Origin of the sequence: Mycobacterium shottsii (assembly GCF_010728525.1) — a bacterium.
In the GTDB taxonomy this organism is placed as follows: domain Bacteria; phylum Actinomycetota; class Actinomycetes; order Mycobacteriales; family Mycobacteriaceae; genus Mycobacterium; species Mycobacterium marinum.
This window is the reverse complement of the sequence record NZ_AP022572.1, coordinates 5,705,706-5,763,376: the sequence shown is the minus strand read 5'-3', so window position 1 is coordinate 5,763,376 and position 57,671 is coordinate 5,705,706. Positions and strand designations below refer to the sequence as shown.

Sequence of the window (57,671 nt, the reverse complement as noted above, 5' to 3'; positions counted from 1 at the left end):
TTGATGTCCACTCTCGGTAATTTGCTGGCCGAAAACACGATGCTGCCCGGCAACGCGGTGGACCACCTCCATGCGGTGGTGGGGGAGTGGCAACTGCTCGCCGACTTGTCCTTTGCCGACTACCTGATGTGGGTTGCCCGAGACGATGGCGCCCTGGTCTGTGTGGCGCAATGCCGGCCCAACACCGCGCCGACGGTTCTGCAGACCGACGCGGTGGGCAGCGTTGTCGAAGCCGATCGGCTGCCGCTGGTCGCCGAAACGTTCGCCTCCGGTAGCGCCCGGCGTGACAGCGATGCCGACCAACAACACTTGGGTCAGCTGCCTGGGCCGAGCATCGAGGCCTCCCCGGTGCGCTACGGCGATCATGTGGTCGCGGTGTTGACGCAGCATCAAACCGCGGTCGCCGCCGAACGCGCGTCCGGACACTTGGAGAGCGCCTACCGCGACTGCGCCACCGACCTGCTGCAGATGTTGGCCGAGGGCACCTTCCCCGATGTCGGTGACGTCGCCATGTCGCGTTCGACGCCGCGGGCCGGTGACGGCTTCATCCGCCTCGATGTCGACGGTGTCGCCATCTACGCCAGCCCCAACGCGTTGTCGGCCTACCACCGGATGGGTTTGACCACCGAGTTGGAGGGCCACGAGCTGATCGAAGTGACCCGGCCGCTGATTTCGGATCCGTTTGAGGCCGAAGAAGTGGCTGAACATGTCCGAGATCTGCTGGTCGGTGGCAGAAGTATGCGGATGGAGGTCGACGCCGGAGGCGCGACGGTACTGCTGCGTACTTTGCCCTTGGTGGTGGGCGGTGTCAGCGCCGGAGCCGCCATTCTCATTCGTGACGTCACCGAGGTGAAGCGCCGGGACCGGGCCCTGATCTCCAAGGACGCGACAATCCGCGAAATTCACCACAGGGTGAAAAACAACCTGCAGACCGTTGCTGCGTTACTGCGGTTGCAGGCCCGACGCACCACCAATGCCGAGGGGCGAGAGGCGCTGATCGAGTCGGTGCGCCGGGTTTCGTCGATCGCGTTGGTGCACGACGCGCTGTCGATGTCCGTCGATGAGCAGGTCAACCTCGATGAGGTCATCGACCGGATCTTGCCGATCATGAACGATGTGGCGTCAGTGGATAGGCCGATCCGGATCAACCGCGTCGGTGACCTCGGCGTGCTGGACTCCGATCGCGCGACCGCCCTGATCATGGTGATCACCGAGTTGGTTCAGAACGCGATCGAGCATGCATTTGATCCCGCGGCTCAGGGGGCGGTGACCATTCGGGCCGAGCGCTCGGCGCGCTGGCTCGATGTTGTGGTGCACGACGATGGACGTGGCCTTCCCTCCGGTTTCAGCTTGGAGAAGTCCGACAGCCTGGGCCTGCAGATTGTGCGCACCCTGGTGTCAGCGGAGCTGGATGGCTCGCTGGGGATGCGAGAAGCGCCCGGGCGAGGTACCGACGTGGTGCTTCGAGTGCCAATCGGTCGCCGGGGCCGGCTGCTGGCCTAATGCAGCGCGCAACAATACGGCCCCGACGCGTTGTCGGGGCCGTACAGCTGCGTACCGAGTTGTCAGACTCCGCTGCGGGCCTTGGTCCGTGCGTTGCGGCGCTTTAGGGCGCGTCGCTCGTCTTCGCTCATACCGCCCCAGACGCCCGAGTCCTGGCCCGTGTTCAGGGCCCAGCTGAGGCAATCGGTGGTCACAGGGCACCGATTACAGACCAGTTTCGCGTCAGCGATCTGCGCGATTGCCGGACCGCTGTTCCCAACCGGGAAGAACAGCTCCGGATCTTCGTCACGGCAGACCGCCTTGTGGCGCCAATCCATTAGTCACTACTCCTCACTAAGTGCGCAGCAATGCGCACAGCCGATTTTTCCTTTGCGGTTAACGATGTGCACAAGGAAAAGGTTTCTGTAGCCCTACATGTCTTCGCATGCAACCTTTTGATCGTTTCACAGGCTTCGCAGATGTCAATAGTGTTACGTGAGCGCGTGGGCTATCTCACTTTGGTGATCTCTTACCAAAGCCCTTATACAGTTGTACTACACTGCCTCGTCGGTTGAGGGCAGATTGGCTGTCGCGACCTTGTCACGACTTGGTTTTTCCCAGCTCAGCAGGGATTTTTGGGGGGAGGGGCGACCACCGCCACCGCTTCCGGAACGGCCCTGAACGTCATGGTTTGGCGCACCCCAAGGTAGTCCCCGTCGAACTGACAGGCCACCGGCGCGGCTGTGCTGGTAACACGCAGGCTTGGGACGTCGTCGTCGTGGACGAGGCGTTTGCTGTCGAACTTCGGTCGTTTGGCCAACATCTGCCGCAGCAGCCGCAGCGTCGGGATCGTCTTCATGTTCCTCATGGCAAATACTCCGAGGCCCGTTTCGAAGGTGCAGCCCGGATTTGTCCACACCGGCCGGTTGCCCACGAAGGTCCATGGACTGGCGTTGGACACGAAGACAAAGCTCACCTCCGTGACCGGTTCACGGCCCGGAATCTCCAGCTTGAGTGCGGGTTCGCGGCCGGCGTTGGACAGCATGGCGGGCACCGTCGCGCGGACATAGCGCCAGGGGGTGACTTTCCTGCCGCCGTCGCGCTCGGCTTCTACCGCGGCGACCACCTCGGCGTCCACGCCCATGCCGGTGTTGAAGGCGGCCCAGCGCTCGCCGCAGTCGATCAGTCCGATTCGACGCCACTGCGGGCGGCGGCGGTAGTCATCGAGCAGCTGAAGCAGCTGGTTGGTGGCGGCAACGGGGCCGTGCGAGATCCCGAGCGACCTGGCCAGGACGTTTGCCGAGCCGCCGGGAATGACCGCGATGGCCGGCAGCGGGCCGGTCGGGGTTGAGCCGGGGCGGCCCAGGACTCCGTTGATCACTCCGCTTACCGTGCCGTCGCCGCCGTGCACAACCACCAGGTCCACTCCGGCGGCGGCGGCCGCTTCGCCCAGCTCGGTGGCGTGGCCACGATGTTTGGTGTGTTCGATGTCGAGATCCAGGCGGCCCTTGAGCGCGTTGACCACCAGTTCGCGATCCGCCGGTGTGATGGAGGTGGCGGTTGGGTTGACGATCAACACGGCGCGCATGAGGCATGAGCCTAGGCCGTGTAAACCTGCTGCGTCGGTGTCGTCTGTTTCGGGTTAGCCGCGCCATCGGGCGCCCCGGCGCCGTGAGTGCGCCTCGGCGTGGCCCCACGATTACGCTGAGGCTGTGACTGTGCCAGCCCCGACCCCCATCCGCGGCGCTGGAGTGGTCGTGGCGGTGCAGGGGGCCGCAGGGCTGATCGTGGCGGCGGTGTTGGCAGTGCGCGGGCTCGCAGGGGCCGATCAGGGCCTGGTCAACGGCCTGGGCACCGCGGTGTGGTTTGTCCTCATCGGTGCCGTGGTGCTGGCCGCTGGATGTGCTCTGGTGGCCGGTAGGCGCTGGGGTCGGGGGCTGGCCGTGGTCACCCAGCTACTGCTGCTGCCGGTTGCCTGGTATCTGACCGCTGATTCGCACCAGCCGGTGTTCGGCATTCCGCTGGGGGCCGTGGCACTGACCGTGTTGCTGCTGCTGTTCAGCCCCCCATCGCTGCGCTGGGCCGGCGCCGGGGATCAGCGGGGTCCGGCCAGTGCCACCAAATCCGGGCCAGACAGCCGGTAGGTGGTCCATTCGTTCTGCGGCTGCCCGCCGACGGCGTCGTAGACCGCAATGGCATTGGAGTTCCAGTTCAGCACCGCCCAGGACAGCCGCGTGTAAGCGTTGTCCAGGCATTCGGCGGCCAGCGTCGCCAGCAGCCTTCGGGCCAGCCCACGCCGGCGGAATTGCGGCCGCACGTAAAGGTCTTCCAAGTAGATCCCGGCGGCGCCGTCCCAGGTGGAGAAGTTCAGAAACCACAGCGCCATCGCCGCGATCTGACCGTCGATCTCGACGATGTGTCCCCGCACCGTCGGCAGAGCTCCGAAAAGTGCTGTGGATATCTGCTTTTCGCTGACCGTGCATTGGTCGGCGGCGCGCTCGAACTCGGCGAGCTCGCGGATCATGGCGGTAATTTCAGCGGTGTCTTCCGGCTTGGCCCGGCGGATGTTCTCGGTCATTGTTTGACTCCTAGAGCGGTCAATATTGTGGCGAATTTCGTTGTGGTCTCGTCGACTTCGTCATCGGGATTGGATTCTGCGACAATGCCGCCGCCGGCGTGCGCCAGCGCGGTGCGCCGGTCGGCTGACAGCTGTGCGCAGCGAATGGACACCACCCAGTAGCCGTCACCGCCCGCGTCGCACCAGCCGACTGTTCCCGCGTAGAAACCGCGGTCGCCCTCCAGTGCGGCAATGAGCTCGCTGGCGGCGTTCGTCGGCACACCGCCCACCGCGGGGGTGGGGTGCAGTGCCAATGCCAGATCGATTGCCGTAGTTGCGGTATCGCGCAGTTTACCAATGACTGGAGTGCACAGATGCCAGACCGCGGCGGTACCGGTCAGTTCGGGCTCCGGTGCGATTTTCAGCTCGTCGCAGAGCGGCTCCAGCGCCTCGCGCATGGTGTCGATCACCAGTTGATGCTCGTGCCGGTTCTTGGCCGAACCGGCCAGCGCCGTCGCGTTGGCGGCGTCGATCTCCGGATCCGCGGAGCGTGGAGCGGAGCCGGCGAAGGGTTGGCAGGTGACCTGATCGCCGAATCGGGCGACCAGCAGCTCGGGGCTGGCGCCCACCAGGGCCGCTCCGGTGTAGCAATCTCCAGCCGCGGTCAGGTCGACCAGATAGCTGTAGGACGTGGGGTCGGCCGCCATCAGCCTGCGCAGGACGACTCGAGCGTCCAGAGCGGTCTCCGCGGTCAACTGCAGGGCCCGCGCCAGCACCACCTTGTGCAGCAAGCCCTGCGGTGCGGCCAGCTGATCTCGCGCGCGGGTGATCCGAGCGCGGTGTTCGGCAAGTGGCGGCACCGCGGCGCTGATGCGCACCCTGGGCGGCGCTTCGGTGGGCCAGTCGGGCAGCCCCGTCTCGCGTCGCGCCGACGTCGGCACCATCAGCGCCGCGGGTCGGCTTACGTCGAAAGGAAACGCGCCCAACAACATTGGCGCTGATCCGGAGCGCAGTGCGGCCTGGGCCGCCGCAATTTCGGAGTAACTGGTACGCACCCCTTCGGCAATCAGATTTCCCCGGGGCCCGCACAGTGCGAATGGCGGTTCGCTGGCTATCAACTGTCCGAAAACCCTTTCAATCCGAGCGCGCTCAGCTGACGCACCCCGTGCTCGAATCCGCAAATGGCGATGGAAGCGGTGGGCATGTAGAACCGGCTGCCTTCGACCAGTGCCAATTCGACCCAACGCGTTATCACTGACCGGGAGAAGTGGCTGTGGCTGGCGAACACCACATCACGTGAAGTCATGTGTTCTAGCGCAACTGCGATGGCCCGGTCGGCGCGCTCAGTGACCTGCTGCACGGATTCCCCGCCGGGGCATCCGTGCGTCCAGACCAGCCAATTCGGCTCGAATTCGCCGATCTGCGGCGTGGTCAGGCCTTCGTAGGAACCGTAATCCCACTCGGCGACCAGTTCGGAGACCGTATCGACGGTCAGCCCGGCCAACTCGGCGGTGGCCAGGGTTCGCTTGCGGGGACTGCTGATCACCAGCGGATTGTCGAGTTCGAGCTCGTTGAGCGCCCGCCCAGCCAGCTCCGCTTGCGCGCGGCCGGTTTCGGTCAGCTCGATGTCGGTTCGACCCGTGTGCTTGCCCGATTTCGACCATTCGGTGTCGCCGTGGCGGAGCAGCAGGAGTCGGTGGTTGTGCACGCCCATGCCGAACGATTGTGCCGGACGACATGCCGGACCCGTCGCCCCAGCCAGACTGCCGAGCGCATGCCAGGATGACACTGTGACAGAGATCCGGGTACTGGCGGTGGCCAACCAGAAGGGCGGGGTGGCCAAGACGACGACGGTGGCCTCGCTCGGTGCGGCAATGGTGGATAAGGGGCAGCGGGTGCTGCTGGTCGATTTGGATCCGCAGGGGTGCCTGACCTTCTCGCTGGGCCACGACCCCGACAAACTGACGGTGTCGGTGCATGAGGTGTTGCTCGGGGAAGTCGAGCCGAGCGCCGCATTGGTGACGACGATGGAGAGAATGACGCTGCTGCCGGCCAACATCGACTTGGCCGGTGCCGAGGCGATGTTGTTGATGCGGGCCGGTCGTGAGTATGCGCTCAAACGGGCGCTGGCCAAATTGTCGGACGAGTTCGACGTCGTCATCATCGACTGCCCGCCGTCGCTGGGTGTGCTCACGCTCAACGGGTTGACGGCCGCCGTCGAGGTCATCGTCCCGCTGCAATGCGAGACGCTGGCGCACCGCGGCGTGGGGCAGTTCCTGCGCACGGTCGCCGACGTGCAGCAGATCACCAATCCAGACCTACGGTTGCTGGGCGCCTTGCCGACGCTGTACGACCCGCGTACCACCCACACCCGCGACGTGCTGCTTGACGTCGCCGATCGGTACAGCCTGGCGGTGCTGGCGCCACCGATCCCACGCACCGTGCGATTCGCCGAAGCCACCGCGTCGGGTTCGTCGGTGCTGGCCGGACGCAAGAACAAGGGCGCGCTGGCCTATCGCGAGCTGGCGCAGGCACTGCTCAAACATTGGAAGACCGGCAAGCCCCTGCCCACCTTCTCGGTCGAGCCCTAGCCGCGCCCGGGCACACCGGCGGTCAGCCAAGTGCCACCACGGCGTCGCCGCGCTGCTCGATCACCGTGGAACCCACCACGACCGGGACCACCGCCGAGGTGTTCGGCTGCCGGTCCACCGGGATGTAGCGGACGCTGGCGCCGCTGACCGGGTTGTAGACCCCCACGGCGCCGGTGACCGGTACCAGCAGCTGGCCCGCCATCATCACGCCCGGGCCCAGGGGCGCGGCTGTGTCACCGGCGGCGATGGTGTAGCGCTGGGTCAATTTTCCGGTGTCGAAGACCAGCAACGCATCGCCGGTCCACCAGGTCACCAGGTTACCGGTCTGGGACACCACGGCCGCCGGTGACGGCGCACCGGGCAGCAAGGTGCTTGCCGTGGTAGTGCCGGTTTCATCGATCACCTCGACGTGGGGTTGAGGCGACGGGAGGTACACCGCGGTGTTGTTCTGCGAGACGATCAGCACCCGTGCGCCCGACCCGGCGCGAATCCCGGGTTCGGGCACAATCCGTTGCTCGGGTTCGTCTTCTTCCTTGCCCGGGCGCAGCAGCACCAGCCGCAGGTCCGCCTGGTCCTGGCAGGCTTCGAGCACGGAGACCGCCGAAGAGCTCGCCGCGGCGGACTCCAGCGTGCATCCGGAGTGCAGGCCCCGGTTCGCCGGTTTCACCCGGGCGTCGGTCTCGCCGTAGGACAGCATCCGAACCATGTCGGACCGCCACAGTTCCAGGCGGGTGCTGCCGGCCGATAGCACCGTGGTGCCATCGGAGGACAGGCGCACCTGTGGGTCCGCGTAGCTGCTGCGGGCGGGTCCGCGACGACCGGTCGATCCGTCGATGGTGCTCACCTGGCCGCAACCACGATCATCGCGGTACACCGCGACGGCATAGCGATACACCCAGCTCACGCCGCACAGGTCGGTGTCGCGCGAGTAGCTCCACAGCGTCTCACCGGTGGTCGGGTTCCGCCCTTCCACCAGGCGTCCCGCGCCGGTGGCCACCGTCCGGCCCGCCACCACCGGGACGCGGGTGGCCGGGCTGTCCGCCGTCCAGAGCTGCTTGAGCGTGCCCGGCACCTCCCGGGCGGGGCTGGGGTTGGGCGCCGGAGCGGCGGCCGGCCGGCTTACGGTCGCCCGCGCATCACTGGTCCACCAGATCAGCAACGTGACGAGTGCGATGACCACCACGATCGCTGCGGCGGCCAGGATGTCACCCCTGGTGCGCCGTTCCGGCTTCACCATGCGTGGGTGCAGGCTCAGTTAGCCGATGCGGCGGCGTTGTCATGGACGCCGGCAGGCTTGCGACGGCGGCGACAGCGCCGGGTGGCCCCGGCGTTGCCTGATGGAGAGGTCGCACGGGAACCCGACCCCGTCTCGGTGGCCGTCTCGCCACTGGCCACCGGCGTGGTGGCGGGGTGTCCGGTGACCGGCTTGCCGCCGCGGGTGCGCCGCCGGCGCGCAGAGTCCGAGCGCGTGCGCCCCGACTTCTCGCTCTGCTGGCCGTCTTGTTTGTCCGCGGCGCGGGGCTTGGACCCGGACTTGCTCGGCGGGCCCACGGTGCTAGCGACGTCGGTCGGGATCGACAGCTCGGTGTAGAGATGTGGCGAGCTGGAGTACGTCTCGGCCGGGTCCGGTGAGCCCAGGCCCAATGCCTTGTCGATCATCGTCCAGCGGGGCAGTTCGTCCCAATCCACCAGCGTGACGGCGACGCCGGTGCGGCCGGCCCGGCCCGTGCGCCCGATGCGGTGGACGTACATCTTCTCGTCCTCGGGGCACTGGTAGTTGATGACGTGGGTGACGTCGTCGATATCGATACCGCGCGCCGCGACATCGGTGGCCACCAGCACGTTGACGGTGCCGCTGCGGAAGGACTTGAGGGCCTTCTCGCGGGCCACCTGTCCGAGGTCACCGTGGACGGCGCCGACCGCAAAACCTCGCTCGTTCAGCTCGTCGGCAACCTTCTGCGCGGTGCGCTTGGTACGGGTGAAGATCATTGTCGCGCCCCGCTCCCGGGCCTGCAGTATCCGGGTGACCAGCTCGATCTTGTCCAGGGCGTGGGCGCGGTAGACGAACTGCTCGGTGGTGTCGTGCACGGCCAGGGAGTGTGGCGCCTCGGCCCGGATGTGGGTGGGCTGGATCATGAAGGTCCGCGCCAGCGTGATGATCGGGTCTGGCATGGTCGCCGAGAACAGCATCGACTGCCGGTCCCCGGGAATCTGGCGCAGGATGCGCTCGATATCGGGTAGGAAGCCCAAGTCGAGCATCTCGTCCGCTTCGTCGAGGACCAGCACGGACAATCCGCCCAGCTGTAGATGGCCCTGCTGGCTCAGGTCGAGCAGCCGGCCGGGGGTGCCGACCACGACGTCAGCGCCGGCCCGTAGGGCCTCGATCTGCGGCTCGTAGGCGCGTCCGCCATAGATCGAGACCACCGACAGCGGGCGCTGGTCGCCGGTCTCGGTGGTGGCGGTGAGGTACTTGGCGGCCACCGCCAGGTCCTCGGTGACCTGCAAGCACAGCTCGCGAGTGGGGACCACGACCAAGGCGCGGGGGGCGCCGGTCAGCGGTCGCACGCCGGTTCCGGAGCTGACCCGCTGCAGCAGCGGCACGCCGAACGCGAAGGTCTTGCCCATGCCCGTACGGGCCTGGCCAATCAGATCGTCTCCGGCCAGTGCCAGCGGCAGGGTGAGTTCTTGGATAGCGAAAGGACACTCGATGTCCCGTTCGCCCAGTGCGCGTACTATTTCGTCGCGAACTCCAAGTTCAGCAAATGTTTTTGGGGTTGTTTCGGTTGTGCTTTTCAGCGCAGTCATACGGGAGTAAAGAGCCTTTCGGTGACAGTATCGGTATTTATTGGTCGGTCATCTCAATCGCGGTTCATCGCGCGCACGAGTTTCCGACTCCGATACGTCGCCGAGTCGCCGGCCCACTGCTCGTCTGGGCGGGGCCAGCTACGTGCACGCACATTGCACTGGTAGCGGCAGCACAAACATACGGCCGCTACCTAACCTTCATCATAGCTGGTCGGCTCACGGCCACCGGCTTTCCGTCGTTCTCGCCGACTAGAGTGTTGCCATGACTTCGCCCTCATCCGCCGATCAGGTGGCCGATTCGACCGGGCCACAGCTATCGGCGGATCACCCCGGCGTCAACGAGTTGTTCGCATTGCTGGCCTATGGCGAGGTTGCCGCCTTCTACCGGCTGACCGACGAGGCGCGGATGGCCCCGGACCTGCGGGGACGTATTTCGATGGCGAGCATTGCGTCGGCTGAGATGGGGCATTACGAGCTGTTGCGGGACGCGCTGGAACGGCGCGGTGCCGATGTGGTGCCGGCCATGTCCAAGTACGTCTCGCCGCTGGAGAATTACCACCGGCTGACCACGCCGAGTACGTGGCTGGAAGCCTTGGTGAAGACCTATGTGGGTGACGCACTGGCCGCCGATCTCTACCTGCAGATCGCGGGCGGGCTGCCCGATGAAGTTGCGGACGTGGTCCGGGCGGCTTTGGCCGAGACCGGCCACTCTCAGTTCGTTGTCGCCGAGGTGCGTGCCGCGGTGACAACCAGCGGGAAACAGTGCAGTCGGCTGGCGCTGTGGTCGCGTCGTCTGTTGGGAGAGGCCATCACGCAGGCCCAGTTCCTGCTGGCCGACCACGACGAGCTGGTCGACCTGGTGGTCGCCGGCACCGGTGGTCTCAGCCAGCTCGGCACGTTCTTCGAACGTCTGCAGCAGACGCACGACAAGCGGATGAGTGAGCTCGGCCTCGGCTGACTGCCCTCGGCGCTAGCGGGTGCACGTCGCGATGATCGACGTGTTGGTGGACGCCACCACCAGCTGTCCCTGCGCGTTGACAATCGTGCAGTTCAAACGGCCGTAGATGCTGGTCGCGACCACCGACTCGGTCTGTACGCCCGGGTTCAAGACCACCATCTTGGTCCAGGGCAGGGCCACATTGAACTCGGTGACGGGGAAGCCGCGTGCGTCGGTGTAGACGATGTTCACCATGTCCAGGAGCTGCTTGGTTCCGGTCACCCGATAGATGACGGTGCGCGGATTCAGCGCGGCCGAGGGGGGTTCGACGGGTAGCGGCTGCATGCCCGGCAGCGGTGCCACGGCGGTGGGCGGCCACGTCGGCGCTGCGCCCGGTGGTGTCACCGTTGTGAAGGTTTCCGGGGGGAGTTGGGACGCGGAGGTGCCGGGGCCTGGCCTGGTGCTGGTGCTGGGATAGGGGGCCGTCCGCGGTGGCGCTGAGGGCGCAGTGGTGCGCGGTGTCGTAGAGATGACTGTCCGCGGCGTCGGAACGCCAACCTTGCCCTTGGTGGTCGCGCTGTCGCCACTATTGATCACGAGCGCGGTCGTGATGGCGCCCAGGGCCACCACGACGCCCAGGACCGCGGTGACGGGGCGCCACCGGCGATCCGCCGGCCAGGCGAGGTCCGCATAGCTGTCTGGGTATTCGTCTTGGTCGTCTTGGCTGTCTTGGTAGCCGTAGTCGCTGTAGCCGCCATAGCTCTCATCGTCCGGGTAGTCCTCGACGTCCCGGACGGTGTCGTACTGGGTGTGAGCTGAGTTGCTGATGGGGCCGATGGTATCTGCGCGACGGTGCCGCTTCAGGGCTGCGATGGCGTGTCGGGCCAGGTTAGACCCAATTGTGATGAACCAATCTGCTAGCCGTGACCTGCTGGTACGGGCCGACAGGCCGATGTGCGGCGCCTCGAACGCGTCCACTAGCCTGCTGCTGATACGTCTGCGACGCAGTACCAACGGAAGGGGCCCCCGTGGAGGTCAAGATCGGAATCACGGACAGTCCGCGCGAGCTGGTGTTCGCCAGCGCGCAGACGCCCGGTGAGGTCGAAGAACTCGTCAGTGCAGCGCTGCGTGATGACTCGGGCCTGTTGAGCTTGGACGACGAGCGGGGTCGTCGGTTCTTGGTCGCCGCCGCCAAGATCGCTTATGTCGAGATCGGAGTCGCCGACGCCCGCCGGGTCGGCTTCGGGGTCGGCGCGGAAGCCGCGCGCAGCTAAGACCGAGCCAGCGGCACGTGCGACAGTCCGCCCCAGGCGAACTGCACGGTGCCTTCGATGGCATCCGACTTGGAGATCGGCCTGTCGGAGTCCAGCCAGTATCGGGCACAGTCGACGCTCATGCTGACCAGGGCTGCCGCGATCATCCGCGCTCGGTGCGGGTCCAGCCCGGAATCGGCGCTGATCAGGGCGAACACCGCGTCGATGCAGGATTCGGTGGCAACCCGCACTTGCGCGGCGACCTCGGGTTCGGTGACGTAGTCGTTTTCGAAGATCAGTCGGTAACCCTGGCTGTCGTGCTCGATGAAGTCGAAGAACGCCTGAACCGCGGCATAAAGCCGTCCCCGGTTGTCGGTGGTCGTGCGCAGAGCTTGCTGTACCCCGGCCACCAGCTTGTCCACGTGCCGATTCAGTACCGCCAGATAGAGTTCGATCTTGCTCGAAAAGTGTTGGTAAAGAACAGGTTTACTGACGCCCGCCCGTTCGGCGATCTCGTCCATGCCGGCCGCGTGGTAGCCGCGGTCGACGAAAACGTCGCTGGCGACGACGAGCAGCTGGCCGCGTCGCTCGTCGCGGGGCAGTCGGTTACCGCGCGCTTTGGGGGTCGCGCCCTCAGTCGACCGCACGCGGTCGGCTGATCTGACGGCGCGGTGCTGCGCCGCCTTGGCGAGATCGCTCATCGGTCCTCATCTGCTTGTCGGCCACTTGCCAACCCCGCGGCCGCACTGTTTGTCGCAACGACATTACTACCCGCGCCGCCGGGTCGATCCTTACTGGACGCTATCGGTGCCGGTGGATAGTAGTCGGACGGTCCATTCGGGCGTGCCAGGGGTCTACCCGGCGACGGCTGTGCCATCCTGGGAAAATGACGCATCCGCGCCCGTCGCGCAGCTCCGGTCAGGTACCTGTGCTGCGTGATGAGTGGCGAGAGCCGCTGCGGGCCCAACGTGACCCCCTCGGCCAGGCGGCCGGGCGAGCCCGCGTCGATCGGGACCGGCCGCGCCAGTGGCGCAAACAAAGCTGGCTGGGGCGTTTTGTGTCGACCTACGGGTGGCGGGCCTATGCCTTACCGGTTCTGATGGTGCTCACCGTGGTCGTCGGCTATCAGACGGTCACCGGGACCACGTCGCCGAAGCCGGCGGCGGCCGAGGCGGTTCATGACACGCCCGACATTGGTTCGGTCGGCACTTCGATCATCGACACGCCGCCACGTGGTCTGGCCGCATTCGACGCGAATCTGCCCGCCGGAACGCTGCCGGCCGGCGGTCCCTACACCCAGGCGGGGGACAAGACTTGGCGGGTGGTCCCGGGTACGACACCGCAGGTGGGGCAGGGCACCGGCAAGGTGTTCAGGTACACCGTCGAAGTCGAGAACGGCCTGGACCCGACGATGTACGGCGGCGACGATGCGTTCGCCCAGATGATTGACCAGACGCTGGCCAATCCCAAGGGGTGGACGCACGATCCGCAATTTGCATTCATGCGGATTGATTCCGGAAAGCCCGACTTCCGCATTTCGCTGGTGTCCCCGGTCACCGTGCGTGAAGGATGTGGCTACGAATTTCCGTTGGAAACGTCCTGCTACAACCCGTCCTACGGCCCGGACCGGCAGGCCAGGGTCTTCATCAACGAAGCCCGCTGGGTGCGTGGCGCCGTACCGTTCGAGGGCGATATCGGTTCCTACCGGCAGTACGTGATCAATCACGAGGTCGGTCACGCCATCGGGTACCTGCGGCACGAGGCGTGCGAGAAGCCTGGCGGCCTGGCCCCGGTGATGATGCAGCAGACCTTCTCGACGTCGGATGACGAGGCCGCGCCGTTCGATCCCGAATTCGTCAAGGCAGATGGCAAGACCTGTCATTTCAATCCCTGGCCCTACCCAATCGCCTGAGAGCGGCGGGGGCGTCACCGTCCTTCGGCGCCGATCCGCGTGCCGAAATTGCGCCGACGGTTTGGCTGTTGAACACTATTGCGCATCGTTGCCGCTCACCCGGGTACCTGCTGTGATTGGTTGGGCAACGCGTATCGGCGTTGAACCGCCATGATTGCCGAGGAGATGTTCGGTGTCCACGACAGCATTGCCGCCCCTGGTTGCGCCCGCCGCAACGCTGAGCCGCGAAGAGGTGGCCCGCTACAGTCGCCACCTGATCATCCCCGATCTGGGCGTTGACGGGCAGAAGCGACTCAAGAACGCGCGGGTCCTGGTGATCGGTGCCGGAGGGCTGGGTTCGCCCACATTGTTGTACCTGGCTGCCGCGGGTGTGGGCACCATCGGCATCGTCGACTTCGACGTCGTCGACGAGTCGAACCTGCAGCGCCAGATCATTCACGGCGTCGCCGACGTCGGGCGCTCCAAAGCCCAGTCGGCGCGTGACTCGATCGTCGCGATCAACCCCCTGATCGAGGTCCGGTTGCACGAGTTCCGGCTGGAAGCCGACAACGCGGTCGACCTGTTTGGCCACTACGACCTGATCATCGATGGCACCGACAACTTCGCCACCCGCTATCTGGTCAACGATGCCGCGGTACTGGCCGGAAAACCCTATGTGTGGGGTTCCATCTACCGGTTTGAGGGCCAGGTATCGGTGTTCTGGGAGGACGCCCCGGGCGGGCTGGGGCTCAATTACCGAGACCTCTACCCCGAACCGCCGCCGCCGGGAATGGTGCCTTCCTGTGCCGAAGGCGGGGTGCTGGGCATCATCTGTGCCTCCATCGCGTCGGTGATGGGCACTGAGGCGGTGAAGCTGATCACCGGGATCGGAGAGACACTGCTGGGCCGGCTGATGATCTATGACGCGTTGGAGATGACCTACCGCACGATCAGGATTCGCAAGGATCCGGCGACGCCGAAGATCACCGCGCTGATCGACTACGAGCAGTTCTGTGGCGTGGTCTCCGACGACGTCGCCAGGGCCGCCAGCGACTCCACCATCACCCCGCAAGAACTGCGCGCGATGATCGACTCCGGCAAGAAGCTGGCCCTGATCGACGTGCGCGAGCAAGTGGAGTGGGACATCGTGCACATCGACGGAGCTCAGCTGATCCCCAAGTCGTTGATCAGCACCGGTGAGGGCCTGGCGAAGCTGCCCCAAGACCGCACCACGGTGCTGTACTGCAAAACCGGCGTGCGGTCGGCCGAGGCGTTGGCCGCGTTGAAGAAGGCCGGTTTCGCCGATGCGGTCCACCTGCAGGGCGGGATCGTGGCCTGGGCCAATCAGATGCAGCCCGACATGGTGATGTACTAGGTCCTGTCTGCTAATTGCGGACGCGGTGGTAGGTGATGATGGCGGCCAGGGTGACACCGCCGAGGTAGGTCAGGGCGTATTTGTCGTAGCGGGTGGCGACCGCGCGCCAGTGTTTGAGCCGGTTGAAGCTTCGCTCGACGGTGTTGCGGTGCTTGTAGATTCGGCCTGAGAACCCCGGAGGCCGTCCTCTGTTGCGGCCTTTGGCTTTGCGGCGGGTGATCTGGTCGCTGCGCTCGGGGATGGTATGGGCGATCTTGAGCCGGCGCAGCTGTGCCCGCGTCGAGTCATGGGAGTACGCCTTGTCCGCCAGCAGGTGAAACGGGGCGTATGAGTTGCTGCACCGGGCGGCCAGCAGTGGCCAAAGCATCGGATTATCACCGGCTTGACCGGCCGACAGTGCCAGGGTGACCGGACTGCACAGCTGGTCGGTCAAGGCGTGGATCTTGGTAGTCAGCCCGCCGCGGGAATGCCCAATGGCGTGGTCATCGGGCTCATGGAGATATTTCTTGTAATTCGACAGATCCGCCCTGTGCGGCGCCCGGTGCGCGCTCCGGCTGCGTGTTGGTGGGCGCGCACACTGGTCGAATCGACCGACAACAGTGCGCCCAGGTCGGCGTCCTCGGCGTCGAGGTCAGAGGCGATCGCCGCGAAGATCCGCGCGTAGATGCCATCGACCGACCAGCGTAGATGCCTCTCGGCCACCGATTGCCAGGGACCGAAGTGCTCGGGCAGGTCACGCCACGGAGATCCCGTACGGTAACGCCAGATAATGCCCTCCAGAGTACGTCGATGATCGTTCCACGGCCGGCCACGCCGCCGCCCCGCAGGCAACACCGCCACGATCAGCGACCACAAATCATCAGAAATCGCATGCGTCCGCATCACCCAAACAGCATCAGCCAAAACACCATTCACATTAAGCAGACACGCCCTAAGCCGGATGTCTTCTAAGCCGGATACAGGCCCAGCGCCCCGCGGGGCCTCCACTAGGCTGACTGCCGTGAGTGTCGAGCCACCGCCCGAGCACGTGTTGGCGGCATTTGGTTTGACCGGTGTGGAGCCCGCCTCTTTGGGCGCCAGCTGGGAAGGCGGCTGGCGGTGCGGTGAAGTCGTGTTGTCGATGGTGGCAGAGAATGCCCGGGCGGCCTGGTCGGCCCGGGTACGCGAGACCCTCTTCGTCGACGGCGTGCGCCTGGCCCGACCGGTCCGTTCCACCGACGGGCGGTACGTGGTTTCCGGCTGGCGGGCAGATACATTCGTGGCCGGAACACCGGAGCCGCGCCACGATGAGGTCGTTTCGGCGGCGGTGCGACTGCACGAGGCCACCAGCAAGCTGGAACGGCCGCGGTTTTTGACCCAGGGGCCCGCCACGCCGTGGGCGGAGGTCGACGTTTTCATCGTCGCCGACCGCGCCGCGTGGGAGGAGCGACCCCTGCAATCGATCCCGCCCGGGGCCCGCCCGACCCAGATGACCGAGGACACAGAGCAGTCGATCGAACTCGTCAATCACCTCGCGACGCTTCGCAAACCGATGCGCAGCCCCAATCAGGTGGTGCATGGGGACCTCTACGGCACCGTGCTGTTCGCCGGAACGGCTCCGCCGGGGATCACCGACATCACACCGTATTGGCGGCCCGCGTCCTGGGCCGCCGGAGTGGTTGTCATCGACGCGCTGGCCTGGGGCGATGCCGACGACGGACTCATCGAACGGTGGGGTGCTCTGCCGGAATGGCCGCAAATGCTATTGCGTGCCTTGATGTTCCGTCTGGCTGTGCATGCGCTGCATCCCCGCTCTACCAGTGAGGCATTTCCGGGTCTGGCCCGCACCGCTGGGCTGATCCGGATGTTGCTCTAGCAACCGCGCGGGAATTCGTAGCGCACCTGATCCAGCGCGATCTTGCCGTCCACGCTGAGCACCCCTTCCACGCGCAGCAGCTCGAGTTGGCGGCTGGTCAGGTGTCGGGCCGGACGCCCGGAGGCAGTGATCACCCGGTGCCACGGCAGATCGACCGAGTCGGTACGCATGATCCAGCCGACGATGCGGGGGCTGGAAAGCCCGGCGGCAGAGGCGATATCACCATAGGTGGCTACCCTGCCCGACGGAATCGCTGCGACCAGCCGGCGGACCCGCTCGACCTGCTCGTCGGTGACGGGGGCCATGGTCAGGGTGTTTTCAGCTGTTCGCGGATCAGTGTGGCGACTTCAGTGGGTTTGGCCTGGGGAACCATGTGTCCGCACTCGAATTCCCGCAGGGCGAAGTCGGCTCCCAGCCGTTCCCGCAGGGCCGCGATGAGTTCGTCGCTGACGTACTGCGGATCGGCACGCACCGCCCGCACCAGCGTGGTCGCGATTCCCGGGGGAGGCAGCGCGGCGTCGCGGGCGAGCTCACTCCAGTAGCACACCATGGCGGGCAGGCTGATTCGCCAGCTGTACCGCCCGTTCGGCAGGGTGATGAGGTGCTCGTCGAGTTCGGCGTCGAGCACCGCGGGATCCACGTCCGCCCACGCGCCGTATGCCCGCTCCATTCGCGCCTCGGCCGGGTCGGTGTAGTCGGGGAAGGCCACCATGGCGTCGACCACCTCGCGCACCCGTGAACCATCCAAACCGACCGCGGGATCAAGCAGGATCAGCGCTGCGAGCAGGTCCGGATGTGCCGCGGCCAGTTGCAGAGCCACCGCCGCGCCAAAGGAGTGCCCAACCACCATTACCGGCCCGTCGGCTTGATCCTTGAGCAATGCGGCCAATGCCGAAACGTTGGCATCGATGCTCCATGGCGCGGCCCACGACGATCTGCCGTGGCCCAGCAAATCCGGTGCGGCGATGCTGACTTCGGGCAAGTAGCCGGCCAGGTATTCCCAGGACTGGCCATGCTCGGTGACGCCATGGATGGTCAGCACCCGCACGGGTCCCTCGGGGCCATAGCGGTGCACGTGCAGGTCGGTGCTCACGTGTCGATGGTGCCAGGTCGAGCCCGAGTCGCCCCTCGAGGGAGGTGCGCGGCAAAAACACCGATCAGCGGTCAGCGCCCAAGTCGTCGTCGGAGGTCGCGACGATGTAGGACTGATCGATCACATCGGCTTCGTTGGCATCGCGGTCCCCGGCGTCGCTCAGGTACTCGGTGTCCAACCCCGGCTCTTCGTCGAAACCGGCCGGAATGCTCTGTTCGGCGGCATCACCTTGAGGCACGGGATCGGGTGTACCTACTACGTCCGCATTGTTGTCGGCATTGTTCATGATCGATACTCCTGCCGTAGACATCCGGCATCAAGCCAGCTTAATCGGCCTGACCTGATGCCCGTCGCCGTTGCTGTTGCCGCGGGCTACGATAGCCGTTCACAGTGCGCGCCAGCGAACTTTTCACATCTGACGGCGCGGAGCGAGCCGAAATCCACCGGGAGCAGCAATGGACAGCATCAAGCGCGGCTGGGCGCTGACCGGGCAGAGCTGGCGAATCCTCAAAGGCGACCTGTCGCTGATGCTGTTCCCACTTCTTTCCACGCTTTTGGCGTTCCTGGCCGTGGTCGCCATCTGGGCGCCGACGCTGATCCTGCGGGGAGTGTTTGACGGCCAATACATCGACGAGCATGACCCGGTCTTCTACATCGCCAGCTTGGCAACGGCGTACGTGTCCACTTTCATCGCCATCTTCTTCAACGTGGCACTGGCCGCTTGCGCGGTGCGTTCCATGCGCGGTGAGGACACCAAGGTCAGCGATGGGGTCAGGGCCGCGATGCACCGCATCGGCCCGATCCTGGGCTGGACTCTGGTGGCCACCACGGTTGGGCTGATCCTGCGGGCCCTTGAAGAACGGATGCCGCTGTTGGGCAAGATCGCGGTCTGGCTGACCGGAGCCGCTTGGGCCATCGCAACGTTTTTCGTGATCCCAGTCGTGGCGCTCGAGGGCAGCGGGCCGATCGAATCCCTGAAACGTTCGGCGACCGTCGTCAAGGCGCGGTGGGGTGAAAGCGCAACCGGGGCCGCCACCATCACGGTGATCATCTGGCTGGTCAGCATCATGATCGTGCTCACCGGCGTGGGGGGTGCCATCGCGCTGCTTGCGGTCAATCAGCCGGTGCTGGCCGCCGCGGTGGTGGCGATCGCGGTCGCCTGCATCATTGTCGTCTCGCTGATCTCGAGTGCGCTGGGCCAGATCTTCCGCGTTGCGGTTTACCAGTACGCCGTTTCCGGCCAGGCGCCGAGCGGGTTCGACGCGGGGCTGCTGCAGGCGGCGTTCGAGCGGCGCTAGCCGAACCCTGCCGAGTCGGCTTGGCCGCACCGCGGTCCGCTTTGTACCTGAAACCACCTATGCACTAGCGAATTTGGTCCGATCCGGCGCCTTGGCCGCCATCAGCCGGGCCAACCTTGTCAGACCCCTGTGATTGCATGCCGTCATGTCACTGAGCTGGGGTGCCGAGACGCGGGAGCTGCTGACGCCGGGGTCACGGGGACTGGTGCGGGTCCTGGGTGGTCCCGGCACCGGGAAGAGCGCCTTGCTGGTACAGGCGGCAATCGCTCATATCACCGCGGGTGCCGATCCGGAATCGGTTCTGCTGCTTACCGGTTCCGGCCGGATGGGGATGCGGGCACGCAGCTCGTTGACCACGGCGCTACTGCGCTCACACACCACCGTGACCGGCCGCGCCGCGGTCCGTGAGCCGTTGGTGCGTAGCGTGCACAGTTACGCCTACGCGGTGCTGCAGCGGGCGGCCGAACGCACCGGCGATGCGCCGCCGCGGCTGCTGACCAGCGCCGAACAGGACGCCATGATTCGGGAACTGCTTGCCGGGGACCTCGAAGACGGACCGAGCGCCAGGTCGGCCTGGCCGCGACACCTGCTGCCCGCCCTGACGACCGCGGGATTCGCGACCGAGCTCCGAAACCTGCTGGCACGCTGCGCCGAACGCGGGGTAGACCCAATGGAGTTGGAGCGGCTGGGCCGTCGCAGCGGACGCCCCGAATGGGCCGCCGCCGGCCGATTCGCCCGACAGTACGAGCAGGTGATGTTGTTGCGCGCGGCGGTCGGGACGGCGACGCCACAAGCCACCGCACCGGCATTGGGTGCCGCCGAACTGGTCGGGAGCGCACTGGAGGCCTTCGCCAGCGATCCCGACTTGCTGGCCGCCGAACGTGCGCGGCTGCGGTTCTTACTGGTTGACGACGCTCAGCAACTCGATCCGCAGGCGGCCCGGCTGGTTCAGGCGCTGGCGGCCGGTGCCGAGTTCGCCTTGATCGCTGGCGACCCCAACCAGGCGGTGTTCGGTTTTCGCGGCGGTGAGCCCGCCGGATTGCTGGGCGGCCCGCTGGACGGCGGTCCGGCGGTGACCTTGACGACGTCGCATCGCTGTGCCCCCGCCGTGGCGCGCGCCGTCAGCGGCATCGCCCGCCGGCTGCCGGGCGGCAGTGCCGGTCGCCACATCGATGGCACCGGAACCGAGGACGGGTCGGTCACCGTGCGCCTGGCCGCCACGGCGCATGCGGAGGCCGCGGCGATCGCCGATGCGCTGCGACGAGCACATCTGGTCGACGGAGTTCCGTGGTCGCAGATGGCGGTGATCGTCAGGTCGGTACCCCGGGTCGCCGCCCGGCTGCCGCGGGCGCTGGCGGCCGCGGGTGTTCCGGTGTCGATACCCCCAATCGGGGGATCACTGGCCGAGGAACCCGCGGTAGGCGCGCTGCTCACGGTTCTGGCTGCGACCGCCGAAGGGCTCAACGCCGATCAGGCGCTGGCACTGATCACCGGACCCATCGGCCGCGTGGACCCCGTCACGCTGCGGCAGCTGCGCCGCACCCTGCGGCGCACCGTCGCCGGTCGTTCGCCAGAGGATTTCGGGGACTTGCTGGTCGCGACGTTGTCCGAGGATGGGCGCCCTGCAGTCGCGTCGGCGGGGTCAAACCCACAGTTTGGGCCGCTACGGCGGGTGCGTGCCGTATTGGCCGCGGCAACGCGATGCCACCGTGCGGGCCAAGACCCGCGCTACATCCTGTGGGCCGCATGGCATCGGTCGGGTCTGCAGAATCGCTGGCTCGCAGCCATCGATCGCGGCGGCCCGGCCGGTGTCCAGGCGACCCGCAACCTCGAAGCGGTAACGGCCTTGTTCGACATCACCGACCAGTACGTCTCGCGCACGTCGGGCGCATCACTGAGCGGACTCCTCGAGCACGTTGCCGCCCTGCAGTTGCCTCGCGTCAGCGAGGAGCCGGTGGCACAGAACGAGCAGGTCCGGGTGCTCAGCGCGCACGCGGCGCTCGGTCACGAATGGGACCTGGTGGTCATCGCCGGATTACAGGACGGCTTGTGGCCCAACACGATTCCACGCGGGGGAGTGCTGGCCACGCAGCGCCTGCTTGATGAACTCGACGGCGTCAGCGGCAATGCCTCGGCGCGGGCACCGCTACTGGCCGAGGAACGCCGGCTGTTGCTGGCGGCAATGGGCCGGGCCCGGCGTCAACTGCTGGTGACTGCCGTCGACGGCGACACGAGCGGAGGTAGCCAGCAAGCCGCACTTCTGTCGGAATTCTTCTTCGAGATCGCGCAGTGGGCCAACGGGGACAGCCAAGCCGTCGCAGCGCCGCCGGTTTCGGCGCCGCGCGTGCTGTCGGCCGCGGCGGTGGTGGGCAGATTGCGCGGTGTGGTCTGCGCGCCGGACGGCGCGGTTGACGACGCTGCCCGGCAATGTGCGGCAATACAATTGGCTCGGTTGGCCAAGGCCGGCGTGGCGGGGGCCGATCCCGCGGGATGGCACGGGCTGATCCCGGTGAGTACGACTGCTGCGCTCTACAGCGCCGGCGATGTTGTCACGCTGACGCCCTCCACCCTGCAGACCCTCAACGACTGTCCGCTGCGTTGGCTGGCCGAACGTCATGGTGGGACCAACCCGCGTGACCTGCGAGCCACCATCGGTTCGGTGCTGCATGCGCTGATCGCCGAGCCGGGCGCAAGTGAAGAGCAACTGCTGGCCGAGCTGGCCCGGGTATGGAAGCTCCTGCCGTTCGAGGCGGATTGGTTTTCGAGCAACGAGCTTGCCCGGCACCGAGCGATGATCCAGGCGTTTGTCGAGTGGCGGGGGCAGACGCGCAGTGAACTGACCGAAGTCGGAGTCGAGATCGACATTGATGGAGTCCTGGACGCGGCCCGCGACGACGGCGGCGCAATCCGTCTGCGGGGACGGGTCGATCGGCTCGAGCGCGACGGTGCGGGGCGATTGGTGATCGTCGACATCAAGACCGCAAAGACACCAGTCAGCAAGGACGGCGCGCAGCAAAATGCCCAGCTGGCCATGTATCAGCTTGCGGTGGCCGAGGGGATGGTGGAGGCCGGTGCCGAGCCCGGTGGTGCGCGACTGGTCTATCCGGGCAAGATCGCGGCCGCCGGTGCCGCCCAACGGGATCAGGATCCACTGACGTCGGCCGCTTGTGACCAGTGGCGCAATCTGGTCCGTCAGGCTGCCGAGGCAGCGGCCGGGCCGCACTTCATCGCTCGGCGCAACGATGGCTGCTCGCACTGCCCGATCCGGCCGTCGTGTCCGGCCCACACCGACCGGTCGCCGCGATGAACCCGCGCTACAGCCCGGATGAGATAGCAAGTGCGCTAGGAATTTTCCCGCCCACCGACGAGCAGGCCGCCGTTATCGCCGCCCCTCCGGGTCCGTTGGTTGTCATCGCGGGCGCGGGAGCGGGCAAGACCGAGACGATGGCCGCCCGGGTGGTTTGGCTGGTCGCCAACGGCTACGCCGAACCAGGCCAGGTGTTGGGCTTGACCTTCACCCGCAAGGCTGCCGGCCAATTGCTGCGCCGCGTCCGGTCGCGGCTGGCCCGATTGGCAGGTACCACCGCGGGTGTCGCCGTCGGCGAAGCCGCGGGTGCGCCCACGGTCAGCACTTATCACGCATTTGCCGGCTCACTGCTGCGTGAACACGGCTTGTTGCTGCCCATCGAGCCCGACACCCGGTTGCTCAGCGAGACAGAGCTGTGGCAGCTGGCGTTCGAGGTCGTCAACGGATATCGCGGAGAGCTGTGCACCCAGAAGACCCCGGCGGCGTTCACCGCCACGGTGCTGCGGCTGTGGGGCCAGCTCGCCGAGCACCTGGTTGACACCCGGCAGCTTCGCGATACCCACATCGAGCTGGAACGTCTGGTGCACGCCCTGCCGGCGGGCCCAAACCAGCGCGATAGCGGCCCGAATCAGTGGCTGTTGCGGATGCTGGCCACCCAGACCGAGCGGGCCGAGCTGGTGCCCTTGCTCGACGCGTTGCATGAGCGGATGCGCGCCGCCAAGGTGATGGACTTCGGAATGCAGATGGCTGCCGCCGCACGGCTGGCAGCGACGTGCCCGCAGGTCGGCGAGGAGCTGCGCAGCCGGTACCGCGTCGTGTTGCTCGACGAGTACCAGGACACCGGACACTCCCAGCGCATCGCGCTGTCGGCACTGTTTGGTGGCGGCGTCGATGACGGGTTGGCGTTGACGGCAGTCGGTGATCCGATTCAGTCGATCTACGGCTGGCGTGGTGCCTCGGCGACGAACTTGCCCCGGTTCAGCACGGATTTCGCGCTGTCCGACGGTGCCCCGGCACCGGTTCTGGAGCTGCGGACCAGCTGGCGCAACCCGCCGCGCGCACTGCACCTGGCAAACGCGATCTCGGCGGAGGCCCGCCGGCGGTCGGTGGCCGTACATGCACTGCGTTCGCGCCCGGATGCGCCGGCCGGGACGGTTCGTTGTGCGCTACTTGCCGATGTGCAGGCCGAACGGGACTGGATCGCAGACCAATTGCAGGGTCACTATCAGCGCGCGGCGGCCGACGGGGTGAGCCCGCCGACGGCAGCGGTGCTGGTGCGCCGCAACGCCGACGCCGCACCCATCGCCGATGCACTGGTTGCGCGGGGAATCCCGGTTGAGGTTGTCGGGCTGGCCGGCCTGTTGTCCATTCCGGAGGTGGCCGACCTGGTAGCGATGCTGCGACTGGTGGGTGACCCGACGGCCGGGGCCGCGGCGATGCGAGTGTTGACCGGTCCGCGCTGGCGGTTGGGCGGCAGCGACGTCGCCGCACTTTGGCGACGGGCGGTCGCGTTGGTGGGCGGTCCTCAGGTGGGCGCATCGGCCTCTCCCGGCGCCGTCGCGGCGGCGGCGGGTCCGGACACCGATACGGCGTGTCTGGCCGATGCCATCTGCGACCCGGGCCCCGCCGACTGGTACTCGCCGGCGGGCTACGAGCGCATCGGTGCGCTGGCAGCGGAATTGAACGCCCTGCGTGGGCATCTTGGTCATTGGCTGCCGGATCTTGTCGCCGAGGTGCGACGCGTGCTTGGGCTGGATTGCGATGTCCGTGCCGCGGCGACGGCTTCGGGGGCATGGGCCGGTGCCGAGCACCTCGATGCGTTTGCCGACGTGGTCGCCGACTACGCCGAGCGGGCCGCCACCTCGGCTGGTAGCGCCCTGTCCACCAAGGCATCGGTGGACGGTCTGCTCGCCTATCTCGATGTCGCGGCGGAGGTAGAGAACGGGTTACGGCCGGCCCAGTTGACGGTGGCACGGGACCGAGTTCAAGTGCTCACCGTGCATGCCGCGAAGGGCCTGGAATGGCAGGTGGTGGCGGTGGCACATCTATCGGCAGGTGTTTTCCCGTCGACCGCGTCGCGAAGCAGTTGGCTCACCGATCCGGGCGAGTTGCCGCCGCTGCTTCGGGGGGACCGGGCGTCGGCGGGAGCGCTGGGCATCCCGGTGCTGGATACCTCGGCGGTGACCAACCGAAAGCAGCTGTCGGACACCATTTCCGCGCATCGGGAACAGCTGGATCAGCGGCGCGTCGATGAGGAGCGCCGGTTGCTCTACGTCGGCGTTACCCGGGCCGAGGACAACGTGCTGGTATCGGGTCACCACTGGGGGGCCACCGGGCTGAAGCCGCGCGGACCATCGGACTTCTTGTGCGAACTCAAGGACATCATCGAGCGGTCGGCCGCGGCCGGCGATCCCTGCGGGACGGTGGATCAGTGGGATCCGGCACCGGCCGCTGGTGAACGGAACCCGCTGCTGGACGACGTCGTCGAAGCGGTTTGGCCAACTGATCCGTTGGCCACGCGACGCGGCGATGTCGAGCGTGGGGCCAGGTTGGTCGCGGAGGCGATCTCTGCCGATGCCGGTGTCGAGGCCCCCGCTGGCGGTGCCGTGGTCGCCGATATCGAGGGCTGGACCGCCGACGTCGATGCGCTGTTGGCCGAGCGGGCGCGTGCCGTGGGGCCGCCGACGCGAGCGTTGCCGAACCAGTTGTCGGTGAGCGGGCTCGTCGAGCTGGCCCGCGACCCGGTGGGGGCCAGGCAACGGTTGGTGCACCGCTTACCGACCCGGCCGGATCCGCATGCCCAGCTGGGCAATGCCTTTCACACATGGGTACAGCAGTTCTACGGCGCGGAGCTGCTGTTCGACTTGGGGGACCTCCCGGGTGCTGCCGACTCCGATGTGGGCCAAGTCGAGGATCTGGCGCCGTTGCAGGAGGCTTTCGCCGGATCGCATTGGGCGGCGCGCACGCCGATCGCCGTCGAGGTGCCATTCGAAATGCCGGTCGGCGACACCGTGGTGCGGGGCCGCATCGACGCGGTATTCGAAGACCCCGATGGCGGCGCAACCGTCGTCGACTGGAAGACCGGTGAGCCGCCGCGTGGGCCCGAAGCCATGCGGCAAGCCGCTGTGCAGCTGGCTGTGTACCGGATGGCGTGGGCCGCCCTGCGCGGATGCCCCGAATCGTCGGTGCGTACCGCCTTTCACTATGTGCGCACCGGAGTCACCGTCATCCCCGATGAGCTGCCCGATGGGATGGCGTTGGCTGAGCTGCTCGCCGACTCCGATCCGCCTTGCAGTTGCTAATCGTGGTTTCATGTTTCTCGTGCCTGTGTCGTGCATTGGGGTTAGCCGATGACGGATTTCCGTGGCGAAAGGTAGTTGGCGGCGGCTGAGGCGTCTCGACGAGAGACTGACCGCTCAGCCCAGTTACGCGCTTGTCGGCGTGCTGCGTATTCCTCAAGGGCAGGCCAGTCCTGCTCGCATCATTACGCGCAGGGTGACGATCGCCCTGGCGGCGCTGCTGGCGGGTGCTATCACGGTCTATCTGGATCGCGATGGGTATCACGATTCGCAGGGTGATGAGCTGTCCTTCTTGGACTGCCTGTACTACTCGGCGGTGACCCTGTCGACCACCGGGTATGGCGACATCACACCGATTTCCGAACTGGCTCGCGCGGCGAACGTCCTGATCATCACACCGCTGAGAATTGCGTTTCTGATCTTGCTGGTCGGGACGACGCTCGAGGTTGTCACCGAAACGTCGCGTCAGGCACTGAAGATCCAGCGTTGGAGGAGCAGAGTGCGTAACCACACCGTGGTCATCGGCTATGGCACCAAGGGCAAGACGGCAATCAGCGCAATGCTCGGCGACGAGGCCGTTCCCGGTGAGATCGTCGTTGTCGACACCGACCGGGGCGCCCTCGACCGCGCCGCCGCGGCCGGGTTGGTCACCGTGCACGGTGACGCCACCAAATCCGATGTGCTGCGGTTGGCCGGTGCCCAGCACGCGGCCTCGATCATCGTGGCCGCCAGTCGCGATGACACCGCGGCGCTGGTCACGTTGACGGCTCGCGAGATTTCGCCCAAGTCGCAGATCGTGGCATCCATCCGAGAAGCCGAGAACCAGCACCTACTCGAGCAGTCGGGAGCCGACTCGGTGGTGGTTTCTTCCGAAACCGCCGGCCGGCTGCTGGGGCTGGCCACCACCACACCCAGTGTCGTCCAGATGATCGAAGATCTGCTCACCCCGGATGCCGGGCTGGCCATCGCCGAACGCGAGGTCGAACAAAGCGAGATCGGTGGGTCTCCGCGTCATTTGCGCGACATCGTGCTCGGTGTCGTACGTGGCGGCCAGTTGCTGCGCATCGGCGCCCCCGAAGTGGACGCCATTGAGGCCAACGACCGCCTGCTCTACATCCACAACACGGGGCACTAGTGGCGATCGCAAGCGCGGCGCAGCCGGGGGCAGCGGGTCGCCACCAAGGTGGCGGCGTGGCGATCGCAAGCGCGGCGCAGCCGGGGGCAGCGGGTCGACAGGGGGGTGAGAGCTAGCGTGGACTTCCAGCTGCGCGAGGTTCCGTTGCTGTCCCGCATCGGCGCAGACCGGGCCGACCACTTGCGAACCGACGTCGAAGCGGCGGCCGCGGGGTGGGCCGATGCGGCGCTGATGAGGGTGGATTCCCGTAATCGGGTATTGGTGGCCGACGGCCGGGTGGTGCTCAGCCCGGCCGCCGATTTCGCCGAGAAGCCGCCGCCGGAGGCGGTGTTTTTGGGCTGTCTCGAGGGCGGTCGCCATGTCTGGGCAGTCCGAGCCGCGCTGGAAGCTCCCGAGGATCCTGGGGCTCAGTCCGAGGTGGCCGACCTGCGCAGACTCGGCGGCATCATCGATGACACCAGCAGCCAGCTGGTGGCATCCGCCATGGCCTTATTGAACTGGCACGACGGTTCGCGGTTCAGCCCAGTCGACGGCAGTCCGACCAAACCGGCCAGGGCCGGCTGGTCGCGGGTGAACTCCCTGACCGGCCACGAGGAGTTCCCGCGGATCGACCCCGCGGTGATCTGCCTGGTGCACGATGGCGGCGACCGGGTGGTGCTGGCCCGCCAGGCAATCTGGCCGCACCGGATGTTCTCGCTGCTGGCCGGGTTTGTGGAGGCCGGCGAATCTTTCGAAGTCTGTGTCGCCCGGGAGATTCGTGAGGAAATCGGTCTGACGGTGCGCGATGTGCGTTATCTGGGCAGCCAGCCCTGGCCCTTACCGCGCTCGCTGATGGTGGGTTTCCATGCGATGGGTGACCCAGATGAAGACTTTTCCTTTAATGACGGCGAGATCGCCGAGGCGGCCTGGTTCACCCGCGATGAGGTGCGCGCCGCCCTTGCGGTCGGTGATTGGACGAGTGCGTCGGACTCAAAATTGCTGCTGCCGGGATCGATTTCGATCGCCCGGGTGATCATTGAATCTTGGGCGGCAGCGCGCGACTGAGCGCTATTTCACTCGATCACTAATGGCTTCGAGCACCGCATTCGCGATCCGCTCGGCGGGTTCGATGCCCAATACGCCAACGGATATTAGAACCGAATTCTTGGCCCGATACAGGTGGCTCCACCCTTCGTCGGTGATCCTCAGCGTGGTGGGATCCGACTTGTCCACGTCGAATTCGTAATTGGGGTCATGCATTGCCACACACGTCGACAGGGACGTTTCGAGCTGATCGAGTGCATTGCGAGCCGCGTGCTCGTCCGGGTAGATGGCTACCGCCTGACTGACCGAGTCAATCAAGGCCTTTCCGCCAGGATCGATGTCGTCGGTGACCCCGCTGTAGCCCGCGCTACGAAATTCCAGCCATCCGCTGGCAAAGGTGAGGTCACTGGTTCCGGCCGCCCGGCAGGGTCCCGGCGCGCTCAGGTCACCCGGCGGTGGATGGCGCAAGTCTGCGTGCGCGTGTGCGGTCAGTTCTTCGTAGCTAGCAATGCGACGCACTTCCTCGACGCTGATGATCAATGCGTCGGCGCCGCTGGGGGGTGCAGAAGTGGTGGTGCTGGGCTTGGCTGTGGTGCTCTGATGCGAGCAGGCGGAAATCGCCAACACCGCAATGCAGACGATGAAAGCCGACCTGTTGCGACGGCTGAACGCGGCACGAAAGACCATCTGCCACTTGCGCCAGCCTGCGAAACGCATCGCTGTCGTTCGGGTTGAGCCGTCTGGCCTCATCGTTGATAGCCGTTTTCTGCGGACTGCTGTCCGCGGTCGGAGTTGGCGTTGCTGTACCGGCGAGTCACCGGTACTCGACGACATAATGGCCATCGTACGGGCGGCTGCATTCTTTGTCGGGCACCCATGCATTGGGCGACAAGCTGTGTCGGAAACGCGCCGTGAGTGCGCGGTCCCCAATTAGCTAGCCGCCAATGTCGGCCATTTTTTTCTTGACCTCCCGGGCGCTGGGGTTGGTCAGCGTCGAGCCGTCTGCGAACTTCACTGTCGGAACGGTCCGGTTGCCCCCGTTGACCGAGCCTACGAAATCCCCTGCGGCAGGTTCGCGTTCAATGTCGATCTCATCGTAGGCGATTCCTTCGGCTTTTAGGGCCGTCTTGAGCCGAAGACAATAACCACACCATGAAGTTGTGTAGATGGTGAGCGCAGCATTGGTCATGGGACGTAAACGTAGCCCGGTGATCGGGGGGTGCGCGCGGCAGGGCTGATCAGCGGCGGACGGCTTAGGGTAGCGGCGGACGGCTTAGGATAGAGGCTCCGGCAGGGTGCCGGCCGCGCCTGGCGGCGTGGCGGGGCCCCCGGATTGTCAGCCCGCACTGTCAAGATGGAGACCATGCCGACGCTCGCACAGCCACTGACCGCCGGGCTGGACGACGAGCAACGCGAAGCCGTGCTCGCGCCCCGCGGACCCGTCTGCGTGCTCGCCGGGGCCGGAACCGGCAAGACGCGCACCATCACGCATCGGATTGCTCAGTTGGTCGCGAGCGGCCATGTCGCCGCCGGCCAGGTACTCGCGGTGACATTCACGCAGCGGGCGGCGGGGGAGATGCGCGCCCGGTTGCGAGGGTTGGATGCCGCGGCACAGACAAGCTCCGGTGTCGGTGCGGTCCAGGCGCTGACGTTTCACGCGGCCGCGTACCGCCAGCTGCGATACTTCTGGCCGCGCGTCGTCGGCGATATCGGCTGGCAGCTATTGGACAGCAAGTTTGCCGTCGTTGCCCGCGCGGCCGGCCGTGCCAGGCTCAACGCCAGCAGTGATAACGTGCGCGACCTGGCCGGCGAGATCGAGTGGGCCAAGGCATCGCTGATCACCCCCGAGCAATACCCGGCGGCGGTGGCCGCCGCATCCCGAGATACTCCGTTGGACGCCGCGCAGATCGCGGCCGTCTACGCCGAATACGAGTCACTCAAGGTGCGCGATGAGAGCCTCACCCTGCTCGATTTCGACGATCTGCTGCTGCATACCGCGGCCGCCATCGAAAACGACGCTGCGGTGGCCCAGGAATTCCGGGACCGGTACCGCTGCTTTGTCGTCGACGAATACCAGGATGTCACTCCGCTGCAGCAACGAGTCCTGTTGGCCTGGTTGGGAGATCGCGACGACCTGACAGTCGTCGGTGATGCCAACCAGACCATCTATTCGTTTACCGGGGCATCGCCTCGATTCCTGCTCGACTTTTCCCGCCGATTTCCCGACGCCACCCTGGTGCGTCTGGAGCGCGACTACCGGTCCACTCCGCAGGTGGTCTCGTTGGCCAACCGGGTGATCGCGGCGGCCCGCGGCCGGGTTGCCGGAAGCCGGCTGCAGCTGACCGGCCAGCGCGAGCCCGGCCCGGCTCCGTCGTTTGATGAATATCCCGACGAGGTCGCCGAAGCCACCGCGGTGGCGGCGTCGATCGCCCGACTGATCCAATCCGGAACTCCCGCATCCGAGATCGCCATCCTCTACCGCGTCAATGCGCAGTCCGAGGTCTACGAAGAAGCCTTGACCGAGGCCGGTATCGCCTACCAGGTGCGTGGCGGCGAGGGATTCTTCAACCGCCAAGAGGTCAAGCAGGCGATGGTGGCCCTGCAGCGTGCGGCGGAGCGCGATGTCGAGGCAGTGTTGCCCGACGTGGTCCGCACGGTCCTGGAACCCCTAGGGCTGACCGCCGAAGAACCCGCCGGGACCCGGGCCCGGGAGCGCTGGGAGGCGCTGAGCGCATTGGCGCAACTGGTCGACGACGAGATGGCGCAACGACCGCACCTGCAGCTTGCCGGATTGCTCGCCGAGCTTCGAGCGCGCGCCGACGCACGCCATCCACCGGTGGTGCAGGGCGTCACCCTCGCCTCACTGCACGCGGCCAAGGGTCTGGAGTGGGACGCGGTGTTCCTCGTTGGCTTGGCCGACGGCACGCTGCCGATCTCGCACGCGTTGGCGCATGGCCCCGAGAGCGAACAAGTCGAAGAGGAACGCCGGCTGCTTTATGTCGGAGTCACCAGGGCCCGAGTGCATTTGGCGCTGACCTGGGCGCTGGCCCGGTCCCCGGGCGGGCGTCAGGGTCGCAAGCCGTCGCGCTTTCTCAACGGCATTGCGCCGCAGACGCGTGCCGATCCGGGGCCGGCCAAGAACCGGCGCAACCGCGGCCCAGTGCGCTGCCGGATCTGCAACAAGGAGCTGACCACGCCGGCCGCCGTGATGCTGCGCCGGTGCGAAACGTGTGCCGGCGACGTCAATGAGGAATTGCTGCTGCAGCTCAAGTCCTGGCGGCTCAACACCGCCAAGGAACAGAACGTGCCCGCCTACGTCGTCTTCACCGACAACACGCTCATCGCGATCGCCGAGCTGCTTCCCGCCGATGATGCATCCCTGATCGCGATACCAGGCATTGGCGCCCGAAAGCTGGAGCAGTACGGGGCCGATGTGCTCGAGCTGGTGCGCCAAGCACGGTAAGCGGCAAAACCGCTGGTCAAAAAATCGGTTGTGATGTTCGGCCGCGACGGTTTAACCTCTAACAGGCTTATAGGTGCCGGCACTGAACGCTGGCATGGCGGCGAGCAACACGAAAGGAGGCGGCCACGATGATGAACATGAATACGTTCGGTGTAGGCGTGGCTGCCGCCGTGTGGTACCCGGCCGCCCGTCATGCCACCCGCACCGCCATCCCGGCGGCAGCGGGTAAGCACCGCGTCGCCGCCGCGACTGACTCGTCCGTGGATCGGAGCCCAACGTAGGCACTACGTAAGCCCGATTTTCGCCCAAGTGGCCACGGACCTCAGTCACCAGGATCCGTGGCCAATTTTTTTGGGTCAACAGCCCGCCGCCTGGTCCGGATCACTTCGAACGAAAGCCCCTAGACCAGGAAGCAGGTGAGCATGGACATGTCGGCACTGACCGTCCCTAGACAGACGCTGCCGGTGTTGCCCTGTCATGTCGGTAATCCGGACTTGTGGTTCGCCGAGACCCCGGCCGATCTCGAGCAGGCCAAGGAACTGTGCGCGAGCTGCCCGATTCGCCCCCGGTGCTTGGCCGCTGCGCTTGAACGCGCCGAGCCGTGGGGAGTATGGGGTGGCGAGATCTTCGAGCGTGGCTCGATAGTGAACCGCAAGCGCCCGCGCGGGCGTCCGCCCAAGGTTGCCGCCTAGCAACCGCCCGAATCGCCGGGGCGCGGCCATCGCACCGATTCTCGATGGCCGCACCCTGGCGATCCTTACGCGGAACCTGGATCCCGCGGCCCGGGCGCCCGCTCAGACCGCGGCGGTATCGGGCTCGGCAAAACCGGGGATCAGCTCTTCGGACAGCGCCTTGATCGGCACATGCGCATCCAGCTGGCACAAAATGGCGGCCACCGACGCGATGACACGCATCGGAATGGCCAGCTTGGGCGGCAGATCCATTTGCCGAGCCGCTTTGATCTGCGCGACCGAGCGGTCAATCTGGCTCACGGTCATCCGCTGCAGCCACCTACGCGTGTAGTGGAAGACCTCGACCTGGATGGGTTCGACGTACTGGCGCAGCATCTCGTCGATCTCTCGCACCGAGACCTGTTGACCCCGCTGGATGAGCCCGGCTTTCTCCATCGTCGGCAACAGCAGGTCATAGTTCTTGTCACGAGCCAACCGAATGGTCATCCCGAGCTCGATGGGGTAGCCGCCGGGCATGGGCGCCACCGCGCCGAAGTCGATGACTCCCATCCGGCCGTCGGGCAGCAGCATGAAGTTTCCCGGGTGCGCATCGCCGTGCAGCATCTCCAGCCGCCGCGGCGCGTCGAAGGTGAGCTCGAGCAGCAGCGTGCCCATGAGGTCGCGCTCCTGCTGGGTCCCGTTGCGGATGATCTGCGACATCGGCACGCCGTCGATCCACTCCTGGATCACCACCTTTGGCGCACTGGCCACGATGTGCGGTACCAGGAAGCGTGGGTGACCCGCGTAGGCCTTGGCGAAGGCACGCTGGTTATCGGCTTCGAGCCGGTAGTCGAGCTCCATTTCGGTCCGCTCGATCAGCTCGTCGACGACGCCCTGCACGTCGGCACCCGGCGAGAGTTGCTTGAAGACACCGACCATTCGCTGCATCGTCTTCAGATCGGCCTTCAACGCCTCATCGGCGCCGGGGTATTGGATCTTGACCGCCACTTCCCGGCCATCCGACCAGATCGCCTTGTGCACCTGGCCGATGCTCGCCGAAGCGACCGGGGTGTCGTCGAACGAGCCGAACCGGTCGCGCCATTTAGTGCCCAGCTGCGCGTCCAGCACTCGATGCACCTTGGCCGCCGGCAACGGTGGTGCGTCTTTTTGTAGCTTGGTCAGTGCCTCGCGGTACGGTTCGCCAAATTGCTCGGGAATGGCCGCTTCCATCACGGACAACGCCTGTCCGACTTTCATCGCTCCCCCCTTGAGCTCACCCAAGACCGTGAAGAGCTGGTTTGCCGCCTTCTCCATCAGCTCGGCGTTGACCTCGTCTTTTGACTTGCCGGCCAGTCGCTTGCCGACCCCTAGCGCTGCCCTGCCAGCAAAGCCGACCGGAATGCTGGCCAGCTTTGCGTTGCGCGCGGCCCGGCCGCGTTTGATGTCCGACACACCCCCATCATCCATTACGGACCTGTGCGCAGGGTATTGATCTGGCTACAACTGATTTCAATTGATTCAATCGCAATTGGTGCGGCCGTCCCAGCGCTGACGTTGCGTCGAGACCGGCGCGATCAGCAGCGCATATGTAATCTCTTACAGGTCGCAATGGTGTGACTCATCGAAACCCACGTCCGGAGGGTGGACCCCGAGAAGCCATGTCAGCAAAACAGACGCAGCACGAGGCCGCAGATGCCCTGTTCAGGGCGATCATCGAAACGTTGGACAAGCACCGCAAAGATTGCACCTTGACCGAGGGCGTACTGGACGACTTGGCCAGGGCGTATGCGGCGATCTCCACCAACGTTCCCGAGCAGGGGCGCCTGGGCTAGAAGGCCCGCGGGGCCGGAGTCAGCACGAGCACAACGGGTGCCTGGCCCAATACCGCGCCACGACGGAGCCCGCCTCGAGGTCGAATTCCAGCGTGGCATTGAGCGCCGACGGCGGATCGGACGGGTTTTCCTGATCTCGGACCGCGGCGATCACACCGTTGACTTGGCGCAGCGCCAGCGCCGCTGTTGCCAGCACGGTGGCTCGATCGGCCACCCCCACGGTGTCACGAAGCTGCGCTGCGATGGCCGGCCAGGCCGGGTCGCGGTCGCTGCGATGTAAGTCGGCGCACCGCAGGCAGCTGGTCACACCGGGAACCACCAACGGTCCGACCAGCCCGGTGTCGTCGCGAACCCGAACCGGCAGGTGCGCGATGCCCTCCCTTTGCAGGTCGCGTACCAGGCGCGGCTCGGCCACCAGGTTGTCGGACAACACCACCAGATCCACGGCGCTGCGGGTGACCGCCGCGTGTGGCTGACTGCTTTGGCCGATTCGTGCCCCCGAGCAACGCAGCGCCTGCACCAGCAGGTCGGACAACGGCCCGCGGCCGTGGATCCGGATTGACGCCGTTCGGCCGGTCCGATCCCGGTGCCGGCGGGTCGCGACGCCGGCGCCGACCAGTTGGCTGACCAGGTTGGCCACGTCACCGGGCACCCATCCGCGGCCGGTGGCGTGGCGTTGCAGTTCGGTGATCGGTATCGGTGATCGCATGGACCGCAGCAGTTCGGCGACCGCCGTCGTCGTCAGCCCCTCTGGCGGGCGGATCAGCACGGCCCGTTGCGGATCCCAGCCCACCTGCACCGCACCGTCGGGACGCAGCAGCACCGGCATCGCCGGATCCAGCGAGTACAAGGCGGGCATGACCCGAGACTGTGCCAGGCCGGCCGGGCAGACCCCGCTCAGTTATCCACAGGACCGGAGCCCGGGTCCTCCCGGTTGCGCATGTCGCGGTCGAGCTCGGCTTTCAGGTCGGAAAGTGCCTCGTCGATACCGGAGGTGTCGCCCCCGATGGTCCGATCGATGAATGCCGCCGGGTCATCGAGGTCCTCGATGGAGGGCAGCAGGTCGGGGTGCTGCCAGACCGCGTCGCGCGCGTCGATACCGGCGCCCTGAGTCAGCCGGTCCCATAGGGCCGCGGCCTCGCGCAGTTTGCGGGGCCGAAGTTCCAAACCGACCAGTGTCGTGAAGGTCTGCTCGGCGGGCCCGCCACTGGCCCGGCGGCGACGAAGTGTCTCGCTGAGCGCGGCGGTGCCCGGAATCCGGTCACCGAGTGCATCGGTCACAACGGTCTGGACCCAGCCTTCGATCAAGGCCAGCAGTGTTTCCAGACGCTCGAGCGCCTGGGTCTGCGCCGGGGTTGCCTGCGGCTCGAACACCCCTTGGCTCAACAACTGCTCCATGGCCGCCGGATCGCCCAGCGTGGCCGGGTTGAAGTCGCGGGCCAACTCCTCGATGCCGCTCATGTCGATCTTCATGCCCGCCGCGTAGGCCTCGACCGCGCCCAGCAACTGGCTGGACAGCCAGGGAACATGGCTGAACAGACGATGATGCGCCGCCTCCCGGGCGGCCAGGAAGGTCATGATCTCGCTGCGCGGCTGTTCGAGGCCGGAGGCAAACGATTCGACGGCCTCGGGAAGGATCGCCGCCACGCCCTTGGGGCCCAACGGCAGACCGATGTCGGTGGAGGTCAGCACCTCACGGGACAACCGGCCCAACGCCTGGCCCAGCTGCGAACCGAACGCCATGCCGCCCATCTGCGACATCATCGACAGCAGCGGTCCGGCCATGCTCTTGGCTTCCTCCGGCAGCGAGGATGCCCACACCGACGAGATCTGCTGGGCCATGGGATCGCACAGCCGCTTCCAGACGTCCATGGTGTTGTCGACCCAGTCGGTGGGGCTCCAGCCCACCGCCTTGGCGGTACCGGCGGGCAGCGAGGTCGCCCCGTTGAGCCAGGTCTCAGCCAGGTGTACCGCATCGGAGATAGCAGAGTTGGTCGCGTCGGGGATGGGCGCGATGAAGCCGATCGAGCTGGCGGCGACTTGCCGGGCCAGCTGGTAGTTGACCGGGCCCGAGCTCTGGCCCGAGGTCATGGCGCTGCCGACGCCGCCGAACATTTCGCCCAGGCGGGTGAAGATCTGGCCCAGATCGGCCATGCCGAAATCCCCGCCGATGCCGAAGGCGCCCAGCGGGTTGGCGTCCGACCCAGACTCGGGATCGTTGTTACCGGGCTTGTCGCGCCCAGATCGATCGTCGCGGGGGTCGTCTCCGGAGGAGAAGCCGAAAGGCAGGTCAGCCATAACCCCAACGGTACCTACCAGGGGAACAGAAAGCGCGAGGCACCGTCATGCTTGTAGCTGAACCGGCACCTGCTAAGTCCGTCTAGTGTATGCGGCGTGAACAGGCGGATATTGACGTTGATGGTGGCGCTGGTACCGATTGTGTTGTTCGGGGTGCTGCTAGCGGTGGTGACGGTGCCGTTTGTGTCACTGGGCCCCGGCCCCACCTTCGACACCCTCGGCGAGGTCGACGGCAAGCAGGTTGTCCAGATCGAAGGTACCCAAACGCACCCGACAACGGGTCACCTCAATATGACGACCGTGTCTCAACGCGATGGGCTGAGCCTGGGTGAGGCCCTAACCCTGTGGTTGTCCGGGCAAGAGCAGCTGGTGCCGCGCGACCTGGTGTATCCGCCGGGTAAGTCGCGCGAAGAGGTCGACAACGCCAACAGTGCGGATTTCAAGAACTCCGAGGAAAGCGCCGAGTACGCGGCCCTGGAGTACCTGAAGTACCCCGACGCGGTGACGGTGGCCACCGTGAGCGAGCCCGGTCCGTCCGCGGGCAAGTTGAAGGCCGGCGATGCCATCGACGCGGTCAACGGCACCGCGGTGGCCAATGTCGAGCAGTTCACCTCGATCTTGAAGGAGACCAAGCCCGGCGATGTCGTGGTGATCGATTTCCGCCGGAAGAACGAGGCGCCGGGCGTCGCGCAGATCACGCTGGGCACCAACAAGGATCGCGACTACGGCTTCATGGGCGTCGCGGTGCTCGATGCGCCGTGGGCGCCGTTCGTGGTCGATTTCCACCTCGCCAACGTGGGCGGCCCCTCGGCCGGGTTGATGTTCAGTCTGGCCGTGGTGGACAAACTGACCACCGGCGACCTGGTCGGTTCGACCTTCGTGGCCGGCACCGGAACGATCACCGCCGACGGCAAGGTAGGCCCCATCGGCGGCATCACCCACAAGATGGCGGCCGCCCGGGCCGCTGGTGCCTCGGTATTCCTGGTGCCGGCCAAAAACTGCTACGAGGCGGCCTCCGATACGCCCAGCGGCCTGCGGTTGGTGAAGGTCGAAACGCTGGGCCAAGCGGTGGACGCGTTGCACGCCATGACCGCGGGGACTGCGACGCCGAGTTGCTAGCACCCGGGGGTGCGTAGAGTTGTGACCGTCTAGAAAAATCTCTAGCAGCCGGTCGGGAAACGTCTCGTGGAACGACGGCCTTCAAAACGGCGCCAGCCAAACCGAGCAGGGAGCGTAGCTAGTGGGGATGCGGCCCACCGCAAGGATGCCGAAGCTGACTCGGCGCAGCCGGGTTTTGATCTTGATCGCTTTGGGTGTGATCGCGCTGTTGTTGGCGGGTCCGCGTCTGATCGACACCTACGTCGACTGGCTGTGGTTCGGCGAGCTTGGCTATCGCTCGGTGTTCACCACCGTGCTGGTCACCCGATTCCTGGTCTTTCTGGTGGCCGGAGTGCTGGTCGGAGGCATTGTCTTCGCCGGGCTGGCGCTGGCCTACCGCACCCGCCCGGTTTTCGTGCCGAACACCGACAACGATCCGGTGGCGCGCTATCGCACCGTCGTACTGGCTCGGCTGCGGCTGTTCGGGATCGGGATACCGGCGGCGATCGGCCTGTTGGCCGGGATTGTCGCCCAGAGCTACTGGGTTCGGATCCAGCTGTTCTTGCATGGCGGTGACTTCGGGATCACCGACCCGCAGTTCGGCAAAGACCTCGGCTTCTACGCCTTCGAGTTGCCCTTCTACCGGCTGCTGCTCAGCTACTTGTTTGTCGCGATCTTCCTGGCGTTTGTGGCCAACGTGGTGTCGCACTACCTGTTCGGCGGCATCCGGTTGACCGGCCGCAGCGGCGCCCTGAGCCGCTCGGCGCGCATTCAGTTGGTCAGCCTGGTCGGGGTGCTGGTGCTGCTCAAAGCGGTCGCCTACTGGTTGGACCGCTATGAGCTGCTGTCGCACACCCGCGGCGGCAAACCGTTCACCGGTGCCGGATACACCGACATCAATGCCGTGTTGCCGGCGAAGCTGATTCTGATGGCCATCGCCGTCATCTGCGCGGCGGCGGTGTTCTCGGCGATCGTGCTGCGCGACTTGCGGATCCCCGCCATCGGTTTGGTGCTGTTGCTGCTCTCGTCGCTGATCGTCGGCGCCGCCTGGCCGATGATCGTCGAGCAGATCAGCGTCAAACCCAATGCGGCGCAGAAGGAAAGCGAATACATCAGCCGAAGTATCACGGCAACGCGGCAAGCCTATGGGCTGACGTCGAATGTGGTGACGTATCGCAACTACACCGGCGACGGCGAAGCGACCGCACAGCAGGTCGCCGCCGACCGCGCCACCACCTCCAACATCCGGCTGCTCGACCCGACGATCGTCAGCCCGGCGTTCACCCAGTTCCAGCAGGGCAAGAACTTCTACTATTTCCCCGACCAGTTGTCGATCGACCGCTACTTCGACCGCAACAACAACCTGCGTGACTACGTGGTCGCGGCGCGCGAACTCAACCCGGATCGGCTGATCGACAACCAGCGGGACTGGATCAACCGGCACACCGTGTACACCCACGGCAACGGATTCATCGCCTCGCCGGCCAACACCGTTCGGGGCATCGCCAACGACCCGAACCAAAACGGCGGTTACCCCGAGTTCCTGGTTAACGTCGTGGGCGCCAACGGCACCGTCGTGTCCGACGGTCCGGCGCCGCTGGATCAGCCGCGGATCTACTACGGGCCGGTCATCTCCAACACCCCCGCCGACTACGCGATCGTGGGCAAGACCGGTGCCGACCGGGAATACGACTACGAGACCAGTGCGGACACCAAGAACTACACCTACACCGGAAGTGGGGGAGTGTCGGTCGGCAGCTGGATCTCCCGCACCGTGTTCGCGGCCAAGTTCGCCGAGCGCAACTTCCTGTTCTCCAACGTGATCGGCTCCAACAGCAAGATCCTGTTCAACCGTGATCCCGCGCAGCGGGTGGAGGCGGTGGCGCCGTGGTTGACCACCGACAGCGCGGTCTACCCGGCGATCGTCAACAAGCGGATGGTGTGGATCCTCGACGGCTACACCACCTTGGACAACTACCCGTACTCGCAGCTGACCTCGCTGTCGTCGGCGACCGCGGACTCCAACGAGGTCGCCTTCAACCGGCTGCTCCCGGACAAGCAGGTCTCCTACATCCGCAACTCGGTGAAGGCCACCGTCGACGCCTACGACGGCACCGTCACGCTGTACCAGCAGGACGAGCAGGATCCGGTGCTCAAAGCCTGGATGCAGGTCTTCCCCGGGACGGTCAAGCCCAAGGGTGACATCAGCCCCGAGCTCGCCGCGCACCTGCGCTACCCCGAAGACCTGTTCAAGGTGCAGCGCATGCTGCTGGCCAAGTACCACGTCAATGACCCGGTGACCTTCTTCTCCACCTCGGATTTCTGGGACGTGCCGCTTGACCCGAACCCGACCGCCAGCAGCTATCAGCCGCCGTACTACATCGTCGCGAAAAACATTGCGAAGAATGACAATTCGGCGTCATATCAGCTGATCAGCGCGATGAACAGGTTCAAGCGCGACTATCTGGCCGCCTACATCAGCGCCAGCTCGGATCCCACGACGTACGGAAAGATCACCGTATTGACCATCCCGGGGCAGGTGAACGGTCCCAAACTGGCCAATAACGCGATCACCACCGACCCGGCGGTGTCCCAGGACCTGGGTGTGATCGGGCGAGATAACCAGAACCGCATCCGCTGGGGCAACTTGCTGACCCTCCCGGTGGGCCAGGGCGGGCTGCTCTACGTGGAACCGGTGTATGCATCCCCGGGTGCCAGCGACGCGGCCTCGTCGTACCCGCGCCTGATCCGGGTGGCGATGATGTACAACGACAAGATCGGCTACGGCCCCACCGTGCGCGATGCGCTCAACGGGCTGTTCGGGCCGGGTGCGGGTGATGCCGCCACCGGAATCCAGCCCACCGAGGGCGGAGCATCCGCCAATCTGCCGCCCAACAACGCGCCCTCGCCAGAGGCGTCACCGGGAACACCGCCATCACCGCCCACAGCGGTGCCGCCGGCTCCCGAGGCGTCGGTGACGCTTTCACCGGCCAAGGCCGCGGCCATGAAGGAGATTCAGTCGGCCATCGGCGCGGCGCGTGATGCGCAGAAGAAGGGCGACTTCGCCGCCTACGGGGCAGCGCTGCAACGGTTGGACGACGCGATCACGAAGTTCAACAACACCCAGTAGAGGCGAGCTGGGGTCCGTCCTTGCTGCCCTGGTCGCTCTTGCTGCTCTTGTCGCCGCGAGCGTGCGTGTCTGTGCACTGACACGCCGCTTGGGCCGGCATTTTGCGCACGCTGGTGCTGGCCGTGGCCGACGTGGTGGTTGTCGTTACCCGTGCATGCGGCGGGCCACTTCGCCGTAGCGCTCGAATCGCCCAGGGGCGCCCAGGGCGTTGTACATCACCAGGCGGGTGGCGATGCCCCCGTATTTGTCGGTCAGCGCATTGGCCAGCCCATCCCAGCTGGACTCGGTGGCAAAGGCATCGATGTGCTCATCGGAGATCTGGGCCATCATGGCGGGGAAATCCCCGGCTTTCTGCTTTTCCCGAATCCGCGCGGTGGTCCCCTCGAACCCGGCCTCGTCCCAGATGAACGCGTAATTGGGCGTGCTTCCGTAGAAGGCCATGCTGGCGCGCACCGACTCGCGTTCGATCGCACGCTCCTCGTCACTGTCGCCGACGATGGTCATCACCGGCACGATGACGGCGATGTCCGCCGGTGAGCGCCCGGCTTTCGCGGCGCCCATGGCGACGTTGGGCACGACATGGCGGGTGAGGTAGCCAAGCTCGCCGAGCGGATGGATGTGTACCCCGTCGGCCACCTCGCCCGCCATCCGCAGCATCCACGGATTCACCGCTGCGATATCGACTTTGGGGTCGGGGGCATCGATGGGGCCCGCGCTCCATTGGGGGGTGATGAAGTCGAGATCGTAGAAGTCGCCATGGTGGTCCAGCGTCCCCGTGCGGAAGGCGGAGAAACACGCCTTGACGGCGAGCACGTAGTCGCGCATGCGCGGGCCGGGGCGTTCGAAGGCCATGCCATAGCGCCGCACCACGTGAGTGCGTACCTGGGTGCCCAGACCGAGCCGGAACTTTCCGCCCGTCGCCTCCTGCAGCTCCCAGGCCGTGGCCGCGGTGACGAACGGACTGCGGGGAAAGGCCACCGCCACACCGGTGGACAGCTCCAGGCCGGGCGCGGCCTGTGAGGCGATAGCGGCGTTGAGATAGGCCGTGCGGCCGGTTTCGGTGAACAGCAGACCGGAGAACCCCGCGGCCTGGGTGCGACGGGCCAGATCGCCGATCTGAGCCAATGGTTGCGGGATCGTCATCACATCGATGTGCACGCCGTCACAGTATGCCCGCGAAGCCGTCGCTGGCGATGGCGCCGCGGGCGGTAGCGCCCAAGACGCCCAGTTGAGCGTCGCCGTCGGGCCGTCTTGCTGCGGGCCGGATTGTTTGTTCGGTGCTGGGCGCCGACGGCGCCGCGTTTCCAGGCGTTTTCGGGCCGCGCGGGCCGCTGAGCGTGCGATTTGGAGAGCCCCGTACGTGTTCGGTAACCTTGCATTCACCAACGCGGGGTGGAGCAGCTCGGTAGCTCGCTGGGCTCATAACCCAGAGGTCGCAGGTTCGAATCCTGTCCCCGCTACTACGTGAAATGGCCCTCAGGCGCAAGCTCGGGGGCCATTTTCTATGGCTTTGGGAACACTTTTGGGAACATTAGCTGGGCTATACGCTGTGCGATTCCGGTTCATGCTTGACGTTTGGGTTGCGGTTGCTGTTTGACGGTTTGGGGACGCGGTTTCGGTAGGTGTGCGACAGTAGTTCCGGTAGGTGGTTTACACCCGGCGTGTTGCCGCTGGTGGCGGTGAGTTCTTTCGTGGTCGTGGGTGGACTGCGGAAGGGGCCGGCATGTTGCAGGAGCTGCGGATGTCCGAAATGCGGTATCGGGCGGTGCTGGAGGTGTTGGACGGAGCGCCGGTGACCGCGGTTGCCCGTCGGTTCGGGGTGTCGCGCCAGACGGTGCATGCCTGGTTGCGCCGGTACGCCGAGGAGGGTGCGGCGCTGAATTTGAGGACCGGTCTTCGCGTCCACATCGGTGTCCGCATCAGATGCCAGTCGAGGTGGAGGCGCGGGTGTTGACGTTGCGTGATGCCCATCCGCGGTGGGGCCCGACCCGCATCGTCTACGAGCTGCAGCGCGACGGTGTGCCGGTGGTGCCGGGTCGTTCCAGTGTGTATCGGGCTTTGGTGCGCAACGGTCGTATCGATCCGGCCAAGCGTCGCCGGCGGCGCAGCGATTACAAGCGCTGGGAGCGGGGCCAGCCGATGGAGTTGTGGCAGATGGACGTGGTCGGCGGGCTGCATCTGCGCGATGGCATCGAGGTCAAGGTGGTGACCGGCATCGACGACAATTCCCGGTTCGTGGTGTCGGCGAAGGTGGTCGCGCGGGCGACGGCACGGCCGGTCTGTGCGGCGCTGTTGGAGGCGCTGCGCCGCCACGGGGTGCCCGAGCAGATCCTGACTGACAACGGCAAGGTGTTCACCGGCCGGTTCGGCCCGGGTGGCTCCAGTGCGGAGGTGCTCTTTGACCGGGTGTGTGGAGAACGGCATCGGGCATTTGTTGACCGCTCCGCGCTCACCCACGACGACGGAAAGGTTGAGCGCCTTCACAAGACGATGCGGGCGGAGATTTTCGCCGAGGTGGACGGGGTGTTCGACGCCATCGCCGATTTGCAGGCCGCGATAGACCGGTGGGTGCAGTACTACAACACCGCGCGCCCGCATCAATCGTTGGGGATGGTGGCGCCGGCGGCCCGGTTCGCGTTGGCGGCCGGTCCGGATCTCAGCGTCGTCGAGCCGGTCGCGGCAGTCCCAGCCGAGGGGCAGCACCCGGGGGCGCCGGTGGATCTGCGCGATGCCGGCGTGCGCCGCTGGGTGAATCGGCATGGGTCGATCAGTGTGGCGGGTTTTCGGTACCGGGTACCAATCGTGCTGGCCGGAGAGCCGGTGTCGGTGGTGGTGGCCGACAACCTGGTGTCGATCTATCACCATGACGTGCTGGTGGCCTCGCACGTGCAGCACCGCAAGACCGACAACACGACGGGAGTGGTCCGGCAGGGCCGGCGGACGGCGCGGCCGGTCACCAGCGGGATCGTGGTGACCCGGGTGGTCGACAGCAACGGTGATGTCTCGTTCGCGGGGACGATGTATCGGGCCGGAAGGGTGTGGCGGGGAAAGCAAGTCGAGGTGTCGATCGTGGCGGAGTCAGTGCAGATCGCGTGCGCGGGAGCGATCGTGCGGACCCATGCCATCCGCCATGACCGGGCCAAGGAACACGGCGCCTTCGCCACCCCGCATGGCCGTCCCCGCAAGCCGCGCCAGGATGCACCGGAGGGTCCCGGGGTCAAGGCCACGCCGCTGCGCGGTCGGCCCGAGGGCCGAGCCTTGACCCCGGCCCCTTGACCGGCACCCACCACACCGACGCGGGAAACGCCCTTAACCACCAAGGCCCACGCCCTGTAACGCACCTACCGGAACTCATCCGTCAAGCGGGTACCGAAACTTGACAGCTGGGCTATACGCTCAGAGGCGCCTTAGGGCGTGTCTGCTTAATGTGAATGGTGTTTTGGCTGATGCTGTTTGGGTGATGCGGACGCATGCGATTTCTGATGATTTGTGGTCGCTGATCGTGGCGGTGTTGCCTGCGGGGCGGCGGCGTGGCCGGCCGTGGAACGATCATCGACGTACTCTGGAGGGCATTATCTGGCGTTACCGTACGGGATCTCCGTGGTGTGACCTGCCCGAGCACTTCGGTCCCTGGCAATCGGTGGCCGAGAGGCATCTACGCTGGTCGGTCGATGGCATCTACGCGCGGATCTTCGCGGCGATCGCCTCTGACCTCGACGCCGAGGACGCCGACCTGGGCGCACTGTTGTCGGTCGATTCGACCAGTGCGCGCCCACCAACACGCAGCCGGAGCGCGCTCCGGGCGCCGCACAGGGGGATCTGTCGAATTACAAGAAATATCTCGATGAGCCCGATGACCACGCCATTGGGCGTTCCCGCGGCGGGCTGACTACCAAGATCCACGCCTTGACCGACCAGCTGTGCAGTCCGGTCACCCTGGCACTGTCGGCCGGTCAAGCCGGTGATAATCCGATGCTTTGGCCATTGCTGGCCGCCCGGTGCAGCAACTCATACGCCCCGTTTCGCCTGCTGGCGGACAAGGCGTACTCCCATGACTCGACGCGGGCACAGCTGCGCCGGCTCAAGATCGCCCATACCATCCCCGAGCGCAGCGACCAGATCACCCGCCGCAAAGCCAAAGGCCGCAACAGAGGACGGCCTCCGGGGTTCTCAGGCCGAATCTACAAGCACCGTAACACCGTCGAGCGAAGCTTCAACCGGCTCAAACACTGGCGCGCGGTCGCCACCTGCTACGACAAATACGCCCTGACCTACCTCGGCGGTGCCACCCTGGCCGCCATCATCACCTACCACCGCGTCCGCAATTAGCAGACAGGACCTAGTGAGTCGTCGGCTCATACACGCACGTGGGCTACAGGAGAACGGTGGGGGCGAGTGTCGTTTACGTTCGCAGATTTGCCCGAGCCAAACGAGGTCACCTGGGCGACTGGGCGGGTCACGACGCGTACCTACGCCAGCCGGAGTTTCGTCATGGCATTCGGGCAGGACGCCGGTCAGAAGGCGCGCTATATCCACAAGGTGTTCGACGAGTTACCCACCGAAGATGACGATGACTGGGAATGGACGAAGGACGTGATCTATACGACGCCCGGCGGACGCAAGCAGATCGAACTCAACGTCGCGCGATCTGCTGGCTCCGTGCGCAAGATTCGGATTCAGAAGGTGCCCACTTCAGGAGACGCGACCAAGCTGGAGCCTGTACTCGAACTCGACCGAGACCAGTCGACCCGGTTGATCGATCTCATCAAGGCACTGGATTCGATTCCGGTCGACGGCGAAAGCACCGTTTACGTCGATGACCAGGTTTTGCGCGATTTCTTCTCGGACCCAGGGGCGATGGGCCGCGCATATTCACAGGATCCAGAGCGATTTCGTGCACTCATTCAGAGCGACGCGGATGCCCGTGACGTCATCGCGTTGCAGCACCGACGCGAGGTCGTAGCGACGATGCGAACGTGGCTCGAGGACGATGCCGTGTTCGACGTCGAGAAGGACTCCGCAGGTGGGCCGGAACGTGCGTGGCAGCGACTGTTGGAGGCGAACCCGTGGGTACTTGGTATCGGCCTCGGAGGGCAGCTGCTGACTTCTTGGGATAAGGGCAAGCTTGAGAAAGTCGTGGTCGGCAGCGATATCACGACGGTCGGCAAACGAGTTGATGCGCTGTTGCGTACGAACGGGATAGTGCGATCGCTGGCCTTTGCTGAGATCAAGCACCACCGAACGGAGTTGCTGGCCGAGGAGTATCGATCCGGTGTGTGGCGGCCTTCGAACGAGCTGGCAGGGGCGGTAGTGCAGGTCCAGCAGACCGTGCGTATGGCAGTGCGCGACCTCGGAGATTACATCGAGGATTCGGCCGACGATGGCTCGCGGACGGGCACAGGCACCTTCATCGTGCGGCCACGTTCGTTCCTCATCGTCGGGTCGTTGAGCCAGTTGTTAGGTGACGGCGGTGGACCAATCGACAACAAGGTGCACAGCTTTGAGCTATTCCGGCGCAACCTTCATGAGCCGGAGGTCATAACATTTGACGAGCTCCTAGCCCGTGCCGAGTGGCACGTGAAGCTCGCCGAGGAGCAGGCAGCCGTTAGGCAAGAGGTCGAATCCCAGGATGGACCAGAGTCACAGGCTCCGGCCGGACAGACTGTGGAGGCTCCACACGCGTCAAGCATTGATCCGTGGGGTTCGGCAAGCCCTGGATCAGCAACTGCCCAGAGCTCCGACCCGTGGGGTGACGACCCGCCGTTCTGAGAGGCCGGCGTTTGCGCCAGTCCGCAGCACGCGTAGGTACTGGCAAGAACCCGTTGCCGACATGCCCGGGTAAGTTAGCTGAGAGGCTGAGATCCGCTCGATAGGCCCCGTTGGGTCCGGATCATCTGGTTAATGCGCTCATACAACTAGCCAGTCGAGTCGATTCGTAATCTGCCTTGGCGGCTTGTTCTGACATAGGTGAGGGAAGCGGTGCGGAATCACGCGTGCAATTCCACGGTGCTATCGCCGAAGTCGGCAACGACGCGCAGATTGCCCCCTAGGGCAGCCACATACGACTGCAGGGTGCCGAGTTCAATATGCGACAGGTCACCTACCTTCCAGCTTGGACACCCGTGCTTGGGAGACACTCATAAGGGCCGCGACGTCAGCCTGGCGGACGAGGCCGTGCGCCTTCCGGATGTCGGCAAGCTGCTGCGCCTGGACGGCCTCGTGCATCTCCTTGCGCGCGGCATCTGCCCGCGCCGGGTCGAGCCGCCCCTGCGCGATCGCCTCCGCGCGAATCTCACGCCAGTGGCGCGCCACGTTCAGTCACCTCCCTCGGTCGCGAGCCAGTTCTCGTAGCGCTGCTCAGCTATCGGAATGTTCTTGTCGTACCAGCTCTTCCAGTTGCCCGCCTTGTCGCCGCCGAGCAGCAGGATTGCCTGCCGCTCGGCGGCGAAGATGAACAGGATTCGGATGCTGGTGCCGGCTGGGCGCAGCTCCTTCATACTGTGAAACTTCGACCCCTTGACTTTGTCAACTGTCGGCCGACCCAAGGTTGGTCCCTCAAGCTCAAGCAGATCGATGGCGCCGGTAACGGCGGCCGTCGCATCGCTATCGAGCGTGAAGTACCAGGTTTCGACCTCCTCTAGCAAGATCACGTTCCAGGAGTTCGACACTAATATAACTCCTGAGTTATATGCAATAGGTCCGCGCGCAGACCGCTCAGGCCAGGTCCTTTCCGTCGTCCCACGCGTCACCGAGGAGGAACTCGGGAGCCTGTTCGGCTGCCTCGCGGTCGTCGTTGCCCAGCACATGCGCGTAGGTCTCCAGGAAGAACCCGACGTTGGCGTGGCCGATCCGCTCGCTGATCACCTTCGGGCTGATGCCGGCCCGCAGCGCACCGGTGGCATAGGAGTGGCGCAGATCGTGAAAAGTTATGCGGGACAAGCCTGCTGTTGCCGCCAGACGGTCGAACCGCTGACGAATGGTGTCGGGGTGCGGTGGCCGGCCGTCCTGGTAGGTGAACAGGTAGTCGCCGGGATGGTAGGCGTCGCCGAAGAACTCGCGTTCGGTGTTTTGGAGTTCGCGCCAACGGCGCAGCGCTGCCACGGTGGTGCGGTCGATGGAAATCGTCTGATCGGCGTTGCGGGTCTTGCCGCCGGCCTTGTCGACTGCCCGGCCGCCGACCACCACGCGATTGTCATGGACGTTGATGACACCGGTATCCAGGTCGACGTCAGACCACTTCAGGCCGCACACCTGGCCGCGCCGAATGCCGGTTGTGAGTTCGAGCAGGAACAGCGCCGTGAACCGGTCGTCGCGGATCGACTTGAGGAACGTCCGGATTTCGTCAGCGCTCCACACCGTTCGGCGCGTGCGCGGACGACGCGGTGGTTTCACATTGCTCGCCGGGTTGTCGGTGAGGTATTTCCACGCCACCGCGTCGACGAGTGCTCGGTGCAGAAACGCGTGGACATTGAGGACGGTCTTGGGTGCTAATCCAGGCGAAATCGGTTTGGGCACAATGCCTACCCGATAGCGCCTTACCGCGGTGCGGGCCGCGTGGATTGTTGTGTCGCATGCCTCCGACAGCTGCCGGGGTGTGGGCGGGGCGCCCGCGGCGCTGCGCTCGGACCAATAGGCATACATCACGGTTTCGTTGTCGCGCTTGACGCGACCCTCGGTCAGCAGCTTGGTGTAGAGCTTCAAGAGTTGAGGCTCGTCAAGTCGCTGCAGGCGCTCGGCACCGATATGGGGAATGACGTATGTGCGCGGGTAATCGCTCCAGCTGCGCCACGTCGTGGCGTCGAGTGCGGGTTCGATAGCGGCGAGCCATTAGGTGAGGAATTGCGCGACTGTGCGGGTCGAAGGCTTGACGATCCGCCCGCGGTCAGCATCTCGCATGGATTCCCGGCAGGCTTTCCAGGCCTCGCGCTCGGTCTCGAAGCCGCCTTTGGTGATCCAGGGATATCGGCCGGTCGCGGGGTCCCGCTCGGGGAGGCGGAATTTGTAGTACCACGCCGAACCACGCTGATGGACAGTGCCTTTCACGAGGCCACCAGCTCGCGCAACCCGGCCGTTACCACGTAAATCCGGCCGCCAAGCCGACGAACGGGCAACTCGTCGGAGGCCACCAGTCGGTAGGCTGCCGCCCGGCTGATTCCCAGTAGCTGCGCGGCGTGGGGAACCGCGAGCAGCAGGGGGAGATCATTGAACACGTTGTTTTCCAAGATAATTCACCACCTTTCCGCAATCTTGACGGGATTTTGCACGGATGAACGGTTCCTGTGGACTTGGGGGCTGCACTGTGGACAAAAACGCGCAGCTTCCGTTCCGTCGGCCTCAGTGACCGTGATTGTGCGAGAATGCGCGTCCTCGCATTCACCGCACCAAGGCACTGCTGGCGCGGGCGAGCTTGGTGGCTGCCACGGGTGCGTGAGACGCCGGGCCAGTACGCGAATCGGATCCCGTGCCCCGTTCGGGTTTCGGATGAGGTGGGTGGCGAGATCTGCGGCTGGCCAACCGCGTGCCAGGGCGGATTCGATGGCTGGCAGGAGAGTGTGCGCGTCGCACTCACCCAGCCGCCACGAATCGCTCACGGCGTGCAGGATTTGTGCTGCGGAGTCACCCGGTTCGGATGGGGATTCGGTTGATGGATTCAAGGGGGCCCGATTCGGGACCCCCGTAGGGTGCCTCTCTGATACCGCCCCCGTCCCACTGCGGGACGGCCCCCTGTCCGTGGCCATGAAAAAGTAGCCACTGGTGGCCAAGTCGAGGTATCCAGTTTTGGCCAGATAAAAGTATCCACCCGTGTTCGTCGTGTCGATCAGGAACTGTGGGCCCCGATGGTGACGGTGAAGGCGCCAACCAATGGCCATCATCACCGGGGAGTTCTATTGAAGTCTGTGAAGGACCGCATGGACATCATTTCTGCCGATCAACAGCTCGGGTCGTACCGGGCCGCCGCCGACGCGTGCGGCACCACGCATCGCACCGTCAAGAAGATCATCGACAAATTCGAGGCCGACCAGGCCGGCATACCGCCGGCACGGCGGGCCGAACGAGGGCACAACTACGATTCGGTGGCCGAGCTGGTCGCCGAACGTGTCGAGAAATCTGGAGGCCGGATCTCGGCCAAGCGGCTGCTGCCGATCGCCCGCACCGCAGGCTACCAAGGCTCGGATCGCAACTTCCGGCGTCTTGTTGCCGAGGCGAAGACGTTGTGGCGCAGCGCCAATCACTGCGGGCGCCGTCCAGCGGTATGGTCACCAGGGCAGTACCTGGTGATCGACTGGGCCCAAGCGGCACCGGGATTGTTCCTGTTCTGCGCGGTGCTGGCATTCTCCCGGTGGCGATTCGTGCGTTTCGCCGCCGACCAGAAGGCCTCGACCACGCTGGCGTTGATCGCCGAAACCCTGTCGGCGATCGGCGGGGTCCCGGCGTGGGTGCTGGCTGATCGGATGGCCTGCCTCAAAGGCGGGTAGTCGCCAATGTGGTCGTCCCGACCCCGGATTACATCCGACTGGCCACCCATTACGGGTTCGCCCCGGACTTCTGTCACGCCAACGACCCACAATCCAAGGGCATCGTGGAGAACCTGTGCGGCTATGCCCAACGCGACCTGGCGGTGCCGCTGCTGACCCAGTCCGCTGTCGACGGCGTGCCGATCGACATCCGGGCCGCCAACGCCGCTGCGGCGGCGTGGTGCGACGAGGTCAATGCCCTGGCGCACTCGGAGATTCAGGCGATTCCCGACGAACGGTTGGTCTCCGAACGCCAAGTACTGCAACCACTTCCATCGTTGCGCTTACAGATCGGGGCGCCCACGGTGCTGCGCAAGGTCGACCGACTCTCCTGTGTGCGCTACGGCTCGGCCCGCTACTCGGTACCCACCCGGCTGATCGGCACCACCGTGGCGGTGGTGGTCGATCACGGCGCGGTCTGCCTGGTCGAACCGGCTACCGGGATGATCGTGGCCGAACACGAACTGGTCGCCCCAGGCTCAGCGTCGATCCTCGATGAGCACTACGACGGGCCAAGGCTGGCACCGAGTCGGGGCCCGCGGCCCAAGACCAGCGTGGAGAAGCAGTTCTGCGCCCTCGGCGCGGACGCCGAGGCATTCCTCGTCGGCGCCGCGGCGATCGACAACACCCGACTAGGTCCTGTCTGCTAATTGCGGACGCGGTGGTAGGTGATGATGGCGGCCAGGGTGGCACCGCCGAGGTAGGTCAGGGCGTATTTGTCGTAGCAGGTGGCGACCGCGCGCCAGTGTTTGAGCCGGTTGAAGCTTCGCTCGACGGTGTTGCGGTGCTTGTAGATTCGGCCTGAGAACCCCGGAGGCCGTCCTCTGTTGCGGCCTTTGGCTTTGCGGCGGGTGATCTGGTCGCTGCGCTCGGGGATGGTATGGGCGATCTTGAGCCGGCGCAGCTGTGCCCGCGTCGAGTCATGGGAGTACGCCTTGTCCGCCAGCAGGTGAAACGGGGCGTCTGAGTTGCTGCACCGGGCGGCCAGCAGTGGCCAAAGCATCGGATTATCACCGGCTTGACCGGCCGACAGTGCCAGGGTGACCGGACTGCACAGCTGGTCGGTCAAGGCGTGGATCTTGGTAGTCAGCCCGCCGCGGGAACGCCCAATGGCGTGGTCATCGGGCTCATCGAGATATTTCTTGTAATTCGACAGATCCCCCTGTGCGGCGCCCGGGCGCGCTCCGGCTGCGTGTTGGTGGGCGCGCACACTGGTCGAATCGACCGACAACAGTGCGCCCAGGTCGGCGTCCTCGGCGTCGAGGTCAGAGGCGATCGCCGCGAAGATCCGCGCGTAGATGCCATCGACCGACCAGCGTAGATGCCTCTCGGCCACCGATTGCCAGGGACCGAAGTGCTCGGGCAGGTCACACCACGGAGATCCCGTACGGTAACGCCAGATAATGCCCTCCAGAGTACGTCGATGATCGTTCCACGGCCGGCCACGCCGCCGCCCCGCAGGCAACACCGCCACGATCAGCGACCACAAATCATCAGAAATCGCATGCGTCCGCATCACCCAAACAGCATCAGCCAAAACACCATTCACATTAAGCAGACAGGACCTAGCCGCAGAGCTGGAGATCCTGCTCGCCCTGGGGGCCGCCCACGGCACCGACGCGCTGATCGCGGCGCTGCACCGGGCGGTGGCGTTTCGCCGGTTCCGGGCCGCCGACGTGCGCTCCATCCTGGCCGCGGGCACCGGAACCCCACAACCCCGCCCTGCCGGGGATGCGCTGATTCTGGACCTACCGGTCGCCCCGATGCGTTCCCTGGACGCCTACAAGATCGGACCCGTCGGAGCCGATGACGAGGTGATCTCATGACCACGACATCACCAACGACTGCCGTCGAACCCGTGGCGCCGCCGTCGTTGCCGCCGCTGGCCGCTGATCTGGATGCCGGGCTGCGGCGGTTGAAGTTGGCCGCGGTGCGGCGCAGCGCACCCGAGGTCTTGCTGACCGCCAAGACCCAACGCTGGACTCCTGAGGAAGTGCTGCGCACGCTCGTCGAGACCGAACTGGCCGCCCGGGATGCCTCCAACATCGTCAACCGACTCAAGGCCGCCGCGTTCCCCGTCTCGAAAACGTTGGAGTCCTTCGACGTGGCCGCCTCGTCGATCCCGCCGAAGGTTTTCGACTACCTGTCAAGTCTGGAATGGATACGGGCCCAACAGAACCTGGCGATCATCGGCCCGGCCGGCACCGGCAAATCCCACACCCTGATCGGGTTGGGGACCGCGGCGATCCACGCCGGGCTCAGGGTCCGCTACTTCACCGCCGCTGATCTCGTCGAGACCCTCTACCGCGGCCTGGCCGACAACACCGTCGGCAAGATCATCGAATCGCTGCTGCGGGTCGACCTGATCATCTTGGACGAACTCGGCTTCGCCCCACTCGATGACACCGGTACCCAACTGCTGTTCCGCTTGGTCGCCGGCGCCTACGAACGCCGCAGCCTGGCCATCGGGTCACACTGGCCCTTCGAACAATGGGGCCGGTTCCTGCCCGAGCAGACCACCGCAGTCAGCATCCTCAACCGCCTGCTACACCACGCCACCCTCGTCATCACCGACGGCGACTCCTACCGCATGAAGGACGCCCAGCACCGGAAGGAGCAACCCACACCAACCTAGGAACTACCGCCCGGGGTGGATACTTCTATCTGGCCACCAGCGGATACTTCAACTTGGCCATTGACACCCCCGTGTCGACACGGGACGAGGGGGTCCCGCATCGGGACCGGGTGGAAGATGTGGTGCCCGAGGGTGATTCAGGTAGTAGCGGGTGGAGCGGCGGGCACCGGAATCGTGGAATTGCGGGCGTCGAGACATGAAGCCCCTAGTCTCTAGAAAGCTCAGCGCGCGCAAGACCGTGCTTCTTCCGGCGCCGGATTCAGCCATCAGCGTGCGGATCGACGGATAGCAGGAGAAGTTTTCATCCGCCTTGTTTGCCAGCAGGACGAGGATGAACTTCGCCACCGGTTGAGCGACGTCCGAGTCTTTCGCCCACGCGAGGGCTTCCCAGCTCATGTTGACGCACCGAAAAGGCGCTGCCCACCGGCAGCCGTTTCGGCGGGCTGCGCCGAGCGGCGATCCGTGGCGCGTCGTCTCATGTCTAAACGGTAAGTCCGCTCATGAGCCTCGCGCGACGGTCACGCAAATATTTCTCTGTCGAGTTTTACTGCGGCACAGGTGAATTACCGCCAATTCCCGCGACGGGGTACAACATCGCGAAACGTGCCGCTTCGCAACGGCATTCCGCGTGGCGCGGTGCTGACGCGGACGAGGCGGCGGATCTGCTCGCCGGGTGTGCCGGGATTGGCCGATCGCGGCCCTGGCTTTACTGGGCACTGAGTTAGCGTCGAGTGAGTCGCGCTCTAGCCATTGAGAAGGCGTGCCTTCCTCAGCGAAGTCAGCAATCGTTGAGCCGCCCGCAGCGTCGGGGCATGCGCCGCGGCGTTCAGTTGTCCCGAGTCCGCTGCGGCGGCCAACGCCTCCAGAACAGTGCGGCATGCTCGCGGCGAATTCAGCACGATCTGGGCGGCTTCGGCGGGGTTGGACGGAATCTGCTTTGCATCGACCCGAACACGTTCCACAATGCGCTCGACGGGTTTCTCGACTACCTCGATCCGCACGGCGACGGCGCCATTTTTTTGCTGCGCGTCGCTCCTCATAGGCCGCTCGCCGGCACTGCTGCGAACACCAGATGGAGGGACGGCCGGGCTTCGGCGGCCACGTGCTGTTCGGTATCTCCGCGCTGCATCGCGGGCATAGCTTCATGGGCATGCAAACAATGGTAAGTGCACGCTGTGTAGTTAGATACGGACGAAATTGCGTTATCGTTTCGTTACCCTGAGTGCAAGAGGTGTGATGTGTTGGAGGCGAGTCGAGTTAGGGCGGCCTAACTGCAGGGAGTACCTGTGTTCGGCGTGGACAGGGCGTGCCGATCGAGTCGGCACGGTATTGGCCGTACGGATTTCTGACTGGGATTGCGTCGGTGTAGGTAACGTTTGCCACGCGATGATTAATGAGGATCGTGCCGGCCTTCTTCCCGCGGAGACGCGTGCCCGTGTGCGTATCGATCAGCAACTGGCCCAGGCAGGCTGGAAGGTCCAGGACAGAAAAGACCTGAATCTCTTCGCAGGACAGGGCATCGCCGTCCGAGAGGTCGTGATGAAACCCGAGCACGGCCGGGTCGACTACCTGCTGTCCGTGGACAAGGCCGTCGTCGGCGTCATAGAGGCCAAACCAATGGGCACGCCCCTGTCGGGTGTTGAGTGGCAGTCGGCCATGTACGCCGACGGGTTGCCGGCTGATGTGCGGCTTGCTGCCAAGACCCGGGATGGTCGGCTGCCGTTCGTGTTCGAGGCGTCGGGAGCGGAGACGCACTTCACCAACGGTTTCGATCCCGATCCGCGGGCACGTCTAATCTTCAACTTCCCCAAGCCGGCGACGTTGGCCCGCATCCTGCGTGACGCCGATGCCTCGCCGGAGCGCCCGACCTGGCGCGCCAAGGTTCGCGATCTCCCGGCCCTGGATACCGGCCCGCTGCGCCCAGCACAGATCAAAGCCATCAATGGAGTCGAGAAGAGTCTGGCCGATCAGCAGTCGGACCGGTCGCTGGTTCAGATGGCCACCGGGGTCGGAAAGACCTACACCGCGGTCACCGAGTCGTACCGGCTACTGAAATACAGCGGCTTCAACCGGATTCTTTTCCTGGTCGACCGCAACAACCTCGCCGACCAGACGCTGGAGGAGTTTCAAAACTATCGCACGCCCGACGACGGTCGCCGCTTCACCGAGTTGTATAACGTGACCAAGCTGTCCAGCGCCGGGCTACTCGGTTCGAGCAAAGTCACGATCTCGACCATCCAGCGGGTCTACAAATTCCTCAACGACGGCGAAGTCAGCGACGCCGACGATCCCAACCTCGATGACTTCGCCCCGGACACCCCCGTCACGGTCTCCTACAGCGACGGCCTGCCACCGGAAACGTTCGATCTGGTCATCGTCGACGAGGCCCACCGCAGTATCTACGGAGTCTGGCGCGGCGTCTTAGAGTACTTCGACGCCCACGTCATCGGTCTGACCGCTACCCCGGGCAAGCAGACCTTCGGGTTTTTCCGCCAGAACCTGGTCTCCGAATACACCTATCCCGAGTCCGTCGCCGACGGCGTCAATGTGGACTTCGACATCTACCGGATCCGCACCCGGATCAGCGGGCAGGGTTCTCGCATCGAAGCGGGGACGGTTGTGCCGAAGGTGGACCGCCGCACGCGGGAACAGAGACTCGAAACCCTTGACGACGACTTGGATTACGGTGCTGCCCACCTTGACCGTGCCGTCACCGCCACTGATCAGATCCGTACCGTGCTGGAAACTTTCCGCGATCGGCTTTTCAGCGACATCTTCCCGGGACGCTCCACGGTGCCAAAGACTTTGATCTTCGCCAAGGACGACAACCATGCGGAGGAGATCGTCACGCAGGTCCGCGAGGTGTTTGGCAAAGGCAACGATTTCGCGGCAAAGATCACCTACAGCGCGCGCAACGCCAAGGAACAACTCCAGGCGCTGCGGACGAGCCCATCGCTGCGGGTGGCGGTGACCGTCGACATGATCGCCACCGGCACCGACGTCAAACCGCTGGAGTGCGTGTTCTTTATGCGTGATGTGCGCTCCGCGCAGTACTTCGAGCAGATGAAGGGCCGTGGTTCGCGCACGATTGCTTCGGCGGACTTTCGGGCGGTCACACCCGACACAGACAACAAGACCCGGTTCGTCATCGTCGACGCCATCGGCGTCACCGAGCACCCATTCGTCGAGCCACCACTGAACCGGCAGAAGTCGGTCAGCCTCAAGAAGCTCTTGGATAAGGCCGCTGCCCTGACCCTGACCGAAGATGAAGCAGCAACCCTCGCGTCGCGGTTGGCGAAACTCGAACTTGCGCTTACCGATGAGGAACGGCGGGAACTCGATGAGGTTGCCGGCCAACCCGTCCGCGACATAGTTAGGGCACTCGTGGACGCTGTCGAGCCGTCCACTGGATCGGCCGAGGCGATCGAGCGTGCTATCGAGCCGGTTGCTGCTAACCCCGAGCTACGCAACCGCATACTCGAACTCCGCACCGCCCACGATCGGGTCATCGATGACGTCAGCAGCGACGAACTCGTCGATGCCGGGGGAGTGGTCGACACGAATCGCGCCCGATCGATCGTGGAGTCGTGGCGGGCCTATCTCGATGAGCACCGCGACGAAATCACCGCTATCCAGGTCGCCTACGAGGCAGGCGAGCAGCGAGTCGACTTCTCCTACATCCAGGGGCTCGCTGTCCGCATCGCTCGGCCGCCGCACAACTGGACTCCCGACATCATCTGGAACGCCTATGCTGCGATCGACGCGCCCAGGGTCCGTAAGTGCCCCACGCACACCCTCACGGATCTCGTTCCGCTGATCCGCTACACCATCGGCGTCGACGACGAACTCGTTCCCTACGGTGAGCGGGTGCGGGAGAAATACGCGGCGTGGTTAACGCAACAGGAACAGGCTGGTGTGGTGTTCAACGACACTGAGCGCTGGTGGCTGGATCGGATGGTGTCGGTGATCGCCAACTCGGCGGGGATCAGGGTGGAAGACCTGGACGACGCGCCGTTTATTGAGCGTGGCGGTACCGATGGAGCGTTGCGGGATTTGGGCTACCGTGCCGGCGAGCTGATTGAAGAGTTGAATGCGGAGCTGACCGCGTGAACTGGCCGGTCCGCCCGCTCTCCGAAGTCGCGGAAGTACGGCTTGGTCGCCAGCGTTCGCCGAAGAACCACCAGGGCGACTCGATGCGGCCATACCTTCGCGCGGCGAACGTGACCTGGTCTGGACTCAGCCTTGACGACGTTAAGTCGATGAACTTTACCGGCGAGGAGCTGGCCACGTACCGCCTCAAACCAGGAGACATCGTTCTAGGTGAAGCGTCGGGTAGCCCTGGCGAAGTCGGTAAGCCAGCGATTTGGTCCGGTGAGATACCGGACTGCGCATTTCAGAACACGTTGATTCGAGTGCGTCCACGTGAGCACGAGCCCAGGTTCCTCTTGCACTACTTCCGATATCAGGCGCTCGTCGGCAAATTTGTCGAGCACTCACGGGGCGTCGGTATCCACCATCTCGGGCGCGCTCGGTTGGCGACATGGCCGACGCCTGTGCCGCCAATTGCGGAGCAGCGCCGCATCGTCGATCTGCTAGAAGACCACCTCTCCCGCCTCGATGTTGCGAATCGTGGCTTGGCGCAGAACCTTAATAAACTCAACGCCCTCCGAGTACGCACTATTGTTCATGCCTTAACAGCAGCAAATGTCACCGATCGCGCAGACGCGACGCTTGAGGAAGTCGGGACTGCAGACGGACAGCTTCCATCACTGCGGGTTGGCTGGTCGTGGGCGCGACTCGGGCATGTGGCTGATGTCGTAGGTGGCGTCACTAAGGACGCAAGTAAACAAGGAAATCCCGCGTTCGTCGAGGTGCCGTATCTGCGAGTTGCAAACGTCCAAAGGGGGCGATTGAAACTCGATGACGTCGTGACGATTCGGGTGCCACCGGCCAAGGCAGATGCCTTGAGGCTGATGAAAGGCGATGTCCTGCTCAATGAAGGCGGCGACCGGGACAAGCTAGCCCGTGGCTGGGTCTGGGAGAACCAGATCGACGAATGTATTCACCAAAATCATGTCTTCAGGGCACGTGTCCGCGAGCCTCGGCTCGATCCATTCTTTTTGTCAAT

General features: G+C 65.5%; 48 protein-coding genes, 1 tRNA gene and 6 pseudogenes (1 of these 55 only partly in view). 28 read left to right on the top strand and 27 right to left on the bottom strand.

The genetic code is table 11. The features are described 5' to 3' along the window. Nucleotides 1–3 precede the first annotated feature (3 nt). Entirely contained in the window at nt 4–1,503 is a 1,500-nt protein-coding gene (locus G6N41_RS26705; RefSeq protein ID WP_020732172.1) for a sensor histidine kinase, read from the top strand. A 62-nt stretch (nt 1,504–1,565) separates the two neighbouring features. Here G6N41_RS26705 and whiB1 read toward each other — a convergent pair whose 3' ends face one another. Together whiB1 and G6N41_RS26695 are read right to left on the bottom strand one after the other, a co-directional pair. Then, nucleotides 1,566–1,820 carry a transcriptional regulator WhiB1 gene (whiB1, locus tag G6N41_RS26700; protein ID WP_012393205.1) on the bottom strand — a complete coding sequence of 85 codons (255 nt, stop codon included), beginning with the start codon at nt 1,818–1,820 and terminating at the stop codon, nt 1,566–1,568. A gap of 284 nt (nt 1,821–2,104) precedes the next feature. After that, on the bottom strand, nt 2,105–3,070 hold the full coding sequence (locus G6N41_RS26695) for a diacylglycerol/lipid kinase family protein (RefSeq protein WP_198966151.1): 966 nt from the start codon (nt 3,068–3,070) through the stop codon (nt 2,105–2,107). A 124-nt stretch (nt 3,071–3,194) separates the two neighbouring features. On the opposite strand from G6N41_RS26695, the gene G6N41_RS26690 reads away from it, so the two are divergent. Beyond that, nucleotides 3,195–3,626: a hypothetical protein gene (locus G6N41_RS26690; protein WP_198966150.1), complete on the top strand. Its 432-nt coding sequence runs from the start codon at nt 3,195–3,197 to the stop codon at nt 3,624–3,626. On the opposite strand, the gene G6N41_RS26685 is transcribed toward G6N41_RS26690, so the two are convergent. Genes G6N41_RS26685 through G6N41_RS26675 form a run of 3 tightly spaced genes read right to left on the bottom strand, consistent with a single transcriptional unit; the run spans nt 3,578 to nt 5,753 of the window. Then, nucleotides 3,578–4,060, bottom strand: coding sequence for a GNAT family N-acetyltransferase (locus G6N41_RS26685; RefSeq protein WP_198966149.1), 483 nt, complete (start codon nt 4,058–4,060; stop codon nt 3,578–3,580). The two genes, G6N41_RS26690 and G6N41_RS26685, sit on opposite strands and share 49 nt — an antisense overlap. Then, entirely contained in the window at nt 4,057–5,157 is a 1,101-nt protein-coding gene (locus G6N41_RS26680) for an isochorismate synthase (protein ID WP_198966148.1), read from the bottom strand. Before G6N41_RS26680 ends, G6N41_RS26685 begins: the two co-directional genes overlap by 4 nt. Further along, nucleotides 5,154–5,753 (bottom strand): acid phosphatase, encoded by a 600-nt coding sequence (locus G6N41_RS26675; protein WP_198966147.1) that lies wholly within the window; start codon nt 5,751–5,753, stop codon nt 5,154–5,156. The genes G6N41_RS26680 and G6N41_RS26675 overlap by 4 nt, the downstream gene beginning before the upstream one ends. A gap of 76 nt (nt 5,754–5,829) precedes the next feature. On the opposite strand from G6N41_RS26675, the gene G6N41_RS26670 reads away from it, so the two are divergent. After that, on the top strand, nt 5,830–6,630 hold the full coding sequence (locus G6N41_RS26670; RefSeq protein ID WP_198966146.1) for a ParA family protein: 801 nt from the start codon (nt 5,830–5,832) through the stop codon (nt 6,628–6,630). Between the two features lie 22 nt (nt 6,631–6,652). Here the strand turns inward: G6N41_RS26670 and G6N41_RS26665 are convergent, their stop codons facing one another. Beyond that, entirely contained in the window at nt 6,653–7,867 is a 1,215-nt protein-coding gene (locus G6N41_RS26665; protein ID WP_198966145.1) for an Rv3212 family protein, read from the bottom strand. A gap of 14 nt (nt 7,868–7,881) precedes the next feature. Further along, on the bottom strand, nt 7,882–9,435 hold the full coding sequence (locus G6N41_RS26660) for a DEAD/DEAH box helicase (protein ID WP_198966144.1): 1,554 nt from the start codon (nt 9,433–9,435) through the stop codon (nt 7,882–7,884). A 262-nt stretch (nt 9,436–9,697) separates the two neighbouring features. On the opposite strand from G6N41_RS26660, the gene G6N41_RS26655 reads away from it, so the two are divergent. Beyond that, nucleotides 9,698–10,393 (top strand): ferritin-like fold-containing protein, encoded by a 696-nt coding sequence (locus G6N41_RS26655; protein ID WP_198966143.1) that lies wholly within the window; start codon nt 9,698–9,700, stop codon nt 10,391–10,393. 12 nt (nt 10,394–10,405) lie between these two features. Here the strand turns inward: G6N41_RS26655 and G6N41_RS26650 are convergent, their stop codons facing one another. Further along, nucleotides 10,406–11,386 (bottom strand): MmpS family transport accessory protein, encoded by a 981-nt coding sequence (locus G6N41_RS26650; RefSeq protein ID WP_198966142.1) that lies wholly within the window; start codon nt 11,384–11,386, stop codon nt 10,406–10,408. Between the two features lie 14 nt (nt 11,387–11,400). Between G6N41_RS26650 and G6N41_RS26645 the strand changes: the two genes are divergently transcribed. Continuing rightward, nucleotides 11,401–11,646 carry a DUF3107 domain-containing protein gene (locus tag G6N41_RS26645; protein ID WP_020732180.1) on the top strand — a complete coding sequence of 82 codons (246 nt, stop codon included), beginning with the start codon at nt 11,401–11,403 and terminating at the stop codon, nt 11,644–11,646. On the opposite strand, the gene G6N41_RS26640 is transcribed toward G6N41_RS26645, so the two are convergent. Continuing rightward, a complete protein-coding gene (locus G6N41_RS26640; RefSeq protein ID WP_198966141.1) occupies nt 11,643–12,326 on the bottom strand; it encodes a TetR/AcrR family transcriptional regulator in 684 nt (227 codons plus the stop codon). The two genes, G6N41_RS26645 and G6N41_RS26640, sit on opposite strands and share 4 nt — an antisense overlap. 185 nt (nt 12,327–12,511) lie before the next feature. Here G6N41_RS26640 and G6N41_RS26635 point away from each other — a divergent pair, with 185 nt between their 5' ends. Both G6N41_RS26635 and moeZ read left to right on the top strand, forming a co-directional pair. Continuing rightward, complete coding sequence (locus G6N41_RS26635) at nt 12,512–13,537, top strand: DUF3152 domain-containing protein (RefSeq protein ID WP_020732182.1); 1,026 nt, start codon at nt 12,512–12,514, stop codon at nt 13,535–13,537. Nucleotides 13,538–13,709: 172 nt separating this feature from the next. After that, nucleotides 13,710–14,891: an adenylyltransferase/sulfurtransferase MoeZ gene (gene moeZ, locus G6N41_RS26630; RefSeq protein ID WP_036457396.1), complete on the top strand. Its 1,182-nt coding sequence runs from the start codon at nt 13,710–13,712 to the stop codon at nt 14,889–14,891. A gap of 10 nt (nt 14,892–14,901) precedes the next feature. Here the strand turns inward: moeZ and G6N41_RS26625 are convergent. Then, a pseudogene (locus tag G6N41_RS26625) lies at nt 14,902–15,776 on the bottom strand (IS5 family transposase). A 115-nt stretch (nt 15,777–15,891) separates the two neighbouring features. Here G6N41_RS26625 and G6N41_RS26620 point away from each other — a divergent pair. Next, nucleotides 15,892–16,746 carry a TIGR02569 family protein gene (locus G6N41_RS26620; protein ID WP_198966140.1) on the top strand — a complete coding sequence of 285 codons (855 nt, stop codon included), beginning with the start codon at nt 15,892–15,894 and terminating at the stop codon, nt 16,744–16,746. Here the strand turns inward: G6N41_RS26620 and G6N41_RS26615 are convergent. The 3 genes from G6N41_RS26615 to G6N41_RS26605 all read right to left on the bottom strand — a co-directional run bounded on the left by G6N41_RS26615 (nt 16,743) and on the right by G6N41_RS26605 (nt 18,125). After that, a complete protein-coding gene (locus G6N41_RS26615; protein ID WP_198966139.1) occupies nt 16,743–17,051 on the bottom strand; it encodes an MGMT family protein in 309 nt (102 codons plus the stop codon). The genes G6N41_RS26620 and G6N41_RS26615 overlap by 4 nt on opposite strands. 2 nt (nt 17,052–17,053) lie before the next feature. Continuing rightward, nucleotides 17,054–17,839, bottom strand: coding sequence for an alpha/beta fold hydrolase (locus tag G6N41_RS26610; protein ID WP_198966138.1), 786 nt, complete (start codon nt 17,837–17,839; stop codon nt 17,054–17,056). A 64-nt stretch (nt 17,840–17,903) separates the two neighbouring features. Then, a complete protein-coding gene (locus G6N41_RS26605; RefSeq protein ID WP_198966137.1) occupies nt 17,904–18,125 on the bottom strand; it encodes a hypothetical protein in 222 nt (73 codons plus the stop codon). Between the two features lie 169 nt (nt 18,126–18,294). On the opposite strand from G6N41_RS26605, the gene G6N41_RS26600 reads away from it, so the two are divergent. The 5 genes from G6N41_RS26600 to nudC all read left to right on the top strand — a co-directional run bounded on the left by G6N41_RS26600 (nt 18,295) and on the right by nudC (nt 27,922). After that, a complete protein-coding gene (locus G6N41_RS26600; RefSeq protein WP_198966136.1) occupies nt 18,295–19,137 on the top strand; it encodes a DUF6159 family protein in 843 nt (280 codons plus the stop codon). A gap of 145 nt (nt 19,138–19,282) precedes the next feature. Beyond that, nucleotides 19,283–22,444 carry a PD-(D/E)XK nuclease family protein gene (locus tag G6N41_RS26595; RefSeq protein ID WP_198966135.1) on the top strand — a complete coding sequence of 1,054 codons (3,162 nt, stop codon included), beginning with the start codon at nt 19,283–19,285 and terminating at the stop codon, nt 22,442–22,444. Next, complete coding sequence (locus G6N41_RS26590) at nt 22,441–25,746, top strand: ATP-dependent helicase (protein WP_198966134.1); 3,306 nt, start codon at nt 22,441–22,443, stop codon at nt 25,744–25,746. The genes G6N41_RS26595 and G6N41_RS26590 overlap by 4 nt, the downstream gene beginning before the upstream one ends. A gap of 61 nt (nt 25,747–25,807) precedes the next feature. After that, a complete protein-coding gene (locus G6N41_RS26585; protein WP_198966133.1) occupies nt 25,808–26,878 on the top strand; it encodes a potassium channel family protein in 1,071 nt (356 codons plus the stop codon). A 105-nt stretch (nt 26,879–26,983) separates the two neighbouring features. Then, nucleotides 26,984–27,922, top strand: a complete 939-nt coding sequence (gene nudC, locus G6N41_RS26580; protein ID WP_198966132.1) for an NAD(+) diphosphatase — start codon at nt 26,984–26,986, stop codon at nt 27,920–27,922. Nucleotides 27,923–27,925: 3 nt separating this feature from the next. Here nudC and G6N41_RS26575 read toward each other — a convergent pair whose 3' ends face one another. Continuing rightward, nucleotides 27,926–28,588, bottom strand: a complete 663-nt coding sequence (locus tag G6N41_RS26575) for a sensor domain-containing protein (RefSeq protein WP_231608731.1) — start codon at nt 28,586–28,588, stop codon at nt 27,926–27,928. A 247-nt stretch (nt 28,589–28,835) separates the two neighbouring features. Next, entirely contained in the window at nt 28,836–29,090 is a 255-nt protein-coding gene (mrx1, locus tag G6N41_RS26570; protein ID WP_012393229.1) for a mycoredoxin Mrx1, read from the bottom strand. Nucleotides 29,091–29,264: 174 nt separating this feature from the next. On the opposite strand from mrx1, the gene G6N41_RS26565 reads away from it, so the two are divergent. Further along, entirely contained in the window at nt 29,265–31,364 is a 2,100-nt protein-coding gene (locus G6N41_RS26565) for an ATP-dependent DNA helicase UvrD2 (RefSeq protein WP_198966130.1), read from the top strand. Between the two features lie 428 nt (nt 31,365–31,792). Beyond that, nucleotides 31,793–32,056, top strand: coding sequence for a WhiB family transcriptional regulator (locus G6N41_RS26560; protein ID WP_198968036.1), 264 nt, complete (start codon nt 31,793–31,795; stop codon nt 32,054–32,056). Nucleotides 32,057–32,158: 102 nt separating this feature from the next. On the opposite strand, the gene G6N41_RS26555 is transcribed toward G6N41_RS26560, so the two are convergent. After that, nucleotides 32,159–33,502, bottom strand: coding sequence for a macrolide-binding ATPase MABP-1 (locus G6N41_RS26555; RefSeq protein WP_012393232.1), 1,344 nt, complete (start codon nt 33,500–33,502; stop codon nt 32,159–32,161). A 191-nt stretch (nt 33,503–33,693) separates the two neighbouring features. Between G6N41_RS26555 and G6N41_RS26550 the strand changes: the two genes are divergently transcribed. Continuing rightward, on the top strand, nt 33,694–33,867 hold the full coding sequence (locus G6N41_RS26550) for a hypothetical protein (protein ID WP_012393233.1): 174 nt from the start codon (nt 33,694–33,696) through the stop codon (nt 33,865–33,867). Nucleotides 33,868–33,886: 19 nt separating this feature from the next. On the opposite strand, the gene G6N41_RS26545 is transcribed toward G6N41_RS26550, so the two are convergent. Next, nucleotides 33,887–34,726: a TOMM precursor leader peptide-binding protein gene (locus tag G6N41_RS26545; RefSeq protein ID WP_198966129.1), complete on the bottom strand. Its 840-nt coding sequence runs from the start codon at nt 34,724–34,726 to the stop codon at nt 33,887–33,889. A gap of 38 nt (nt 34,727–34,764) precedes the next feature. After that, nucleotides 34,765–36,165: a zinc-dependent metalloprotease gene (locus G6N41_RS26540; protein WP_020732196.1), complete on the bottom strand. Its 1,401-nt coding sequence runs from the start codon at nt 36,163–36,165 to the stop codon at nt 34,765–34,767. A gap of 96 nt (nt 36,166–36,261) precedes the next feature. Here G6N41_RS26540 and G6N41_RS26535 point away from each other — a divergent pair, with 96 nt between their 5' ends. Together G6N41_RS26535 and G6N41_RS26530 are read left to right on the top strand one after the other, a co-directional pair. Beyond that, nucleotides 36,262–37,284 (top strand): YlbL family protein, encoded by a 1,023-nt coding sequence (locus tag G6N41_RS26535; RefSeq protein WP_198966128.1) that lies wholly within the window; start codon nt 36,262–36,264, stop codon nt 37,282–37,284. A gap of 121 nt (nt 37,285–37,405) precedes the next feature. Beyond that, nucleotides 37,406–40,393 carry a UPF0182 family protein gene (locus G6N41_RS26530; RefSeq protein WP_198966127.1) on the top strand — a complete coding sequence of 996 codons (2,988 nt, stop codon included), beginning with the start codon at nt 37,406–37,408 and terminating at the stop codon, nt 40,391–40,393. A 144-nt stretch (nt 40,394–40,537) separates the two neighbouring features. Here the strand turns inward: G6N41_RS26530 and G6N41_RS26525 are convergent, their stop codons facing one another. Further along, nucleotides 40,538–41,551, bottom strand: coding sequence for a TIGR03617 family F420-dependent LLM class oxidoreductase (locus G6N41_RS26525; protein ID WP_198966126.1), 1,014 nt, complete (start codon nt 41,549–41,551; stop codon nt 40,538–40,540). A 228-nt stretch (nt 41,552–41,779) separates the two neighbouring features. Here G6N41_RS26525 and G6N41_RS26520 point away from each other — a divergent pair. From G6N41_RS26520 to G6N41_RS26505, 4 genes and pseudogenes are all read left to right on the top strand, one after another. Then, nucleotides 41,780–41,853: transfer RNA gene (locus G6N41_RS26520), tRNA-Met, on the top strand. 263 nt (nt 41,854–42,116) lie between these two features. Continuing rightward, nucleotides 42,117–43,669: pseudogene (locus tag G6N41_RS26515) on the top strand (IS481-like element ISMyma5 family transposase). A gap of 181 nt (nt 43,670–43,850) precedes the next feature. Then, nucleotides 43,851–44,722: pseudogene (locus G6N41_RS26510) on the top strand (IS5 family transposase). A gap of 66 nt (nt 44,723–44,788) precedes the next feature. Next, nucleotides 44,789–46,162 carry a Shedu immune nuclease family protein gene (locus G6N41_RS26505; RefSeq protein ID WP_231608730.1) on the top strand — a complete coding sequence of 458 codons (1,374 nt, stop codon included), beginning with the start codon at nt 44,789–44,791 and terminating at the stop codon, nt 46,160–46,162. 218 nt (nt 46,163–46,380) lie between these two features. Here the strand turns inward: G6N41_RS26505 and G6N41_RS26500 are convergent. The 5 genes and pseudogenes from G6N41_RS26500 to G6N41_RS26480 all read right to left on the bottom strand — a co-directional run bounded on the left by G6N41_RS26500 (nt 46,381) and on the right by G6N41_RS26480 (nt 48,615). After that, nucleotides 46,381–46,711, bottom strand: a pseudogene (locus tag G6N41_RS26500) (XRE family transcriptional regulator). Continuing rightward, nucleotides 46,708–47,043 (bottom strand): type II toxin-antitoxin system RelE/ParE family toxin, encoded by a 336-nt coding sequence (locus G6N41_RS26495; RefSeq protein WP_231609055.1) that lies wholly within the window; start codon nt 47,041–47,043, stop codon nt 46,708–46,710. Before G6N41_RS26495 ends, G6N41_RS26500 begins: the two are co-directional and overlap by 4 nt. Before the next feature lie 64 nt (nt 47,044–47,107). Continuing rightward, the gene (locus G6N41_RS26490; protein WP_198966124.1) at nt 47,108–48,094 is read right to left on the bottom strand and encodes a tyrosine-type recombinase/integrase; all 987 of its coding nucleotides are present in this window, start codon (nt 48,092–48,094) and stop codon (nt 47,108–47,110) included. Nucleotides 48,095–48,220: 126 nt separating this feature from the next. Next, nucleotides 48,221–48,436, bottom strand: a complete 216-nt coding sequence (locus tag G6N41_RS26485; RefSeq protein WP_198966123.1) for an Arm DNA-binding domain-containing protein — start codon at nt 48,434–48,436, stop codon at nt 48,221–48,223. Further along, nucleotides 48,433–48,615: a helix-turn-helix domain-containing protein gene (locus tag G6N41_RS26480; RefSeq protein WP_205876824.1), complete on the bottom strand. Its 183-nt coding sequence runs from the start codon at nt 48,613–48,615 to the stop codon at nt 48,433–48,435. The genes G6N41_RS26485 and G6N41_RS26480 overlap by 4 nt, the downstream gene beginning before the upstream one ends. A 201-nt stretch (nt 48,616–48,816) precedes the next feature. Between G6N41_RS26480 and G6N41_RS26475 the strand changes: the two genes are divergently transcribed. Together G6N41_RS26475 and istA are read left to right on the top strand one after the other, a co-directional pair. Next, nucleotides 48,817–49,038 (top strand): hypothetical protein, encoded by a 222-nt coding sequence (locus G6N41_RS26475; RefSeq protein ID WP_198966122.1) that lies wholly within the window; start codon nt 48,817–48,819, stop codon nt 49,036–49,038. 243 nt (nt 49,039–49,281) lie between these two features. Beyond that, nucleotides 49,282–50,543, top strand: a pseudogene (gene istA / locus G6N41_RS26470) (IS21 family transposase); the annotation flags it as partial. 11 nt (nt 50,544–50,554) lie between these two features. On the opposite strand, the gene G6N41_RS26465 reads toward istA, so the two are convergent. Next, the gene (locus tag G6N41_RS26465; RefSeq protein WP_407663850.1) at nt 50,555–51,427 is read right to left on the bottom strand and encodes an IS5 family transposase; all 873 of its coding nucleotides are present in this window, start codon (nt 51,425–51,427) and stop codon (nt 50,555–50,557) included. 46 nt (nt 51,428–51,473) lie between these two features. Between G6N41_RS26465 and G6N41_RS26460 the strand changes: the two are divergent. Beyond that, nucleotides 51,474–51,734: pseudogene (locus G6N41_RS26460) on the top strand (IS21 family transposase); the annotation flags it as partial. Further along, complete coding sequence (istB, locus tag G6N41_RS26455; protein ID WP_198965366.1) at nt 51,731–52,543, top strand: IS21-like element helper ATPase IstB; 813 nt, start codon at nt 51,731–51,733, stop codon at nt 52,541–52,543. The pseudogene G6N41_RS26460 and the gene istB, both read left to right, overlap by 4 nt. A gap of 48 nt (nt 52,544–52,591) precedes the next feature. Here istB and G6N41_RS26450 read toward each other — a convergent pair whose 3' ends face one another. Beyond that, complete coding sequence (locus G6N41_RS26450) at nt 52,592–52,939, bottom strand: helix-turn-helix domain-containing protein (RefSeq protein ID WP_198966121.1); 348 nt, start codon at nt 52,937–52,939, stop codon at nt 52,592–52,594. Between the two features lie 347 nt (nt 52,940–53,286). Then, nucleotides 53,287–53,544 (bottom strand): hypothetical protein, encoded by a 258-nt coding sequence (locus tag G6N41_RS26445; RefSeq protein WP_198966120.1) that lies wholly within the window; start codon nt 53,542–53,544, stop codon nt 53,287–53,289. Nucleotides 53,545–54,082: 538 nt separating this feature from the next. Between G6N41_RS26445 and G6N41_RS26440 the strand changes: the two genes are divergently transcribed. Beyond that, the gene (locus tag G6N41_RS26440) at nt 54,083–56,653 is read left to right on the top strand and encodes a type I restriction endonuclease subunit R (RefSeq protein WP_231608729.1); all 2,571 of its coding nucleotides are present in this window, start codon (nt 54,083–54,085) and stop codon (nt 56,651–56,653) included. Then, nucleotides 56,650–57,671: the 5' portion of a restriction endonuclease subunit S gene (locus G6N41_RS26435; RefSeq protein WP_198966118.1), read on the top strand. 307 nt of this gene lie beyond the right edge of the window; 1,022 of the gene's 1,329 nt are visible here — the first part of the coding sequence; the start codon lies at nt 56,650–56,652; its stop codon lies beyond the right edge, outside the window. The genes G6N41_RS26440 and G6N41_RS26435 overlap by 4 nt, the downstream gene beginning before the upstream one ends.

Excerpts from the sequence above, each read along its gene's own strand:
- G6N41_RS26615 (WP_198966139.1), bottom strand. The coding sequence starts at position 17,051 with ATGGCCCCCGTCACCGACGAGCAGGTCGAGCGGGTCCGCCGGCTGGTC.
- G6N41_RS26640 (WP_198966141.1), bottom strand. The coding sequence starts at position 12,326 with ATGAGCGATCTCGCCAAGGCGGCGCAGCACCGCGCCGTCAGATCAGCC.
- istB (WP_198965366.1), top strand. The coding sequence starts at position 51,731 with ATGACCACGACATCACCAACGACTGCCGTCGAACCCGTGGCGCCGCCG.
- G6N41_RS26450 (WP_198966121.1), bottom strand. The coding sequence starts at position 52,939 with ATGAGCTGGGAAGCCCTCGCGTGGGCGAAAGACTCGGACGTCGCTCAA.
- G6N41_RS26545 (WP_198966129.1), bottom strand. The coding sequence starts at position 34,726 with ATGCCCGCCTTGTACTCGCTGGATCCGGCGATGCCGGTGCTGCTGCGT.
- G6N41_RS26605 (WP_198966137.1), bottom strand. The coding sequence starts at position 18,125 with ATGAACAATGCCGACAACAATGCGGACGTAGTAGGTACACCCGATCCC.
- G6N41_RS26540 (WP_020732196.1), bottom strand. The coding sequence starts at position 36,165 with ATGGCTGACCTGCCTTTCGGCTTCTCCTCCGGAGACGACCCCCGCGAC.
- G6N41_RS26665 (WP_198966145.1), bottom strand. The coding sequence starts at position 7,867 with ATGGTGAAGCCGGAACGGCGCACCAGGGGTGACATCCTGGCCGCCGCA.
- G6N41_RS26560 (WP_198968036.1), top strand. The coding sequence starts at position 31,793 with ATGTCGGCACTGACCGTCCCTAGACAGACGCTGCCGGTGTTGCCCTGT.
- mrx1 (WP_012393229.1), bottom strand. The coding sequence starts at position 29,090 with ATGACCAATGCTGCGCTCACCATCTACACAACTTCATGGTGTGGTTAT.
- G6N41_RS26705 (WP_020732172.1), top strand. The coding sequence starts at position 4 with ATGTCCACTCTCGGTAATTTGCTGGCCGAAAACACGATGCTGCCCGGC.
- G6N41_RS26555 (WP_012393232.1), bottom strand. The coding sequence starts at position 33,502 with ATGGATGATGGGGGTGTGTCGGACATCAAACGCGGCCGGGCCGCGCGC.
- whiB1 (WP_012393205.1), bottom strand. The coding sequence starts at position 1,820 with ATGGATTGGCGCCACAAGGCGGTCTGCCGTGACGAAGATCCGGAGCTG.
- G6N41_RS26565 (WP_198966130.1), top strand. The coding sequence starts at position 29,265 with ATGCCGACGCTCGCACAGCCACTGACCGCCGGGCTGGACGACGAGCAA.
- G6N41_RS26660 (WP_198966144.1), bottom strand. The coding sequence starts at position 9,435 with ATGACTGCGCTGAAAAGCACAACCGAAACAACCCCAAAAACATTTGCT.
- G6N41_RS26590 (WP_198966134.1), top strand. The coding sequence starts at position 22,441 with ATGAACCCGCGCTACAGCCCGGATGAGATAGCAAGTGCGCTAGGAATT.
- G6N41_RS26600 (WP_198966136.1), top strand. The coding sequence starts at position 18,295 with ATGGACAGCATCAAGCGCGGCTGGGCGCTGACCGGGCAGAGCTGGCGA.
- G6N41_RS26595 (WP_198966135.1), top strand. The coding sequence starts at position 19,283 with ATGTCACTGAGCTGGGGTGCCGAGACGCGGGAGCTGCTGACGCCGGGG.
- G6N41_RS26675 (WP_198966147.1), bottom strand. The coding sequence starts at position 5,753 with ATGGGCGTGCACAACCACCGACTCCTGCTGCTCCGCCACGGCGACACC.
- G6N41_RS26655 (WP_198966143.1), top strand. The coding sequence starts at position 9,698 with ATGACTTCGCCCTCATCCGCCGATCAGGTGGCCGATTCGACCGGGCCA.
- G6N41_RS26695 (WP_198966151.1), bottom strand. The coding sequence starts at position 3,070 with ATGCGCGCCGTGTTGATCGTCAACCCAACCGCCACCTCCATCACACCG.
- G6N41_RS26440 (WP_231608729.1), top strand. The coding sequence starts at position 54,083 with ATGAAACCCGAGCACGGCCGGGTCGACTACCTGCTGTCCGTGGACAAG.
- G6N41_RS26550 (WP_012393233.1), top strand. The coding sequence starts at position 33,694 with ATGTCAGCAAAACAGACGCAGCACGAGGCCGCAGATGCCCTGTTCAGG.
- G6N41_RS26575 (WP_231608731.1), bottom strand. The coding sequence starts at position 28,588 with ATGGTCTTTCGTGCCGCGTTCAGCCGTCGCAACAGGTCGGCTTTCATC.
- G6N41_RS26685 (WP_198966149.1), bottom strand. The coding sequence starts at position 4,060 with ATGACCGAGAACATCCGCCGGGCCAAGCCGGAAGACACCGCTGAAATT.
- G6N41_RS26635 (WP_020732182.1), top strand. The coding sequence starts at position 12,512 with ATGACGCATCCGCGCCCGTCGCGCAGCTCCGGTCAGGTACCTGTGCTG.